This is a genomic window from Aureimonas altamirensis, from assembly GCF_001463885.1.
Classification (GTDB): Bacteria; Pseudomonadota; Alphaproteobacteria; order Rhizobiales; family Rhizobiaceae; genus Aureimonas; species Aureimonas altamirensis.
Genome location: NZ_BBWQ01000010.1, coordinates 279,941 through 337,611, shown reverse-complemented (window position 1 = coordinate 337,611; position 57,671 = coordinate 279,941). Strand labels below are relative to the sequence as shown.

Here is a 57,671-nt window from a genome sequence, read left to right as displayed (position 1 = left end):
CATGACGCTGTCGCTTCCGGATGGGGTGCGGCGGCGGTTGAGCGCGGCGGATGCCGCACGCATCGACCTTGCGGCGTCGATACCGTCTCTTGCCTACCGCCTGGCGCAGGTGGCGCGCGGCCGGCTCGACGGGACCATCGTCCAGCCGAGGGCGAACGACTGGGACATCGCCGCCGCCGACCTCATCCTCGACAGGGCGGGCGGTGCGCTGCTGAATGGTGTCGGCCAGCATCATAACTACAACTTGACGCCGCGACGTCACGGCCTGCTGATCGCAGGCGGAAAGGGCGTGCTGCCGCGCCTGCAGGAGATCGCTGCTTCCTTGCACGAATAGCCGGTTTCGTGGCAAGCATCCCCGCACAGCAGCATTGCCGACAAGGACGACAGACGATGATTGAAGAGAGCATCCCCAAGCAGAGGCTGCATCTGGTTTTCGGCGGCGAGCTTGAAAGCCTCAACGGTCTTTCCTTCCGCAATCTCGACGACCTCGACATCGTCGGCATCTTCCCCGATTACTCGTCGGCGCTGGCGGCCTGGCGCGGCAAGGCGCAGGCCACGGTGGACAACGCCGCCATGCGCTACTTCATCGTGCATATGCACCGTCTGCTGGAGCCGGAAGCAGGCGCATGATGCGCGGCTTTCACGGGCGATGAGAGACGGCGTGCCATCGGACGACCAGCAGGGCGAGAGCGGCAGACAGCGCGGGGACAGGCGACGCTTTCTGCGGCGCCAGTTGCGCGCGCTGGGGCGGTCCGGTGCGGCGGTGCGTGTCGGTGGCGCCGCCATCTACGGCGTGCTGCAGGCGATCCGCGCCACGCAACGCATTGCCGATGGCTCGTCCGACTGGCGTGCCATCCTGACGAAAGAGCATCCCGCCATCGTCGCCCTCTGGCACGGGCAGCATCTTCTGGCCCCCTTCTTCCGTCCGCGTGAACTGCCCTATGTCGCGCTGTTGTCGCGCAATGTGGATGCCGCCATCAATGCCGACGTGGTCGAGCGGTTCGGCATCGGCACCGTGCGCGGATCGGGCGGGCGGGTCCGGCATGCGGCCTCGGAAAAGGGTGGCGTGAAGGCGCTGATCCAGCTTCGACGCTTCCTCAAGGAGGGGCGCGGCGTGTGCATGATCGCCGATGTCCCGAAGGGCACCCCGCGAGAGGCCGGCCTGGGTGTGGTGACTCTGGCCCGCATGTCCGGGCGGCCGATCATCCCGGCTGCCGCCGTGACGAGCCGCAGGCACGTGGTGCAGCGAAGCTGGGACAAGACCACGATCCCGCTTCCGCTGGGTCGTATGGCGGTGTGGATGGGAGAGCCTATCCATGTTCCGGCCGATGCCGACGATGCAACGATGGAAGAAATCCGCCGGCAGGTTACGCTGGCCATAGAAACGGCCAATCGCCGCGCCATCGCATTGGCCGACGGCGATCAGGCAGAGGCAGGTAGCGCGCATGAGTGACGGCTGGGCGCGGGGCGTTCTGACCACGTACAGGCTGGTGGGGTCCCTCGCATATCCGATGCTTGGAGCCTATGTCGGCTGGCGGGCCGCACGCGGCAAGGAAGACCCGAGGCGGCGGCGCGAGCGGTATGGCTTTACCGATGCGGTACGCCCCGAAGGCGGGCCACTGGTGTGGATCCATGCAGCCTCGATCGGCGAAAGCGCCGCTGTCGCGCCGCTGGTGCGTGAGATCGCCAATGAAGGCTTCACCATCGTCATGACGACGGGCACGGTCACCTCCGCTGCCATCGTCAGGGAACGCCTTTCCGATGCCGTCATCCACCAATATGTGCCGCTGGATCTGAAGCAGTCCGTCGGACGCTTCCTCGACCACTGGCGTCCAGATGTCGCCATCGTCGCGGAAAGCGAAATCTGGCCGATGACGCTGATGGAGCTGACCAAGCGCCGCATACCGCAGGTGCTGGTCAATGCCCGGCTGTCAGACCGCTCCTTCCGCCGTTGGCGCGCCGTGCCGGCGCTGGCCGAGGCCCTCCTGGAAAACATCTCGCAGATCGTGGCGCAGTCGGATGTCGACGGCGAGCGGTTCCACATGCTGGGTGCGCGCAGCGTCACGGTGGCCGGCAACCTGAAGGCCGACACCGCGCCGCCGCCCCTGCCGGACCGGGAGGCCGCTTTGGCGCTGGCGCAGGCCATTGCCCGGCGCCCCACCTTTGCCGCCGTATCCACCCATGCCGGTGAAGAGGCGATCATCGCCGACGTCCATCGCAAGGTTTCCGAGCGGCTGCCGCGCCTGATGACGATCATCGTGCCGCGTCACGTGGAACGGGCGCCGGAAATCGTCAAGGAGCTGACGGGCAAGGGGCTGCGCGTCGCGCGCCGCTCGCTGGGGGAAATGCCCGATCCGACCACCGATATCTATCTGGGCGACACGGTGGGAGAGATGGGTCTTTATCTGCGGCTGACGGAAGTGGCCTTCGTGGGCCGCTCCTTGGCCGGAGAGGGCGGGCAGAACCCGCTGGAGGCCGCGATGCTGGGTACGGCCGTCCTGTCCGGGCGCTATGTCCAGAACTTCCGGGATATTTACCAGCGCCTGATCAAGAATGGCGGCGCGCGCATCGTCAAGGATGGCGAACAGCTTGCCGAAGAGGTGGAGCTTCTGCTGACCGACGTGGAGGCACGCGCGGCAATGAGCGCCGCCGGCAAGGCCAGCGTGCATGAGATGCGCGGCGCCCTGTCCCGCACGATGCAGGCGCTGGAGCCTTTTCTGCATCCGTTGCGCCTGACCCTCAATTTCGAGCGTCGACAGCGCGGCGATCCGCATCGATGATGGGTGGCGAAACCCCTGCCTTCTGGTGGGGAGGGTCGCAGTGGGCGGCGCTCGCGCTGCGGCCCGCATCGGCGATCTATGGCGCCATCGCGCGACGGCGCATGGACAAGGGCCGCCGCGAGGCGGTGGACGTGCCCGTCCTGTGCATCGGAAACTTTACGGTTGGGGGCGGCGGAAAGACGCCGACCGCACTGGCCATGGCCGGCGCGGCCGAGGCCGCCGGCCTGCGCCCCGGCTTCCTGTCGCGCGGCTATGGCGGATCGGCTGCAGGCCCGCTGCTCGTGGACCCTGACACGCATGCAGCACGGCTGGTGGGCGATGAACCGCTGCTTCTGGCGGCGCGGGCGCCGACCGTCGTGGCAAAGGACAGGGGCGCAGGGGCGCGCTATCTGGTGGACACCGTCGGTGTCGATTTCATCATCATGGACGATGGCTTCCAGAGCGCCCGCCTGTGCATCGACTTCGCCCTTCTCGCCATCGATGCCGGGCGTGGCCTCGGCAACGGGCAGGTGGTGCCGTCCGGCCCCCTGCGTGCGCCGCTCAAAGACCAGATCCGCCACGCGGACGCCCTGTTGGTGATCGGCGAGGGCGCCGCCGGCGCGCAGGCCATCCGCCTGACGGCACGCGGCGGCAAGCCCGTCTTCGAGGCGCGCCTGGAGCCGCGCGCCCATGCACTGGCCGGACGGCGGGTGCTGGCGTTCGCCGGCATCGCCGATCCTGAGAAATTCTATCGCTCGCTGCGCGCCGTCGGGGCGGACCTTGTCCGCACGCGCGATTTTCCGGATCACCACCCGCTTCAACCGGCAGAGATATCGGAACTGATGGCCGATGCCGCGCGCGATGCGCTGCACCTCGTCACGACGCGCAAGGATGCGGCACGACTGGCGGGTGAGGGGCATGCCGCCCGGCAGCTTCTGGCGCAGGCGAGCGTGCTGGAGGTCGATCTGGTTTTCGAGCCTTCGTCGCTCGGTAATCGGTTCGTGGCAGAGACGCGGGCAGCCTTCCGCCGCCGAAAGTTCGGCTGACAACGCTTCCCATCCGGCCAACGGGCCTTATCTCCGGTTCACACTTTTCCGACCCGAAGGGACTGAAGATGATCCAGAGCTATGGCTTTGCCTGCACGGCTGCCAACGAGCCTATGAAGCCTTGGAGCTTCGAGCGGCGCGACCTGCGGGATGACGATGTCCGCATCGAAATCACCCATTGCGGCGTCTGCCACTCCGATATCCACCAGGTCCGCAACGACTGGGGCGTGGCCACCTATCCGCTGGTTCCCGGACACGAGATCGTCGGTCGGGTGACCGAGGTCGGCGCGGCCGTCACCGCGTTCAAGCCGGGCGACAATGTTGGCGTCGGCTGCATGGTCGATTCCTGCCAGGATTGCCCCTCCTGCGCCGATGGGCTGGAGCAGTACTGCGAAAAGGGCATGACGCAGACCTATGCCGACACGGACAAGCAGGACGGCCTGCCCACCTATGGCGGCTACTCGGACCAGATCATCGTACGCGAGGCATTCGTGCTCCGCATGCCCGAGGGGCTGGATCTGGCCGCCTCGGCGCCGCTGCTGTGCGCCGGCATCACGACCTATTCGCCGCTGCGCCACTGGAAGGTGGGCAAGGGGCACAAGCTCGGCGTCGTCGGGCTTGGCGGGCTCGGACATATGGCAATCAAGTTCGGTGTGGCGCTCGGCGCCGAGGTGACGCTGTTCACCCGCTCTAAGTCGAAGGAAGCCGAGGCCCGCGCGCTCGGGGTGCACCATGTGGTGCTGTCGACCGACGAGGAGCAGATGAACGCGGTCGCGGAGACGCTGGATTTCGTGTTGAACACGGTGCCTGTGCCGCATGATCTGAACCCGTATAACAACGCCCTCAAGCGCGACGGTACACAGATCATCGTGGGCGTGCTGGAGCCCATCGAGCCGCCGGTCGCCGGCTTCCCGCTCATTTTCAGGCGCCGGTCGCTGGCGGGATCGCTGATCGGGGGCATTGCCGAGACGCAGGAGATGCTGGATTTCTGCTCCGAGCACGGCATCGTCTGCGATATCGAGATGATCCGCATGAAGGACATCAACGAAGCCTTCGAGCGGACCGTCAAGGGCGACGTGCACTACCGGTTCGTCATCGACATGGCGTCGCTGGACGAAACGCGCGCGGCCGCCTGAGCCCGGACGTCCTGGAACGCTGCAGCGATGAGGCTGCGCGTATAATCTGCCTTGGGGCGGGTGAAGATGTCATCCGTCCCGCCTTCCTCCATCAGCATGCCGTCCTTCATGACCATGATGTGGTCCGACATGGCGCGCACGACGCTGAGATCGTGGCTGATGAACACGTAGGATAATCCGTGCTCGTCCTGCAGCTTGCGCAGCAGCGCCACGATCTGCACCTGCACCGACCGGTCCAGCGCGGAGGTCGGCTCGTCCAGCACGATCACCTTCGGCTTCAGGATGATGGCCCGCGCGATGGCGATGCGCTGCCGCTGCCCGCCCGAGAATTCGTGCGGGTAGCGGTTGCGCGCCGAGGGCGGCAGACCGACCTCTTCCAGCGCGGCGGCCGCGCGCCTGTCCCGTTCCGCCTTGCCGATGGATGGTTCGTGGACGAGCAGGCCCTCGGTGATGACCTCGCCCACGGTAAGGCGGGGGCTGAGCGAGCCATACGGGTCCTGGAACATCAACTGCAACTCGCGCCGCAGCGGCCGCATCGCCGCCTTGTCGCGCGTGCCGATCTCCTGCCCTTCGAAGAGGATGCGCCCTTCCGAGGGAACCAGCCGCAGGATGGCGCGCCCGAGTGTCGATTTTCCGGACCCCGATTCCCCCACGATGCCGATGGTCTGGCCACGCTTCAGGTCGAGAGAGATCTTGTCGACGGCCCGAAACAGGCGCGTACCGCGCAGGAAGCCGTTGCCGCGCAGCAGATAATCGACGCTGACGTCCCGGGCCGACAGGATGGACGGCGTGCCCGCCGGCACCGGCGGCTTGCGGCCTGCCGGTTCTGCCGCGATGAGCATGCGGGTGTAGTCATGCTGCGGATGGTCGAAGATGGTGGACGCCGGTCCGGTTTCCACGACCTCTCCCCGCCGCATCACCACGACACGCGAGGCGTAGTTGCGCACCACGCCCAGATCGTGCGTGATCAGCAGCACGGCCATGCCCAGACGCTTCTGCAACGACGCGATGAGGTCCAGGATCTGCGCCTGGACGGTAACGTCGAGCGCGGTGGTCGGCTCGTCGGCGATCAGCAGTTCGGGCTCGTTGGCAAGCGCCATGGCAATCATGACGCGCTGTCGCTGCCCACCCGACAATTCGTGCGGATAGGCGTCGATGCGGCGCTCCGGCTCCGGTATGCCGACCAGCGCCAGCAGCTCCAGGGCGCGTGCCCGCGCCGCCCGGCCCGGCATCGGGTTGTGGTGGCGGATGACTTCCCGGATCTGCCGCCCGACCGTATAGAGCGGATCGAGCGAGGTCATCGGCTCCTGGAAGATCATCGAGATGCGCGCGCCGCGGTAGCGGTTCAACTCTTTCGGCGGAAGGCCGATCAGCTCCGTTCCGTGATAACGCGCCGACCCGGTGGCGTGGCCGTTTGCGGCCAGAAGGCCCATGACCGCCATCATCGTCTGGCTCTTGCCGGACCCGGACTCGCCTACCACGGCCAGGGTTTCGCCGCGGCGGACGCCGAACGACACCCCGCGCGCCGCGTGCACCGGCCCGTCCTCGGTGGCGAAGGTGACGTCCAGCCCCGTCAGCGTCAGGATATCGTCGTCGCTCATCGTCAGCGATCCTTGGGGTCGAAGGCGTCGCGCAGCCCGTCGCCGATGAAGTTGAGCGCGAACAGCGTGACGCAGAAGAAGGTGGCCGGGAAGATCAGCAGCCAGGGCGTCGCCTGTATGGTGGCCGCGCCTTCCGAGATGAGGGCGCCCCAACTGGTCAGCGGCGCCTGCACGCCGAGGCCCAGGAAGGACAGGAAGCTTTCGAGCAGGATCACCTTGGGCACGACGATGGTGACGAAGACGACGACAGGGCCGATCGTATTGGGGATGATGTGCCGGCGTATGATCTGCCAGTCGGTCAGCCCCATCGCCTCGGCGGCGGCCACGAACTCGCGCCGCTTGAGAGACAGGGTCTGCCCGCGCACGATACGGGCCATGTCGAGCCATTCCACCAGCCCGATCACGATGAAGATCAGCACGAAGGAACGGCCGAAGAAGACGACCAGCATGATGACGAGAAAGACGAAGGGCAGGGAATAGAGGATCTCAACCAGCCGCATCATGACATTGTCGACGCGCCCGCCCAGATAGCCGGCGATGGCCCCATAGGTGACGCCGATGACGAGGGCGACGATGGAGGCGAGGACGCCGATGACCAGCGATATCTGCCCGCCGACCATCGTACGCACCAGAAGGTCGCGCCCGTTGCGGTCGGTGCCGAAGGGAAACAGCGCCTGCTGCACCCGGCCGGTCACGACCATGCTGCGGCCGTCCGCCGAGGCCTCCTCGACCTGCGACCCGGCAAACTCGTTGACGCGGTCGAAATAGCGGGTCACGCGCGGATCGATCTCCCGCTCGCTTGTGATGCTTGCCCGGAACGCGCCGTCCTCGATGGTGAAGTCGGCAAGGTCGACCCGGGCGCGGCGCGTGACGCCCTCGACCGCGGCCTGCAGATCGGCCTCGCGCGGGAGAGGCTCCAGGCTCGGCGGAACCGCCACATAGGAAGCGAAGACCTGGTCGTAGCGGTGGTCGATCAGATGCGGCCCGCCGAAGGAGAACAGCGTCACCAGTACCAGCACGACCAGGCCGGCCATGGCGGCGCGGTTGCGGCGCAGCCGCATCAGCGCCAGTTGCAGCAGGCTTCTGCTGCGCGTCTGCGCCGCCGGCGCCGGTGCCGGTGCCGGCGCCTCTGCCGAAAGATCAGTCATGGCGAATCCTCGGGTCCAGCAGCGCGTAGAGGATGTCGACCAGAAGGTTGAACACGATGATGAAGACGGAGATCAGGATGACCGTGCCCATAACCAATGTGTAGTCGCGGTTCAGCGCGCCTTCCACGAAGTAGCGGCCGACACCGGGGATGGTGAAGATGGTCTCCACCACCGTCGAGCCGGTCAGGAGCGCCGCGCAGCATGGCGCCAGATAGGACACGATTGGCAGCATCGCACCGCGCATCGCATGCGTGACGACGACGCTGCGGGCGGGCAGGCCATAGGCCCGCGCGGTGCGGATATGGTCGGTGCGCAGAGCCTCGATCATCGAGCCGCGCGTCAGCCGTGCAAAGACGGCGAGTTGCGGAAGGCCGAGCGCGATGACCGGCAGAACGAGATTGCGGAAGCCGCCATCGCCCCAGCCGCCAGCCGGCACCAGGGACAGGATCACCGCGAAGACCAGCGACATCAGCGGCCCCACGACGAAGTTGGGAATGGTCACGCCGACCGTCGCGACGCTCATCACGGCATAGTCGACCCAGCCGTTCTGGCGCAGGGCTGCGATGACGCCGGCCGTGACGCCGCCGACGAGGGCGAAGGCGAGCGCCCAGAGGCCAAGCGTGATCGAATAGGGCAGGGCCTGCATGATCAGCTCCGCCACCGAATAGTCGCGGTAGATATAGCTTGGTCCGAAATCGCCAATCAGGGCGTTTTTCAGATAGGTGCCGTATTGCACATAGAGCGGCTGGTCGAGCTGGAACGTCGCCATGATGTTGGCCATCGTCGCCGGTGGCAGCGGCCTTTCCAGGTTGAAAGGACCGCCCGGCGCAAGCCGCATCAGGAAGAACGACAGGGTGACGACGATGAAGACCGTAGGCACGGCGCTCATCAGCCGGTGGGAAACGAACCGGAACATGGATTTCGGCCGGGTCGCCGGCCTACCGCTCGACCGTCAGATATTTGGACAGGTGCACGTTGACCGCGTTGTCCTCCCAGCCGGAAACCTTGTCGGACACGAGCCATAGCGAGGCCGTGTTCATCAAAGGCACGACCGGCTGTTCCTGCATCAGGATGGTCTCGGCCTGGTGCATGAGGCCGGACCGCTTCTCGACATCGCGCTCATTGTAGGACTGCGCCATCAGCGCGTCGAACTCGGCATTGCTCCAATGCGCGTAGTTGAAGGTCTTGTTGCTCGACAGGCTGAGCGCCAGGAAATTTTCCGGATCGGCATAGTCGGCCACCCAGCCCGCACGCGCCACGTTGAAGGCGCCACCTTCCTGCAGGTAGGCATAATGGGACGAGACGTCGAGATTGGTCAGCGTTACATTTGCGCCCAGTACCGTGGACCACATGTCGGCGATGGCCGTTGCCACCCGCTCGTGATTGGCGTTCGTGTTGTAGCGGATTTCAACCGCCAGCGGCTTGCCGCCGGGGCCGTAGCCCGCCTCGTCGATCAGCCTGACGGCCTCGTCCTCGCGGTCGAGCTGGCTCATTTCGGCAAAATCCGCCTCGGCGGGCTCGCCGTAATGCTCCATGCCCGGAGGCACCATCGCATAGACCGGCAATTGCGCCCCGCCGTAGATTTCCTCCGACAGGAAGTCGCGGTCCACCGCCATGGACAAGGCACGGCGGACATCGACGTTGTCGAAGGGCGCGGTGCGCGTGTCGAACGTGTAGTAATAGGTCGAAAGGTACGGCGTCACCCGGACCGCTTCGCCAAGCTGCTCGCGCAGATATTGGAGCTGGTCGGCGGGAAACTCCTTGTTGATATCCAGTTCGCCGGCCTGGAACCGCCGCAACGCGGCGGCCTGGTCCTCGATCGGGTAGAAGATCACGCTGTCCAGCGCGACATTGGCGGCATCCCAATATTCGTCGTTGCGGGCGACGGTGATGTGATCGTTGGCGACCTGCTCCGTCAGCTTGAAGGCGCCGTTGGACACCATCGTACCGGGCCGCACGAAATTTCCGCCCTCGGCCTCGACGGTGGCCGGATGCACCGGAAGGCCCGTCTGGTGCGACAGAAGCTCCAGGAAGAAGGGCGTCGGACGTTCGAGCGTGATCTCCAGCGTCTTGGCGTCCACGGCCCGCATGCCAAGCTGGTCCACCGGCATGCCGCTAGTGTTGATCGCCTCGGCATTCTTGATCGGGTAGAGGATGTTGGCATAGCCCGCCGCCGTCTCCGGATTCTGCAGCCGGCGGAACGAATAGACGAAATCATCCGCCGTTACCGGGTCTCCATTGGACCAGTTGGCATCGGCGCGCAGCTTGAACGTATAGACGGTGCCGTCGTCCGACACGGTCCAGCTTTCCGCCGTGCCGGGTACGAGTTCGCCGTCGGGGCCGTAGATGGTCAGGCCTTCGTAAAGGTCCTTGAGGATATTGGCCTCGACATCGATGGAGGTGTGGGCCTGGTCCAGCGTCTGCGGTTCCCCGGCATTGCCGCGCCTGAGCGTTTCCGCGCCGGCCGGAATGGTCAGGATGGCCGTGCCGAGCACGGCGGAACTCAGGAATGCAAACCAGGTCCGGTTCTTCATGCAGGCACCTCCGCGCGGGGCAGCAGCCGGTTGGCGCTACCTCCAATTAAGTATTCTTGTCATTCGAGCGTCATTCGACCCCTTTGTAAATACTGGCGGTTGCGATTTCCCCAAACGTCAACGGAAGCGCGATCATCAGGCCGACGACCGGTCGACCTTCGTTGCCAGGATCACCGATGTCTGTGTGCGTTCGACGCCGTCGAGCTCTCCGATCCTGTCCAGCACGGCATCGAGGGCGGCGACGGACCCCGCCGCGACAATGGCGATCAGGTCGACCTCGCCGCTGACGGAATGGAGCATGCGGACCTCGGCCATGTCGGTCAGTTCCGCGATGGTGCGGGCCGCCTGCTTGGGGCGCACCGTAATCAGCACATGCGCCTTCACCAGATGGCGCTCCATCTCCGCGCCAAGCCGCACGGTATAGCCGGAAATGATGTTGGCACGCTCCAGCCGCTCGATCCGTGCCTGCACCGTCGTCCGCGACAGGCCCAACCGCCGCGCAAGATCGGCCACCGGTGTGCGGGCATTGTCGGCCAGAAGCGCAAGCAGCGCTTGGTCCTTGGGAGAAATTTGCATAATGACGAAACCAGTTGTCGATCTGTCTAAATTTATCGTCGAAACATAGAATTCGACGGTTTGATCTGTAAAGCCTCGCATGGTCCATTGATGGGACGATCGGTCGCATCAGTCGGAGGGTATGTTCATGCGCGATATCGTCGTCATCGGAGCCGGAAAGATCGGCTCGGCCATCGCCGCGATGCTGGCCGAGACAGGAGATTATCGCGTCACCGTCGCGGATCGCGATGCGGCGGCAGCGGCGGCAGGCGCCCGCTGCCCGAACGTCGAGGCGGCCAGTGTGGACATCCGCAACGAGGCCGCGCTGCGTGCGCTTCTGAAAGGGCGCTATGCCGTCCTCAGCGCCGCCCCCTTCCAGCTTACGACCGCGATTGCACAGGCCGCCGCAGCCAGCGGCGTGCATTATCTGGATTTGACGGAGGACGTCGCTTCCACCCGCTGCGTCACGGAGCTGTCAAAGGGCAGCACCACCGCCTTCATCCCGCAATGCGGGCTTGCGCCGGGCTTCATCTCCATCGTGGCCAACGCCCTTGCGGGCAGGTTCGATACGCTGGACACCATGCGCCTGCGGGTCGGTGCGCTGCCGGAGTTTCCTTCGAACGCGCTTGGCTACAACCTGACGTGGAGCACGGACGGCGTCATCAACGAGTATATCGAGCCGTGCGAGGCCATCGTCGATGGCCGCAAGATCCTCGTGCCGGCGATGGAAGAGCTCGAGATGCTGTCCATAGACGGCACGCAGTACGAAGCCTTCAACACGTCGGGCGGCCTCGGCTCGCTCTGCGAAACCTATGCCGGCAAGGTCCGGTCGCTGAATTACCGCACCATGCGCTATCCCGGCCATGCGGCAATCATGAAGACGCTGCTCAACGATCTCGGCCTGCGGCATCGCCGCGAGGTGCTGAAAGACATCATGGAGCATGCGCTTCCCGCAACGCGGCAGGACGTGGTGGTGACTTTCGCCACCGTCACGGGAATGCGGAACGGGCGCCTGACGCAGGAAACCGATGCGCGCCGTATCCATAGCGGGCTCATTGCCGGGGAGGTGCACAGCGCCATCCAGATCACCACCGCAGCCGGTATCTGCACGGTGCTGGATCTCCTGTCGGCCGGCATCCTGCCGCAAAGGGGCTTCGTGCGGCAGGAGGACGTGCCATTCGATGTCTTCCTGGCCAACCGGTTCGGCCGCCGCTATGTGCGGCAGGGCGCGGTGGATGGCGCTTCCGAGCGGCTGCGCGACGCGGCGTGAAGGGGCGGGCTACTTCCAGAAAGGCTTGGCCGCCCGGATGGCTTTATGGGCACGGGCGGCCTTGGCCAGGAGATCGTCTCTCCTGTCTTCGCCGACATGGCCGGCGATCTGCGAAGCGGCGTCCGCGCCAAGGTCGAGCCGCGTGATCGTCTGCGGGGCGCCAGCCAGATCGTTCAGCGCGCCGAGTGCATCCTGAAGGGCTTCCAAAGCGTCGAGAAGGCGCTTCTGGCGCTTGAGGCCGCGCTTGTCGTCGAACAGCGGGGCGTAGAACTCCACGGCGTAACGCAAGCGCTTCGCCATCTTGCGCAAATCGTGCCGCCCCGAATCGTCCAGCGTTTCGAAATGGCGTCCGGCCTTGCGAACCTTCCTGAACTGGCGGGACAGGATCTGCGATGAGGTATCGCGTGCCGGCGCCTGCCGAAGCGTCTGCGTCCCGGCAGCGGCGATCCAGTCGCCGAAAGACAGCCACTGCGAAAAATCCAGAAGAAGCGCCCGGGTCCGTTGCGACTTAAGGGCCTGCGCCACGCGCTCATAAGCGGCGCGGCGCGCCTGTTCCACCGGCTCCAGATAGGCCGACCCTTCCATGCGTGCGGCAAGCACATCGAGGTCGCGCGCCTCGCCCAATGTGGCGCCAAGATCGCGAAAGGCCGACCGCATGGCCGAAAGCTGCTCTCCGGCCAGCATGTCCTTGTGCATGGACAAGGCCGAACGCAGCCGGCGAATGGCCACCCGGGTCTGATGCAGCGCTGCGGGATAGGTCGGGTCAACCTGCATCTCGTTCAGCCGGAACTGACGCAGGCAGGCCGATGCGATCCGCTGAAAGGCAACCGCGCTGCTCATGCCCTCGGACAGCGTCGCCGCTTGCGACCGGGCCGCTTGGCGGACAGGACCGAGAAGCCGGTGCCCGCGCTCTGCCTTGGTCATCACACCGGGCCATACGGGCGCCACCTCGTCGATCCGGCGGGCCAGCGCGAACAGGTCTGCGGCTTCGCCGGCCTTCAACTCGATCTCGATCTCGCAGACCGGAGCCTGGCGGTCGCCCGCCCGCACGATACCCCTGTCCAGCACGATTTCGCACACGGAATTGCCCTGCGAAATGGTCCAGCTACGGCGCTCTACATCGACCTCGAACAGCGGTGCCACCATCCGCAGGCGGTCACCCATGCCTTGCCAGATGGGGCGTTCGTCGTCGAGCATCGGCGTGGGGCCGAGGAGCTCCCGCTCCCATTCCGGGCGCGCCATCAGCCCGGCCGCTTCGTTGCCGAGCGCCTTGACCGTCTGGACGAACGCTCCGCCGCTTTCACGCACGCGCAACGAAAAGCCGGCCGCAGCAAGGTCGAGCGCGGGCGTATCGAAATAGACGGTGTGCGTGGTCCGGACATGGTCCGGCTCGCCGAACAGGTCGGACCCGACAAGCCTGTCCGCCTCCGCCGGGTCAATCAGGAGCTTAAGCTCGATCTCATGGCCATTGGAGGGGAGGGACATGCGCCGCCTGCTCTAGCCGGTGGCGCGGCCGCCGGAGCGGCCAAGAGACGGGTTTACCTGCAACTCGCGTTTCAGGCTGGCGGCCGCGTCGACATAGGCCTCCTGCCGGGCGACGCTCCAGTAGCGCAGAAGGTCGAGGGGGATGGGTTGCCCGGTTACGGCGCACAGCACGTAGGCACCGGGGCGCACGACCTCGAAATCCCCGTCCAGATAGTTGATCCTGGCTTCCCCGCCGCCGTCCATGCGGTTCATCATTACCGTGGCTTTCCCGTTCGCATTCGATGTCGCGGCTATGGTTCAATCAGGTCGGCGGGGCATCGTCAACGCCGACCGAACAGGCGCTCGATATCGACCTTCCTGAGCTCGATATAGGTGGGCCGTCCGTGATTGCATTGCCCGGAGCCCGGTGTGCGCTCCATTTCGCGCAGAAGTGCGTTCATTTCGTCGGCCCGCAGGGCCCGGCCCGATCGGACCGATCCGTGGCATGCCATGGTGGCGGCCACATGGTCGATGCGGGCCTTCAACCCGTCGCTCGTCTCGGAGCCGGCCAGCTCGTCGGCAAGATCGCGTACCAGTTGCACGGTGTCGACCTGCCCCAGCATGGCCGGCACCTCGCGCACGGCGATGGCGCCCGGGCCGAAGCGCTCCAGCGCCAGGCCGAAGCGCTGGAACGTCTCTGCCGCGTCCATCAGCCGGTCCACATCGGCCTCCGGCAAATCGACGATCTCGGGGATCAGCAGCATCTGGGCCGGCAGCGGCCTGTCGTGCAGGGCCGTCTTCAGGGCCTCATAGACAAGCCGCTCGTGGGCTGCATGCTGGTCCACGATCACGAGGCTGTCGGGCGTTTCCGCCACGATGAACGCCTTGTCGATCTGGGCGCGCGCCGCTCCCAGCGGGAAAGTTTCGCCGGCCGTTTGCTCTGTCTGGTCGCCGATGCGCGCCGAGGGCGCGATTGGCAGCACCCCGCCCATCGGGCCGGGGGACGCAAAACCGCCGCCGGCGGCACTGCCCAGCGGTCGGAAGGGGGAGGCGGCCGGCGTATAGCCTATGGGCCTTGCTTCCGGCCGATAGCCCTGGCCAAACGTGCCTGAACGCGGGCTCTCCGCCGTCATGGCGGGACGGAAGGCCGCCAGCATCGCTTCCGCGCCGCTGGTGGTGGACCGCAATCCGCCATCGGCCAGCCGCGCGCGGATGGCGCCGACGACCAGCCCGCGCACCAGGCCGGGGTCGCGGAAGCGGACATCCGCCTTGGCGGGATGCACGTTCACGTCCACGTCGCGCGGATCGATGGTCAGGAACAGCGCGGCCACGGCGTGCCTGTCCTTTGCCATGGCATCCAGATATGCGCCCCGCATGGCCGACAGCAGCATCTTGTCGCGCACCGGACGGCCGTTGACGTAGAAAAACTGGTACAGCGCGTTGCCGCGATTGAAATTGGGCAGCCCGGCAAAGCCCGTCAGCCCCACGCCCTCGCGCAGGGCATCGAGCGCGAGCGCGTTGTCGGCGAAATCCTTGCCGATCACGTCGGCGATGCGCGCCAACGGGTCGGATGCCGCCTCGTAGACGGTGGGGGTGCGGTCTTCTCCCGTCAGTTCGAAGCGCACTTCCGGAAAGGCCAGTGCGATCCGGCGCACCACGTCGGTGATCGCGCCGCTTTCGGCACGCTCGCCCTTCAGGAATTTCAGCCGCGCCGGGATGGAGTAGAAAAGATCGCGCACCTCCACCACCGTCCCCTGCGACAGGGCTGCCGGGCGCGGCCCCTGCAGGACGCCGTTTTCGACGCGGATTTCGGCGGCATCCGCCGCGCTGGCCGGCCGCGAGCGGATCGACAGCCGCGCCACCGACCCGATGGAGGGGAGCGCTTCGCCCCGAAAGCCGAGCGTTGCGATATCGTGCAGGCTTTCGGCAAGCTTGGACGTGCAGTGCCGCCGCACGGCGAGGGGCAGTTCCTCTGCCGGGATGCCACAGCCATCGTCGGTCACCCGGAGCAGGCTTTTGCCGCCGCCCGCCGTAACGATGGAAATACGCCGTGCCCCCGCGTCCAGTGCGTTTTCCACCAGTTCCTTGACGACGCTGGCCGGCCGCTCGACCACTTCGCCGGCGGCGATCTGGTCGATCATATGTTCGGATAGCTGGCGGATCGTCATCGCGTTATGGGGCTGGGTAAATCGGATGCGGCCCAACCTAAGAGGTCAGGCCGCCGATTGCGATGGGTCGGCTGCGTCTTCCACCACAATCGTCACCGAGCGCGGCCCGACCCGCAACATGTTCGAGGCCGTCGCCTCCGGTGCGTCCGGCGTGTCGGAACGCAACTTCACCACCAGCCTGCGGCCCGGCCGGGCCGGCGGCAAGGCCATCGTCGCTTCGTCCATGGCGGCATTGAACACGGCAAAAACGCCGTCGTCGGCGCGCCGCAGAAACAGGCCGAGGAGGCGGCGGTCTGCCTGCCGCCATTCGTCGATGGTCAGGATGCCGTTCTGTCCGTACCAGGCAGCGTCCGGCAGGTCGCACCCCTCGGTGGGCTCGCCGCTCAGCCAGGTATCGGCCGACAAGGCGGCGTGCCTTGCCCGCAACTTCGCGAGCCGCGCGGTAAAGGCTGCCTGCGCCAAGTCGGCGGCCGCCCAGTCCAGCCATGACAGGTCGTTGTCCTGCGCATAGGCGTTGTTGTTGCCGCCCTGCGTGCGGCCGAATTCGTCGCCAGCCGTCAGCATCGGGGTGCCGCGCGCCACGAACAAGGTTGCCAAAAGGGCGCGGATATCGCGCTTGCGCGCCTCGATCACCGCCGCATCCCGGGTGAAGCCCTCGACACCCCAGTTCCACGAATGGTTTTCGTTGTGCCCATCGCGGTTCTGCTCGCCGTTCGCCTCGTTGTGCTTGCGCTCGTAGGAGACGATATCGGCCAGCGAGAACCCGTCATGCGCGGCGATGAAGTTGACGCCGGCGGACGGAACACGCCCATTGCGCTGGAACAGGTCTGCCGAGCCGGCAAGACGGGTGGCAAGGGCGCCGGCCATTGCGTCCTCGCCCTTCCAGAAGCGGCGTGCATCGTCGCGGAAACGATCCTGCCATTCGTGGTAGGGCGGCTTGAAATTGCCGAGCTGGTAGCCGCCGGGGCCGATGTCCCATGGCTCCATCACATGGATACGGTCGCGCAGGACCGGGTCTTCGGTGATCTGCCGCAGCAAAGGTGCGTCGGGCTCGAAGTAACCGGTTTCGGTGCGTCCGAGGACCGTGCCGAGATCGTACCGGAAACCATCGACGCCGGCCGCCTGCACCATCAGTCGCAGGGCGTCGAGCGCCATGCGCCCGACCGGCTCACGCTCCAGCGCCAGCGTGTTGCCACAGCCGGTATCGTTGACGAGAAGGCCGGGATCGTCCGGATGGGCGCGGTAATATAGGCGGTTGTCCAGTCCGCGATAGGAGAGGGTGGGGCCGAACACGTCGCTCTCGCCCGAATGGTTCAGCACCACATCGACCAGCACGCGGATGCCGCGTGCATGGAACGCATCCACGACGCGGCGCAGCTCGGCATAGCCACCGGGGGCAAGGCGCGGGTCGAGCGCCATATGCGTGACGGGGTTATACCCCCAGGCGTTACGCAGGCCGAGTGCATGGAGGTGCCGCTCGTCGACCCACCCGCACAGGGGCATCAGTTCCACCGTCTGGACGCCAAGCCCCGCGATATGGTCCATCAGCGCGGGCTCCGCCAGCGCGGCCAGGGTGCCGCGCAGGGTGGGGGCGATGCCGTCATGCCGCATGGAATAGCCGCGCACCGACACTTCATAGGTAAAGCCCGGAATGCCCGGCGGCATCGGCGCGGCATCGAGCGGAAGTTCCGTCACGATGGCACGGGGCACCAGGGAGGCGGTATCGACCGCGGCATCGTGCGGTGCGGACAGGCGCGGATCGTAGGCGTATGGCCTGTCCAGCGCGAGGGCATACGGGTCTACCAGCAGCTTCGACGGATCGAAGCGGTGGCCGTTGGCCGGCTCCCAGGGGCCGTAGGCACGATAGCCGTACAGCGCACCGGCCTGCAGGCCCGGCACGAAGCCGAAGAAGACGTCGCCCTGCCGCCCCGGCAGCACAAGGCGCCGGTTCTCGCGCGTCATGCCGCCCTCGAACAGGCAGAGCTCCATCCTGTCGGCATGGCGCGATACGATGGAGAGGTGGACACCGTCGCCATCCACCACCGCGCCAAGGCGTGGCGGCAGGCCCCGTTCGGCGGTGATGCCGGTCAAGCGCCGCCCTGCCATGCGCGGATCCAGTCCTGCGGCCATACCAGCATGATGACGTTGAGCGTCAGGTTGTCGCGGATCATGTATCCGGTGAACAGCTCGAAGAAGACGGCGATGGCGACGGTTACCCAGACCGGCAGCCGCCATGCCAGAAGGAACCCGACAATCATGAAGCCGATGTCGGATACGGAGTTGAGCACGCTGTCGCCGAAATAGTCGAGCGCGATGGTGGAGTCGCGATAGCGCGCGATGACCGCATCGGTGTTTTCGACGATCTCCCAGCCGGCCTCGATGATGGTGGCGATGAACAGGCGCCACCCCATGCTCTTGTTGCGGCTGATGAGCCACAGGAACCAGTAGAAGATAAAGCCGTGGATGAGGTGCGAGGGCGAGTACCAGTCCGACAGATGCTGCGAGTTTTCGGAACTGGCGACCGCGCCGTGCCAAAGCCTCACCGTTCCGCATTCGCAGATCGGGACGCGGCCCATGGTCAGCAGGATGGCGGCGGCGGCGATGACGACGCCGAGCGTCGCCAGCCACCACCGCCCATGAATGCGACGGGTGCCCTCCATGGCCATGCCGTCAGGTGCGGACGTCGGGTTCGCTGCGGCCGGTGCGCTTGCGGATTTCCCCGATGGCGTCGGCCGTGTCGATCAGCTCCTTCAACGCTTCCTCGACCGGCAGGCCGTGCTTGTCCGGGTTGGCCTCGAACCGCTCCAGATAGACGCGCAAGGTGGCGCCCTTGGTGCCGGTGCCCGACAGGCGGAAGACGATGCGCGAGCCGCCCGAGAAGATGATGCGCACGCCTTGCCCGGTGGAGACGGAGCCGTCGACCGGGTCCTTGTAGGAGAAGTCGTCGGCCTCGGAGACGACCAGCGTGCCGAACCGCTGCCCCGCCATGGAGGCGAGGCGGCCGCGCAGCGAATCCATCAGGTCTTCGGCGGCCTTCTTGTCGACTTCCTCGTAATCGTGCCGCTGATAGTAGTTGCGGCCATAGGTCTTCCAGTGCTCATGGACGATGTCGGCAACGCCCATGCCCCGCACGGCAAGGATGTTGAGCCACAGAAGGACCGCCCAGAGCCCGTCCTTTTCGCGCACATGGTCCGAGCCGGTGCCCGAGCTTTCCTCGCCGCAGATCGTCACCTTGCCGGCATCGAGCAGATTACCGAAGAACTTCCAGCCGGTCGGCGTTTCGAACATGCCGATCTTCAGCTTCGCGGCCACCCTGTCCGCCGCCTGGCTGGTGGGCATGGAGCGGGCAATTCCCGAGATGCCGCCGGCATAGCCCTTGGCCAGATGCGCGTTGGCCGCAAGGATGGCGAGCGAGTCGGACGGCGTCACCACGATGCCCTTGCCGAGGATCATGTTGCGGTCGCCGTCGCCATCGGAAGCGGCGCCGAAGGCCGGTGCGTTGGCACTCATCAGATGGTCTACCAGCGGGGCGGCCCAGACAACGTTGGGGTCCGGGTGTCCGCCGCCGAAATCCTCCAGCGGCACGGCGTTGACGACGCTGCCGGCCGGCGCCCCCAGGCGGCGCTCAAGGATTTCCGTCGCATAGGGGCCGGTGATGGCGTGCATGGCGTCGAAGCGCAGCGTCAGGCCCCCGGCGATGGCGGCGCGGATGGCGTCGAAATCGAAGAGGGTTTCCATGAGGGCCGCATAATCGGCCACCGGATCGACGATCTCGACGTCCATCGCCTCGATCCGCGTCGTGCCCGGCTGCGAGAGATTGGGCGCCTGCGCATCGGAAATCCGGTACTGGGACAGATCCCGCGTGCGGGCATAGATGCGCTCGGTGACGCCTTCGGGCGCGGGGCCGCCATTGGCGACATTGTACTTGATGCCGAAATCTCCGTCCGGCCCGCCGGGATTGTGGCTCGCCGACAGGATGATTCCACCCGCCGCCTTGCGCTGGCGGATCAGGTTGGAGGCCGCCGGCGTGGACAGAAGCCCGTCGCGGCCCACGACGACACGGCCGAAGCCGTTGGCCGCCGCCATGCGGATCACCGTTCCGACGACCTCGCGGTTGAAGAAGCGGCCGTCGCCGCCCACCACGAGCGTCCCGCCCGCCGGTACGTCGGCTGCATCGAAGATCGCCTGGATGAAGTTTTCGGCGTAGTTCGGCTGCTGGAAGTGCGGCACCTTCTTGCGCAGGCCCGACGTGCCCGGCTTCTGGTCGTCGAAGGGTCTGGTCTCAACGGTTAAGATGCTCATCGATCCTGATCTTTCAGCAAGTCGCGGTAAAGCCCGGCATAGCGCTGGGCGCTGAGTTCCCATGAAACATTGCTGCGCATGGCCTGCAACTGGATGTCCCGCCACTGTGCGGGGTCCTCGTACAGGCGGCGCAGCCGCACAAGACCCTTCACCAGCGCATCGCGGGTGACGGGCTCGAAGATGACGCCGGTGGCCACACCGGCGGTCAAGGCGGCCACATTGGCGTCGATGACGGTGTCTGCCAGCCCCCCGACGCGCGAGACGACCGGCAGGCAGCCGTAGCGCAGCGCATAAAGCTGCGTCAGCCCGCACGGCTCGAAGCGGGATGGCACGATCAGCGCGTCGGCCCCCGCCTGCACGCGATGCGACAGGGGCTCGTCATAACCGATGCGCACGCCGATACGCTCGGCATGGCGGGCCGAGGCGGCCAGAAACTCGCCTTCCAGGAGGCGGTCTCCAGAGCCGACGATGACCAGCCGGAAGCCGCCGGCCACGATGGGCTCGATCGCCTCGACGAGGACATCCAGCCCCTTCTGCCAGGTCAGGCGCGACACCACGGCCAGGATGGGCCCATCGTCCTGCGCAAAGCCGAACTCGGCCTCCAGCGCCCGCTTGTTGATCTGGCGCTTGAATATGTCGTCGACGGTGAAGTTGGCCGCGATCTCCGGGTCGGTCGCCGGGTTCCACGTCTCGACGTCCACGCCGTTGACGATGCCGACCAGGCGTTCGGCGCGGCCGCGCAGCAATCCGTCGAGGCCCATGCCGCCATGGGGAGTCAGGATTTCGGCCGCGTAGGTGGGGCTTACCGTGGTGATGAGATCGGCTGCATGCAGGCCGCCCTTCAGGAAGCCGACCGAGCCGTAATATTCGACGCCCTCGATGGACCAGGCGGTGTCCGGCAGGCCAAGCGCCGGCAGGATCGTGTGCGGAAACGCACCCTGGAAAGCAAGGTTGTGGATGGTGATGACGGTACGCGGACGCGGCCCTTGCGCAAAGGCCAGGTATACCGGCGCCAGCGCCGCCTGCCAGTCATGCGCGTGGACGATATCGGGACGCCAGCCGTCGATGGCGCCAAGGCCGATCTCGGCCGCGGCCTTGCCGAGGGCGGCGAAGCGCGCCCAATTGTCGGTGTGGTCGTAGCCGTTCAGGCCGATATACGGGCCGCCCGGCCGGTCGTACAGATGGGGAGCGTCCAGCAGCAGTAGCTGCAGCCCGTGCGCCTGTGCCGCCAGTACCGTGGCGGCGCCGCCGAAGAGGTCGGCGAAGTGTGCCTTCGGCGCCAGCGGGCCGACGCGATCCAGGATGCTGGGATAGGCCGGCATCAGCGTGTGGACGTCGCTGCCCAGCCGCTCCAGGGCCAGGGGCAGGGCGCCCGCCACATCCGCAAGCCCCCCCGTCTTGATCAGCGGGAAGACTTCGGAGGCGACCGAAAGTACGCGAATGTCACTCAAAGTGCGTCAGCCTGTCGATCATCGGCTGCGTCACGAGGCAGATGCCGCTGGCGGTGCGCCGGAAGCGCTGGGCGTCCAGCTCCGGATCCTCGCCGATGACGAGCCCTTCGGGAATCGTCACGCCCCGGTCGATGACGGCATGGCTGACGCGCGCGTGCCGGCCGATGACGACGCCGGGCAGCACCACCGCATGATCGAGCCGCGAATAGGAGCGCATGCGCACGCCGGTGAACAGCAGCGAGCTTTTCAAGGATCCGCCCGAGATGATGCAATCGCCCGACACGAGGGAGGACACGGCATAACCGCGTCGCCCATCCTCGTCATGCACGAACTTGGCCGGCGGCGTCACGTCGGCATAGGTCCAGATGGGCCAGTCGCGGTCGTAGATGTCGAGTTGCGGGACGATATCCGTCAGGTCGATATTGGCCTGCCAGTAGGCGTCCACGGTGCCGACATCGCGCCAATAGGCGTCGGCCTCGTTGGACGAGCGCACCACCGAGCGGTTGAAGGAATGCGCATAGGCCGCGCCGTGCCGGACGACATAGGGGATGATGTCCTTGCCGAAATCGCGCGCCGACTTCAGGTCGGCGGCGTCGCGGCGCAACTGATCGGCCAGGAAGGCCGTGGAGAAGACATAGATGCCCATCGACGCAAGCGCGGTGTCCGGCCGGCCGGGGATGGCCGGCGGATCTTCGGGCTTTTCGATGAAGTCGGTGACGCGGCCCTTTTCGTCGACATGCATCACGCCGAAGCCGCGCGCCTCCATGCGGGGCACTTCCAGGCAGCCGATCGTGACGTCGGCCCCGGTGTCCACATGCTGCTGCAGCATGATCTCGTAGTCCATCTTGTAGACGTGGTCGCCCGCAAGGATGATGATGTATTTCGGGTCGTAGGCCTCGATGATGTCGAGGTTCTGGTAGACGGCGTCGGCGGTGCCCGCATACCACTGGTCTTCCGACACGCGCTGCGAGGCGGGCAGCACGTCGAAGCTTTCGTTGCGGCCCGGCCGCAGGAAGTTCCAGCCGCGGTGCAGGTGGCGGATCAGGCTGTGGGCCTTGTACTGGGTGGCCACCCCGATGCGGCGGATACCGGAATTGACCGCGTTGGACAGGGCGAAATCGATGATCCGCGACTTGCCACCGAAGTAGACGGCCGGCTTTGCCCGGCTGTCCGTCAGTTCCATCAGGCGGCTGCCACGCCCTCCCGCAAGCACGTATGCCATCGTATCGCGCGAAATCGGAGCCACATGGCGCTCATTCGGCATTCAGTCCCTCCCCGCCCGCGCGTGGGCGGGCACTGAACATTTTGCCGGCCCTCCGGCCGATCTGCAATCGAAGATAGCGCCCCCCGGGGCGGACGCCATATGCCGCCCCGGCTAAAATTCCGGCCGGCTTATCCCTTCTTTTCGAAGGCCCCCGCATGCCAGATATCGCGTGCATATTCCCCGATCGACCGGTCGGACGAGAACCAGCCCATGCGCGCCGTGTTGTGGACGGCGATGCGGTTCCAGTCGGCCTTGTCGTGCCACAGCGTATCCAGCCGGCGCTGCGTCTGCCAGTAGGAGTCGAAGTCGGCGGCGATCATCCACCAGTCCCTGTCGCGCAGGGAGCCGGTCAGGCTGCGATAGCGTCCCGGCTCGCCCTCCGAGAACACGCCGCCCTCGATGGAATCCAGCGCGGCGCGCAACAGCGGCTGCTGGTCGATGAGCGGCTGGCCGCGATGGCCGTCGGCCCGCCTGCGGGCCACTTCGTCTGCCTTGAGGCCGAAGATGAACATGTTGTCTTCGCCCACATGGTCCTGCATCTCCACATTGGCTCCGTCCAGCGTGCCGATGGTGAGGGCGCCGTTGAGCGCAAACTTCATGTTGCCGGTGCCCGAGGCCTCCAGCCCCGCCGTGGATATCTGCTCGGAGATGTCGGCCGCCGGCATGATGATCTCGGCCAGGCTGACATTGTAGTTCGGGATGAAGACCACCTTCAGAAGGTTGCGCACGGCCGGATCGGCGTTGATCACGCTGGCCACGTCGTTGATGAGGTGGATGATTTCCTTGGCTTCGTGGTAGCTGGGGGCCGCCTTTCCGGCGAACACCTTGACGCGCGGCGTCCATTCCAGGTGAGGCGAGGAGCGGATCTGGTCGTACAGCGCCACCGTCTCGATGATGTTCATCAACTGGCGCTTGTATTCGTGGATGCGCTTGACCTGAATGTCGAAGATGGCCTTCGGATCGACATAGGTGGCAAGCCGCTCTTCGATCACCTTGGCCAGGCGCTGCTTGTTGGCAAACTTCACCGCCGCGAACCGGTCGCGGAAGCTGGCGTCGTCGGCATAGGGGTCGAGGTCGATCAGCCTGTCGAGGTCGTCGCGGTAGGCCGTGCCGATGGTCTCGTCGATAAGGCTGCACAGGCCGGGATTGCACTCGAACAGCCAGCGGCGCGGCGTCACCCCGTTGGTCTTGTTTTCGATCCGCTCCGGGAACAGCCGGTGCAGGTCGTGGAAGACGGTTTCCTTCATCAGGTCCGAATGCAGGGCGGACACGCCGTTGACTGCGTGGGAGCCGACGAAAGCGAGCTGCCCCATCCGCACGCGGCGGCCGTTGTCTTCGTCGATGAGCGAGATCGCCGAGACTTCGCCGTCGCTTAGGCCCTTATCCTGCCGCGCATGGCGGATGATGTCGGCGTTGATGGCGTAGATGATCTGCATCTGGCGCGGCAGCAGCCGCTCGAACAGATGGATCGGCCAGGTTTCCAGCGCCTCGGGCAGGAGCGTGTGATTGGTGTAGGAGAAGGTCGCCTGCGTCACCGTCCAGGCCTCGTCCCACTCCATGCCGTGGATGTCGACCAGGATGCGCATCAACTCCGCCACCGAAACGGCCGGGTGCGTGTCGTTGAGCTGGATGGATACCTTGTCGCCAAGGTTGGCCAACGTATCGTAGGTCTGCAGGTGGCGGCGCACGATGTCCTGCAACGATGCCGACGAGAAGAAGAACTCCTGGCGAAGCCGCAATTCCTGTCCGGCCTGATGCGAATCGGCAGGGTAGAGGACACGGGTGATGGCTTCGGCACGGTTGGATTCCAGCAAGGCCCCGATATGGTCGCCGGAATTGAAGGCATCGAGCAGGATGGGGTCCAGCGCCTGCGCGCTCCACAGCCGCAGCGTATTGACGTGCTTGCCGCGCCACCCGACGATGGGCGTATCGAAGGCGACGGCCAGAACGCGCTCGGCCGGGCGCCAGACGCAGCGGGGCGGGCGCCCCGGCTCTTCCACCATGGTGACCTTGCCGCCGAAGCCGATCTCGTAGGCGGTTTCGCGGCGCTCGAACTCCCAGGGGTTGCCGTGGGCCAGCCAGTCTTCCGGCAGCTCCACCTGCGCGCCATCGGCGATTTCCTGCCGGAAGAAGCCATGGACATACCGGATGCCGTAGCCGAAGGCCGGCACCTCGGTAGAGGCCATGCTTTCCATGAAACAGGCCGCAAGGCGGCCGAGGCCGCCATTGCCAAGCGCCGCATCCGGCTCCAGCAGCTCGACCAGGTCGAGCTCGACGCCGTAGCGGGCAAGCGCCTGCTTCACCGGCTCGGCAAGGCCGAGATTGTTGATCGCGTCACGCAGGAGCCGACCGATCAGGAACTCCATCGACAGGTAGCAGACGCGCTTGGACTGGTCCTTGTTGACCTTCTGGGTCGAGGAGATCCAGTGGTCGATGATGCGGTCGCGCACGGCCAGGCACGTCGCGTCCATCCAGTCGTACATGCGGGCGACGCCGGTTGTCTTGCCCAGCGAATAGGTGAGCTTCTCGACAATCTCGAGCGCCAGCGTATCGGCGTCGTTGCCGCGTGGCAGCGGGTTGTGCGTCGCCCGGCGCATGGGGTTGGCGGCCTCGGCCGTCGGCAACGTGGCGTCGTTCGGCATGGTCTCAACCTTTCAATGTCGAAATCGCGTTCACCAGCCCGACGGTCGATGCGTCGCGACCCTCCGCCGATGCTTCCCCACGGACGACGGGCAGAAGGCCCGTCGCCAGTTCCTTGCCCAGCTCGACGCCCCATTGGTCGAAGGCGTTGATCCCGAATAGCTGCGCCTCCACGAAGACCCGATGCTCGTAGAGCGCGATGATGCGGCCCAGCGTGAACGGGTCGAGCGTCCGATACAGGATGGTGAGGGAAGGGCGGTTACCGGAAAATTCGCGGTGCGGGGCGATGCGCTCCGCTTCGTCGGCGGACCGGCCCGCAGCCAGCAATTGCTGGCGCGCCTCTTCCAGGGTGCGGCCCTTCATCAAGGCTTCGCTCTGCGCAAGGCAGTTGGCGATCAGCAGATCCTGGTGATCCTGCAACTCGGGCTCGTGCGAGATCGCACCCAGCAGGAACTCCACCGGGACGACGTCGGTGCCCTGGTGCAGAAGCTGGAAAAAGGCGTGCTGGCCGTTGGTGCCGGGCTCGCCCCATACGACGGGTCCGGTCGGCGTCTTCACGCGCTCGCCGTCGAGCCCGACATGCTTGCCGTTGGACTCCATGTCCAGTTGCTGCATGTAGGCCGGCAGGCGCGCCAGCCGCTGATCGTAGGGGATTACGGCGCGCGAAGGGCAATCTTGCGCAACGCGATGCCACCAGCCGACGAGGCCGAGCAGGATGGGCAGGTTGCCATCCATCGGCGCCGACTTGAAATGCTGGTCCATCGCGCGGGCGCCCGCCAGGAACTCGCGGAACCGGTCGGGACCGATCGCAATCATGATCGGCAGGCCGATGGCCGACCAGAGCGAATAGCGACCGCCGACCCAATCCCAGAAGCCGAAGGCGCGCGCCTCGTCGATACCGAATGCGGCAACCTTGTCGAGCGCCGTCGAGACCGCGCAAAAATGGGCGCCGACCGCACCCTCGCCGAGCGCGTCGGCGATGAAGCGCCTTGCCGTCGCGGCGTTGGTCATCGTCTCGATGGTGGTGAAGGTTTTCGATGCGATGATGAACAGCGTCGTCGCCGGGTCCAGCCCGCGCACGATATCGGCGATATGGGCGCCATCGACATTCGATACGAAATGCAGGCGGGGCCCGTCATGGTAGGGCGCAAGAGCCAGCGTCGCCATGACCGGCCCGAGGTCCGAGCCGCCGATGCCGATATTGACGACATCGGTGAAGCGGCCGCCGCGCGCCGGCGCGATCTCGCCGCTGCGGATGCCGTCCGAAAAGCGCGTCATGGCGGCGAGGACGTCTTCGACATCGTCGCCGACATACACGCCGGCTGCCTCGTAATTGTCTTCCGGCCGGCCGCGCAGGGCGACATGAAGCACCGAGCGCCCTTCCGTGGCGTTGATGCGGGCGCCGGCAAACATGGCGTCGCGCCGCTCTTCCAGCCCGCACTCGCGCGCAAAGGCAAACAGCGCCTCGCGGTCGTCGGCGCTCAGCGCTGTCTTGGAATAATCGAGGGTCAGGTCGTCCAGTGCGGCACTGAATGCGTCGAAGCGCTGCGGCGCGCCTTCGAAGAGCGCCTTGATGCCGCGTTGGCGTGCTGCCTCGCCGCGCTCCGCCAGAGTGCGGACCGCTGCGCCATATCCATGAGTATCAGCCACGTTAACTGCCTGCCCTGCTGTTGTGTTGCGCCGCACAATAGAGGTGCTGCGGCGCGTTGTCCCGGTCACTATCTAACGCCTTTCCGCATTCGGAAAGGGGCAGATCGCGGGGAGGGCAGAAATAAGCTGCGCAATGGCGCCGCTGGAGGCGTCAGTGCCGGGTGGCGTCCAGCCTGTCCAGCGCCTTGTCGAGAGAGGCGTGACGCCGCCGGACGACATCGCTGGTGCCGGCCCGCGCGACACGCGCATCCAGGCGGAAGCGCCAGTCTTCCAGAAGGGCCTGCTTTTCGCCGTGCGACAGGTTTCTGTCATCGACCACTTCGGCCGGGTCGGAAAAGTGGCTGCCGACGCGATAATCGATTTCGGACGGTTCGCGTGCTTCGCTCATGGTTCACACTCCATGGTCATAGGTGAATTTGACATGACAGGATTGGATACGCCCCATCGGCCTGAAATGAGGCATGGCGACCAATCGTTCCATCTATGACCAAATTTTAATGTGCGCCGCACGGCGAGGGCGCTGCCGCCCTCAGTATTCCTTCTCGTAGAATACGCCGACTTCGCCGCCGCCTCCGGCCGTGACGGCCGCGCGCGCCTTGATGTCGCGCCCGAGCTCCAGATCGATGGAGACCCGCCCGGTGGTGTCGACGCCGATATAGGTGTTCTCGTTCAGATACTGGCCGACACCCACCGCCGCCTGTCCGTCGGCCGTGGTGCGGATGTCGATGTCGTCGACACCGAGCTGCGAGCGAAGACTGTCCAGAAGCCCAGTAGAGCCGCCGACGCCGGCCAGCGATGCGGCCGCCGAAGCGAGCTGCGCGATCTGCAGGGGCGACAGGTCGCTGGTGGCCTGTCCGAAGATCAGCCGGGCCAGCACCTCGTCCTGCGGCAGCGCCGGGCTGGAGCTGAAGGTGAAGGCCGGGTTTTCGGCCGGGCCGGTAACCGCGACGTAGACGGTGGCCTCGCCCGTGTCCGACTGTGCCAGGAAATCCAGCGTCGGGACGAGATTGCCGGTGAAGGACAGGGAGGCGCGTTCGAAATCCAGCCGCCGGCTGAGGATCTGCAACCGGCCGCGCTGCAGGTCGAAGCCGCCGACGATGCCGACATTGGACGCCGGCCCGGTGATGCGGATGGTGCCGCCCAGCTCAAGGTCCAGGCCACGGCCGCGCACGAAGACGCGGTTTGGTGCATTCAACGTCAGATCCAGGGTGATGCCGCCGCCGCTGGCGCCGCTGGCGCCGGAGTCCGGATTGATCTCGCGCTGCTGGCGGTACACGGCCGCCGGCGCATTGACGTGCCGCACGTCCAGATCGGCAAGCGAACTGGGCAGCTTGTCGGGTACGACGATGGCGATTTCCTGCGCGTTCACCGTGCCGCCAAGGACAGCGGCGCCGGTGATCGGGCCCGTCAGCGTCAGGTCTGCGTTGAGCCGGGTGGAAAACAGTTCGCCGTCGGCATAGCGACCATCGCGGATGGTGACGCTGATGTCGGCGGGGAAGCCGGCGCCGAGGCCGACGCCACCTGCGACGTTGATCGAGCCGCCACTGCCGAGATTGGCCGAGAAGGCGTTGATCGTCGCGCGGTCGCCGGACAGGGCGATCGTCGTGTTGATGTTCTCGACCGCGAGGTTGATTCCGGTATCGACGAAGCGGGCGCCGCTGGTGGACACGGTTCCCGTGACATTGGGGTTGGCCGCCGTGCCGGACACGCGCGCATTGACGCTGACATCGCCCTGGATGGAGCGGCCGCCCTCGGCCAGGATACGGTTGGCCAGCGACAGCGGCGCGTTGCCGTTCAGCGCCAGGTCGAAGGCCGGCGTGCCCGCCAGGTTGACCGACCCATCGGCGTTGAAGGCGATGCCCGATCCCGAGAGGCTGCCATCCAGGGTCACCCGGTTCTGTGCATAGGTGCCGCGAGCGGCGACATCCAGCGGACCGACACCCGCCTCTCGCGTCTGTGCCAGGGAAAGGCCGCCGACGCGCATGTCGTAGGTGACATCCGGATTGGCGATGGTGCCGCGCGCCTGGATGTTGCCGCCGATCGTGCCCTGCGGCGCCACATCCGGCGCGGCCGCCGCCGCGATGGAGGCCGGAACGTCGGACAAGGTCACGTCGAGGTTGAGCCGCCGTCCGGCGCTGCCGGTGGCTACGATGCTGCCGCCGCCGGACAGGTCGATGCGCGCGGTGCGCAGGGCGACCGTTTCGTCGCGGAAATCGCCTGCCGCGGCAAGGCTTGCCGAAGGCGCACCTGCGGCGCGCGAGGCCGCAACCGAGATGTTGGTGCCATTGATATCGAAGGTGGCGGCCGGCGCCGACAGCGAGCCCGTGGCGCGCGCCGTTCCGGACAGCGTCCCCTGCGCCCCGAGGGTGGGGGAGGCCGCATTGGCCAGCGCCAGCGGAAGCTGCTGCATGGCCAGTTGCAGATCCAGTGTGTCGCCGACCGTTCCGGAGACGTTCAAGGTGCCGCCACCGGCGCGGATGTCGCCGCGCTCGAGCGTCAGCGTGTCGTCGCGGTAGGCTCCGGCGATGTCGAGCGCCACCGTATCCACGCCCGATTGGCGCAGGGGCGCGGCCGCAAGATTGCCGCCCGCAAGCTGGAACGTGGCCTGCGGACGCGCCAGGGTGCCGGTGGCCCGCGCCGTGCCCGACACGTCGCCCGTGGCATTCAGCCCCGGCACGAAGGCATTGGCCAGCGCAACGGGCAGTCTTTCGATGTCGAGATCCAGGTCGAGATCCCGCCCGACGCTGCCGGTGGCGCGGACGGAGCCGGACCCGATGTTGGCGACGGCCTGTGACAGCCGGACGGTGTAGTTGGCCAGCCGGCCCGAAAGGTCGATCGTCATGGACCCTGTGCCGGCGGCAGCCACCCGTTCGGCCGAGATGTCGCGCCCGTCGAGGTCGAAGACGATAATGGGGTTGTCGAGTTCGCCCGTTGCCTCGGCCCGGCCGCTGAGCGTGCCGGATGCGCCGAGATTGGCCACGAAGCCATTGGCGATGGATACCGGAATGTCGGTGAGGGTCAGGACGGCATCTAGTGTCTGGCCGACATCGCCCGTCACGTTCACCGTGCCCCCGCCGAGATTCAGACGCGCCGTATCAAGGCTTGCGATGCCGCCGCGGTAACGCCCGGTCAGGGCGCCGTCCACGGCCGGCAGGTCGGCCTGCCGTGTCTGGGCGCTTTGCAGCCCGGCCAGCGCCACATCGAAATCGGCCCGGATGTTGTCGGCCGGCCCGGCAGTGGAGACATCGCCCGACAGTGTGCCCGCGGCATCGAGACCGGCGACGAACGGGTTGGCGACGGCAAGGGGGAAGGCATTGAGCGACAGGTCGAGCTGCACCTCGTCCGAGATCGCGCCGGTCAGCTCTAGTCCGCCCTGGCCGACGGCCAGAAGGATGCGGCCGAGGTTGACGCCATTCTGCCCGATGGTGACGCGGGTCGGTTCGCGCAGCGCCACGGCGGCGCCGTCGATGTCGGCGGTCAGGCGGCGCAGATCGATCGCGGTCTCGCCCTGTATCGAGGAAACGCTGCCGTTCAATGCGGTGGCGACGTTGTTGATGGTGGTGCTGCCATCGATCACCGTCGCATCGTTGAGGCGCGACAGGTCGATATCGAGGGCTGCGACCGTCAAGGAGGGCAGGGCAAGCGAGGCGGCCTCGACCGTTCCTTCGGCCTGCGGCCTGTTGATGTAATCGAACAGGGTGACGTCCACCGTGGCGTTGGCCAGCTCGGTTTCGCCGAAGGAGATCGAGCCGGACCGGATGTCGACGACGGCCTGCGGCGCGCCATCCGGAACGGTCAGGGCAACCGTGCCCTCGACGTCGCCGCTGGCCTCGAGGCCGACAAGGCCCGCCAGCGTCGACAGGTCGGGCGCCGCAATGTCGAGATTGCCGGTCGGCACGTTGTCGGCGCCCAGCGCCACCGCCCCGGTCACGCGGTTGTCGCCCTGCACGATGGCAAGGTTGCGCAGGTTCCGGACGTCCCCTGCGGTATCGAAGTCGGCGGTTACTTCCAGCGGCTGATCGTTGAACCGCCCGTTGACCGCGACCGTGCCGTTGGGTGCCTCCGGTGCGAAGGTGCCGTTTATGCGCGCGGTGACTTCCTGCAGCGTGCGCCCCGCAATATCGAGGTTCGCGCCGTTCACCGTCAGGTCGACCTGCGGTGCACCGAGCGTGCCGGCGGCATCAAGGGTGAAGTCGGCGGTGCCGGTCAGGCCGGCGTCCGGTATCTGTGCCTGGTCGAGCGTGCCCGACGCATTGGCCGAAATGGTTTCGCCGGACAGGCTGCCGGATGCCTCGACCGACAGTCCCGTGCCTTCGATGGACAGATCGCGTCCCTCATAGCCCTCGGCCGTGCGCGCAACCGAACCGCTGAGGGCGATGCGCTCGCCGGCATATTGCGTCAGTTGCTGCGCCAAAGCGGCGCTCTCCACGTCGGAGCGCAGGGCGAAGTCGAAGGTGGAAAAATCGCGCGCCGCCCTTCCGGTAACGGCAGCGCTGGCCGCGCCCGTGGTCAGGCTGTTGGAGTCTATGACGATCTCGCCCTCGGTGAGCTGTCCTTCGACAGCCAGGGCGATGGGACCGGTCAGGACGTTTGCCGCGATGCCCTCGGGCGCGCTGGCGCTGGCGGCGTCCAGCGCAAGCTGGAACGGGCCCGAAATCGCATTCAGGTTGAAGCCCGGGCTCGTCGCGCGCAGGGTGACGTCGCGTGCAAGGTAATCCTCGTAGCCGGCGGTGCGCGCGGCCGCTTCAACGGTCAGTGCGGCCGATTCCAAAGCGCCGGACAGGGTGGCGTCCAGCGAGGACACTTCCAGGAAACTGCGGGCGCCGAGCTGGCCGAAGGACAGCGGCACGGGGTTGCCTTCCTCCGTCGCCAGCATGACGCGCAGATCGTTGGTGGAGCCGTTCGGGTCGTAGGTGCCGGACGCATCGAGCTGCAATGCACCCGATACGAGCTGGCCACGGTTGATGGTGACGATGCCGCCTTCGTTGCGCAGCAGGATATCCGCGGCGACCGTGGCCGTTTCGCCGACCATATCGGCGTATTGCGCCGGCACGAAGGGGCCGGTGATGGTGGAGATATTGGCGGTCAGGCGGCGGCCGTCGGCGCCATCCTGCACGGCGGCCTCGATGGTGATGGCGCGCTCGGACGCGATGTCGAGCGCGCCATTGGCCGTGAAATCGCTGAGCGGACCGTTGCCCGTGACGTTGACGGTGACAGGCGGCGCGCCGGGCAGCTTCAGGAGGCCGGCGATGATGCCGCCCTCCGGCTCGTTCGCGTCGACATTGAGGACAAGGCGGTTCTGGTCGGGGGCAAAGCCCAATGTGGCCTTGACGGTGCCCGGCCGGTCCAGCCGCTCCACCGCAAAGCGCACGTCCAGCGCGGCGGGATCGCGCGTCAGCGTCAGCCCGCCATTGGCCGACAGCTCCGCCGCGACGCCGGCCACGGCCTCGCCCAGCGTAAAGCGCCCGATGGAGATTTCGCCGACATTGGCCGTGATGTTGGGCAGAGAGAAGCCGCCACCGCCGGTGTCGTCCTCGGCGCTTGCGGCCTTGCCCTGGGGCAGCCGCGTAAAGTCGATGGAGCCGGCCGTCAGCCGCTGGATTTCCACCGTGCGACGGATCAAGGCCGTCGGCGACCAGTCGAGCGCCAGATCGCGCGCCGTCAGATAGACGCCGTCCGGGTCCGATACGGTCAGGCTTTCGATGCGGATATTGCCGGACAGCGCGCCCGACAGACCCTCGATCTCTACCTGCGCGTTCTCGGTCGAGATCAGGTTTTCGATCTGATTGGCAATGAACCCTTGCGCATGGGCCGCCGGGGCCGGCAGCAGGAAGGCGCCGCCAAGGGCGGCGAGGGCGGCGATGCGGGTGCGGACGGTGCGGAGCTGCAGCATCAGAACGACTGCCCTATGCCTGCGTAAATCTGGAAATCGCCGTCGCGCGGACCGGGATCGAGCGGAATGCCGACATCGACGCGGATCGGGCCAAAGCTTGTGAGGTAGCGGGCGCCGACGCCAGCGCCGATCTTGAACTCGCCGAAATCGGGGAAAAGATCGTCGGAAACCGTTCCGCCGTCCACAAAGGGTACGATCTGTATGGTTTCCGTGATGCCGATACGCAGCTCCAGCGAGGCCTCGAACAGCGACAGACCGCCGGTCGGCGTATCGACGAAATTGGGGTTGGTGCCGGGCAGGGCGAAGCTCGGGAAGTATGGCCCGATCGACTGGTAGACATAGCCGCGGACCGAGCCGCCGCCGCCGGCATAGAACCGCCGGTCGTTCGGCACGTCCTCGAGGTCGGCGCCGAGGATGGTGCCGTATGCCACCCGCCCGGCCGCCACGAACCTGCCGCCCTCGTCGAAGGACAGGTAGGCCGAGGCATCGCCACGGGCCTTGAAGAAGGGCACGGAGTTCAACGCATCGTAGGAGGGTTCCGCCGTCGCCTTCAGCAGGTAGCCGCCGGTGGGGTTCAACTCGTTGTCGCGCGCGTCGTAGGTATAGCTGAGCGGCACCGACCCGATCAGGAAGTCTTCCTTGCCGAGATAGTCCTCGATCTCCTCATATTCGATGAGGATGCCGGCCGTGACGGATTGTTGCTTGTCGATGCGATATTCGACGCCGCTGTAGCCCGCCACCGACGCGCGGTCATAGGCAAGCGGCTGCTCGCGCAGCGCGGTCAGCGAGCCGATATAGACCGAATCCGGGCCGAGCACGCCCGGCTTGCGGAAGACGGCGGACCCGCGATAGTCGAACCCGTCGGTCTCGCGGCCGGTATCGGAAATCTCGTTTGCGCCGATGCGCGTCACCGCGCCTTCGATGCGCAGGCTCTCGGCCCCGCCGAACAGGTTGCGGTGCTGCCAGTAGGCGTTCACGCCGGCGCCGTCGGTATTGGAGAAGGTGGCGCCCGCACCGAACAGGCGGAAGGGGCGTTCCGCCACCTCGATCATCACGGGCAGCGTCCCATCGGCCACCTGGCCGTTGTCGGGCCGCACATTGACGCTGGAAAAGACGTTCAGTTTGGACAGGCGCTCGCGCGCGTCGGCCAGCTCCTGGCGCGAGTAGACCGTGCCGGGGCGAATGCCGGCCATGTAGGCGACGAAACCGGGGCGTACGGCCTCCGTTCCCTTGACGCTCGTTACGCCGAAGGGCACGCGCTGCCCGGGAGAGAGCGACAGTTCGTAGTCCAGTTCGCCGCGCGCCGAATCGGCGATGACGTCGCGGTGGGTGACGGCCGCGAAGGGGCGTCCCGTATCCTCGATATCGCGGTAGATGCGGTTCTGCGTCGAAAGGATCCGTGTCGAATCCGCCGCAGAGCCACGGGTCAGCTCGTACTCCGCCGGGTCCACCACGGGAGGGCCGTCCGTGGTGATCGCCACGCGGCCGACCTTGTAAAGCTGCCCCGGTTCCACGGTGATGGTTACGGGCACCGTGCCTGCCGTATTGAAGGCCGTGTCCGGCGGCAGGGTGGCGATATCCTGCCCCTCGATGCGGATGGTGACGATGCCGTCATAGCGGGAATTTTCGTACAAGGCGGCAACCAGCCGCTTGCGGTCGTTGCGCGCCTTGGCCAGCAGGCCGAGCGAGCCGGACACCGGCTCGTCTTCGTCGGAGATCAGCGTGGAGGCGGCTTCCAACGCATCTTCAAGCCCGTCGACAGGCTGTGTCAGCGTTAGTGTGACAGAGTAGTTGACCGGATCGAGGATCGGATCGGAATCATCCTCGCCTTCGAAGAACTTGAATCCGAACAGCTCGAAGGCGTGCGCCGATGGCGTTCCGGCCAGAAGGGCGGAACACATGGTCGAAGCCATCAAGGTCAGGACGATGCCCGTTCTACGCAAAGGCACGTTCGCAATCACTTTCCGCCGTTTGGAATGCTGGAGACATTCCCCCTTCATACGTCACGCTCCCCCGAGCGCATCCGGTAAAATGCCGGGCATGCGGTAAATGACAACCTACGATGCGCACCCCCGGGGGCATTCCATGAAGCTTTTGTGGGACTTGCGCCACACTGCGCGCATCTGTCCACCAGCGGCGAAAGCCGTGCCCACAGGGCCTCCGCGCCCCATTTACCAAGCATTAACCGCAATGGCGGGTGTTGCGCGACAATGAGTCACTGGATAGAACAAAGAGCGAACGGTATATGCTCTGTCCATGGCCCGAACGACACTTCTCGACAAACTCGCAATTTTGAGCGACGCCGCGAAATACGATGCTTCCTGCGCGTCGAGCGGGACGGTCAAACGCAATTCGCTGAAAAGCGGAGGCATCGGCTCTACCGAGGGGTCCGGCATCTGCCACGCCTATGCGCCGGATGGACGATGCATTTCGTTGCTGAAGATCCTGCTGACGAATTTCTGCATCTACGATTGCGTCTACTGCGTAAACCGCCATTCGTCGAATGTGGCCCGGGCGCGGTTTTCCGTGGAAGAGGTCGTCGATCTGACGCTCAACTTCTATCGTCGCAATTACATCGAAGGCCTGTTCCTGTCGTCCGGCATCATCCGCAATTCCGATTATACGATGGAAGAGATGGTGCGCGTGGCGAAGTCCCTGCGGCTCGACCATAATTTCGCAGGCTATATCCACCTGAAAGCCATTCCGGAAGCGTCACCGCAACTGATGGAAGAGGCGGGGCTTTATGCCGATCGCCTGTCCGTCAACATCGAGTTGCCGACCGATATCGCCCTGTCGCAGTTCGCTCCTGAAAAGAACCCGCGCGATATCCGCCGGTCCATGGGCCATCTGCGATTGAAGATCGAAGAGGGTGAGCCGGAAAAGAAAGCGAAGGCGAAGCCGCGGCGCTTTGCACCGGCGGGGCAGTCGACGCAGATGATCGTCGGCGCCGACGGGGCGGACGACGACGCCATATTGGCGCGGTCGGAAAATCTCTACGGCTCGTTCCGGTTGAAGCGCGTGTATTACTCGGCGTTTTCGCCCATTCCGGATGCGTCCAGCCGGCTGCCGCTGGCCCGCCCGCCTTTGATGCGCGAGCATAGGCTATACCAGGCAGACTGGCTGTTGCGCTTCTATGGCTTCGAACGGTCGGAAATCGTCGCCGGCGGAACGGATGGCATGCTGGATCTTGCCATCGACCCGAAGCTGGCCTGGGCACTGAAGAACAGGGAGCGTTTCCCCGTCGACGTCAACCGGGCCGACCGGGAGATGCTGTTGCGGGTTCCAGGCTTTGGCACGAAGTCCGTCAATCGCATCCTGTCCACGCGCCGCCATCGTACCCTGCGGCTGGACGATATCGGCCGGCTTTGCCAATCCGTTTCGAAGGTGCGCCCCTTCATATCCGCGCTCGACTGGACACCCGGCGGACTGACGGACAGCGCGCATCTACGCGATGCGCTGGTGCCGCCGGCGCAGCAATTGAGCCTGTTCTGAGATGTTCGCCGCCACCCTGTCCCATCCGGCCGATTTCGATGGCTGGCGCGAAGCGGCCCGGATTGCGCTGTCGCATGAGCTGACGCCGGAGGCGATGAGCTTCGTGGTGGAGGGCGAGGGCGCCCTGTTCGGCGAGCCGCTGCCGCAGAAGCCGGGTGGCGCGCCGCCGCCCAAGGTGCCGCGCGGTTTCATCGACCTTGCCCGAAACGCCGCCTGCAACCGCGATCCGCAACGGTTTCTGCTGCTGTATAGCCTGCTCTGGCGGTTGCAGACGGATCGCCGCCTGCTGGAGGTTGCGTCCGACCCGGAAGTGCGGCGTGCGCAGGACATGCAGAAATCGGTTCTGCGGGACAGCCACAAGATGAAGGCCTTCGTGCGCTTCCGCGAGGTGCCGGGCGACAATGGCGCGGCGCATTACATAGCCTGGTTCGAGCCGTTCCATCACACGGTGGAACTGACCGCGCCGTTTTTTACGCGGCGCTTTACCGGCATGGAGTGGACGCTTCTGACGCCGCTTCGCTCTGCCCACTGGAATGGAACTGAACTGCAGTTCGGCCCGCCGGCGCTGGCCAGCGACAAGCCGGACGAGGATGCCGTCGAGGCATTGTGGCTGACCTATTATGTCTCGATCTTCAATCCGGCCCGGTTGAAGGTGAAGGCGATGCAATCGGAGATGCCGCGCAAGTACTGGCATAATCTGCCCGAGGCACAGTTGATACGCCCGCTGGTGCAGGGCGCGGAAGAGGCGGCGCGCCGCATGCTGGAAACCGCACCCACGATGCCGGGTCTGCGCCATGAGCGCCATGCGGAGAAGGCAGCCATGACGAAAGCCGCGCAGCCTGTGGAAGAAGCCTTCGCAGGCTTCAACCGGCGTCCGGAGGATATCGAGGAAGCACGCGAGCAGGCATCGCGGTGCCGCGCCTGCCCGCTGTGGGAGCCTGCGACGCAGACCGTGTTCGGCAGCGGGCCGGCCGACGCGCCCGTCCTTTTCGTCGGCGAGCAACCCGGCGACCAGGAGGATCTTGCCGGCGAGCCCTTCGTCGGCCCGGCCGGCAAGGTGTTCGACAGGGCGCTGGCGGAAGCGGGGCTGGACCGGTCGCAGGTCTACGTCACCAATGCGGTCAAGCATTTCAAGTTTACGCCGCGCGGCAAGCGGCGCATCCACCAGAAGCCAAATGCGGGCGAAGTGAAGATGTGCCGGTGGTGGCTGGATATCGAGCGCGAGCTGATCCGTCCGAAACTGATCGTGGCGCTGGGCGCGACGGCGGCAACGGCGGTGCTGGGGAAGGCTGTGACCATCCGCGATACGCGCTCGCGGCTGATCGACCTGGATGCCGATACGCGGCTTCTGGTGACGGTGCACCCCGCCTACATCCTGCGGCTGCCCGACCGGGCTGCCCAGGAAGCCGAGCAACGGGCCTTCCACGCCGATATGGCGCTGGTGCGCGACACGGTACCCTCCATCGCCGCCTGACCGTCGATCCGCGTTGCGCCAAAGGCACGCGGATGGCCTTCGGCTACAGGATCATGGCCCTGATGCCGTAGGCGACGATGCTGAGGGCCACGATGCTGGCCGTCCACAGCCCGATGAACCAGAGGATCTGCGACAGGCGGCGGTTCATTGTCGGTCAGTGCCCATGCTGATGATAGCCTTCGCCTTCCCGCACCTTGCCCCTGAAGGTCCAGTAGGAATATGCGGTATAGGCCAGGATCATCGGCACCAGCACCGCCGCGCCGACCAGCACGAAGGCCAGGCTTTCGTCCGGGGCGGCGGCCTGCCAGATCGTCAGTTCGGGCGGCAGCATGTTGGGATAGAAGCTGATGCCGATGCCGATATAGGACAGGACGAAGAGGCCGAGCGCCGACAGGAATGGGCGGTAGGCGGAGATCGGGTCGCGCAGGCTTTTGAACAGGTTTAGCGCGCAGACCAGCAGCAGGACGGGGATTGGCGCGACGAACAGGAGCTGCGGAAAACTGAACCAGCGCGAATAGAAAGCCTGCTGCAGAAACGGCATCCAAAGGCTGACCGCGCCGATCAGCGCCAGGGTGCCGATGCCCGTCAACTCGGCATAGCGGGCTGCAAGGCGGTTCAGCGGGCCTTCCGTCTTCATGACCAGCCATGTCGAGCCGAGAAGCGCATAGCCGACCACGACGGCCACGCCCGTCATGATGGAAAAGGGTGTCAGCCAGTCGTACCAGCCGCCGGCATAGGCGCGGTTTTCGATTTCGATGCCTTGCACGATGGTGCCCAGCGCAACGCCCTGCGAGAAGGCGGCGATGAGGGAGCCCAGAAAGAAGGCCATGTCCCAGACGCCGCGCCACCGCACCGTCTTGAAGCGAAACTCGAAGGAGACCCCACGGAAGATCAGCGCCAGCAGCATGACGATGATCGGCGCATAGAGCGCCGGCATGACGATGGCGTAGGCCAGCGGGAAGACCGCGAACAGGCCGCCGCCGCCCATGACCAGCCACGTCTCGTTGCCATCCCAGAAGGGCGCGACGGTGTTGATCGCCGTATCGCGGTTCTCATGCCGTTTCAGAAACGGGAACAGGATGCCGATGCCGAGGTCGAACCCGTCGAGCACGACATAGGCCAGCACGGCGAAGGCGATGATGAAGGCCCAGATGAGGGGAAGGTCCATGGCTCTGTCTCCTCAACGCGATGGCGCGGTCGTGCCGCCGCTTTCCTGCATCTGCTGGCCGGGCGTGATGCCGGCCGTGCGGATCGGCTCCCTGGGGTCGGGCCCCTCTTCGAAGACGGACGGTGCCTTGGCCATCGACCGCAGGATGTAGAACGTGCCCGTGCCGAACACGATGAAGTAGACGACGATGAAGGCGATGAGGCTGGCGCCGACGGCTGCGGCGGCGATGGGCGAATGGCTTTCCGCCGTCCGCAGCAGCCCGTAGACCGTATAGGGCTGGCGGCCGACCTCCGTCGTGATCCAGCCGGCCAATACGGCGACGAAGCCCATCGGCCCCATCACGACGCTTGCCCGCTGCAGCCATGTATCGGTGGTGATGGAGCCCCTGAAGCGCCTGTAGAGCGCCCACAGCCCAAGGCCCAGTATGGCGAAGCCGATGGCCACCATGATGCGGAACGAGAAGAAGACGATGGGCACATAGGGCCAGTCTTCCCTCGGGAAGGCGTCGAGGCCTTGCACTTCGCCGTCAAGCGAATGCGTCAGGATGACCGAGCCGAGATTGGGAATCTCCACCGCATAGCGCGTCTCGCCGGCTTCCATGTCGGGAAGTCCAAAGAGGGTGAGGGGCATGCCGCCGTCCCGGTTGGTGGTGAAATGGCCCTCCATCGCGGCAACCTTGGCGGGCTGATGCTCCAGCGTGTTCAAGCCGTGCTGATCCCCGGCGAAGATCTGGATCGGCGCAACGATGGTCGCCATCCAGAGCGCCATGGAAAACATGGTGCGCGCCGCTGCGTTGCCCCTGTCGCGCAGAAGGTGGAAGGCGCCGACGGCGCCGACGACCAGCGCCGTGGTCAGATAGGCGGCCAGCACCATATGGGCGAGGCGGTAGGGGAAGGATGGGTTGAAGACGATGGCCCACCAGTCCACCGGTACGAACTGGCCGTTTTCGGCGATGGCGAATCCGGCCGGCGTCTGCATCCAGGAATTGACCGACAGGATCCAGAAGGCCGATCCGAGCGTGCCGATGGCCACCATCAGCGTGGCAAAGAAGTGCAGGCCCTTGCCGACGCGGTTGAGGCCGAACAGCATCACCCCCAGGAAGCCGGCCTCCAGAAAGAATGCGGACAGCACTTCGTAGGCCATCATCGGCCCCAGGATGGGCCCGGTCCTGTCGGAGAAGACGGACCAGTTGGTGCCGAACTGGTACGACAGGACGATGCCGGAGACGACGCCCATGGCGAAGGAGACGGCGAAGATCTTCAGCCAGTACTGGAAGATCGTCAGGTACACCTGCTTGCCCGTGCCCAGCCAAAGCCCGTTCAGCACCGCCAGGTAGGATGCCAGCCCGATGGTGAAGGAGGGGAAGATGATGTGGAACGCAACGGTGAAGGCAAACTGGAACCGCGCCAGCAAAACAGGGTCGAACGTATCGAACATGCCGTATCCCCCAACCGACATCCGGTGCGCGCCGGCATCGCTTTTCTAAAATCCATCTAGACGCGATGGATGATCGAGAAAGACGATAGGGCGAAAAATCCAAACCGGAGATTGGACAGATTGTCTGTGGATCAAGCGTGCCACGGGGTTCAAAGCCGTGGGCCCGGTGGTTAAGAAGGCTCTCTGTCCTCGAAAAAGGTGCACGCGTTTCCGCCATGGCCGGATGTCCTCAACCATGAAGGTTGCCGTCGATCTCGGCTCTACCGCCACGGGTGACCCGGCGGAGATGGACCTGGAAGAGCTCCTGTCCACGCGATTGCTGGTGCAGGGCAATTCGGGGTCGGGCAAGTCGCATCTGTTCCGCCGCATCCTGGAGCAGAGCGCAAACGTGGTGCAGCAGGCGATCATCGACCCGGAAGGCGACTTCGTCTCATTCTCGGAGCGGTTCGGCCACATCGTCGTGGATGCCAACCGCACGCCCAGCGAACTGGCCCGCATCGCGAATCGCATTCGCCAGCATCGGGCATCCGTTGTGCTGAACCTCGAAGGGCTGGATGCCGAGGTGCAGATGAGCTGTGCCAGCGCCTTCCTGAACGGGCTTTTCGACGCCGACCGCCACTATTGGTATCCGATGCTCATCGCGGTCGACGAAGCGCAGATCTTTGCGCCGGCCGTCGCCGGCGAGGTGGGCGACGAGGCCCGCCGCGTTTCCCTGGGCGCGATGACCAATCTCATGTGCCGTGGCCGCAAGCGCGGCCTGGCCGGCATGATCGCCACGCAACGGCTGGCCAAGCTGGCCAAGAACGTCGCCGCCGAGGCATCCAATTTTCTGATGGGGCGCACCTTCCTCGATATCGACATGGCGCGCGCGGCCGACCTTCTGGGCATGGACAGGCGGCAGGCGGAACGCTTCCGCGACCTGGAGCCCGGCCAGTTCGTCGCGCTGGGGCCGGCTCTGTCGCGACGCCCCATCCCGGTGCGCATCGGGCCCGTGGAGACGGCGGGCCGGTCGGGCCGCCCGACTTTGATGGCCCTTCCCGAAACCCCGCGCGAGGCGATGGCCGACCTGATCTTCACCGCCGGCGCCGACGAACCGGACGACCTTCCGGAGCCGATCCCGCGCGAACCGCAGGTGGCGACGCGCGAGCTGCTGGAGCGGGTCAGCACCGCACGCCCGACCATTTCCGCGCCGCTGCCGGAAGAGGAGCCGACGCCCGAAGAGCTGGCCGACAGGCAGGAAACGCTGGACGCCATCTTCGCGGCCCTGCTGGACGATCCGGACGCGGCCTTCCGGCCGGCGGCGGTTCTGTATCAGGATTTCCTGATGCATTGCCGCCTCAAGCGCATCGGCGGCGCGGACACCGACATGTCCAGCTTCCGCAGGCGGCTGGCTCTGGCGCGCGCCGGCGTCAACGAAGAGACCGAGGACGACGAGTGGCGGCAGGTCATCGACCGTTCAGAGCAGCTCCCCGAAGACATGCAGGGCGTCTACATGATGCTGGCGCGCGCCGCGCGCGAGAACGAGCCGTGCCCCAGCGACGAAGCGCTTGCCCGCGCCTATGGCAGCCATTCGCCCTCGCGCGGGCGCTTTCTGCTGACCTACATGGCCGACCGCTCCTTCATCCGCTGCGAAACGGACTTCCGCGGCCAGCGCGTGGTGACGATCGCCGGCAGCGGCTGGCGTACGTCGGCGGGCGTTGCAAAGCCGGGTGCGCCGGCCGCGCCACGCCGCGCTCGCCGCGCCTGACGCCTTTTTTCAGGCATGGCCCTTTAAAGCGGTTCCAGGGGGAGCAACTATCCGGCCATCATGCACCGTTGATGGCCTCCATGCGTTTCGCTCTTGTCTGCCCACCCTATGCCAGCCACATCGCCGCCTTCGAGGCGATCGGCGAGGCATTGCTGGCGCGCGGCCACGATGTGGCGATCATGGCGCATGGCGGGGTGGAGCCGGATCTGACGCTGGAAGGCGCCAGCCTCCTGGCGCTGCCCGGCCACCGCGCCGACCTTGAAACCCTGTGGAACGATGCGGGTGGCCGGAACGGCGCGGTCCGGCTGTGGAAGATATTGCAAAGCGGTGCGCGCGCGACTGCGGATATCGCCCGCCATGCGCCCGCATTGCTGCGCCGCGAGGGCATCGAGGCGCTGCTGGTCGACGAGATGGAGCCGGGTGGTGGCCTCGTGGCCCGCAGCCTGGGCCTGCCGTTCCTGTCCGTTGCCTGCTCCCTGCCTGTCGAAGGCGATCCGGCCCTGCCGCCGCCCTATATCGGCTGGCCATACGACCCCTCCCGACAGGGCTTGAAGCGCAATCGCGGCGGCAGGCGCGTCGCCGACTTCGTCCTTGCGCCGCAACGGCTGGCGATCAGGCGGGCCGCCGCGCAGTTGGGGGTCCAGGGCGCCGAGCGGCTCGAAGATTGCCTGTCGCCGCTGGCAACCCTGTCGCAGACCAGCGCCGAGTTCGATTTCCCACGTGCGGACGATACGCGCGTCCGGCCGCTGGGCCCGTTCCGCCGTGTCCGGCCGGTGTCGCTTTTCGCGCCCAGGGAACGGCGCCCCCTGGTCTATGCGTCCTTCGGTACGATGCAGGGGCATAGGCTGGATCTGTTCAGGCCCGTTGCCGCAGCCTGTAAAACGCTGGGATTGCGCCTTGTGGTGGCGCATTGCGGCGGGCTCGACGCGGCACAGGCCGCCAGCATCGACGCCGAGATCGTGACCGATTACGTCGATCAGCGCGCAATGCTGCGGCAGGCGACGATCTGCGTAACCCATGGCGGGCTGAACACGGCGCTCGATGCCGTCGAGGCCGGCGTGCCGATGCTGGTTCTGCCCATGGCCTTCGACCAGCCCGGTGTCGCCGCCCGTGTCGTGCATCACGGCATCGGCCTTGCTTTGCCGCCGCGCAAGGTCAACCGCCAGCGCGTCGAGGCTGCCCTGTTGCAGCTCATGGCAGATCCCGGATTTGCGCGCAGTGCGGCGCGTGTCGGTCGCGGCATAGAGACATCCGGCGGCGCAGCGGAGGCTGCCCGCCTTGCGGAAGTGCTGTGCGGTGGTCAACCCTTGCGGATGGACCGCGCCGGGTGAGGGCGGTCCGATGCATCATCGTGGGGGGTGGACTGGCCGGTGGCCTTGCCGCCTACCGCCTGGCTACCCTGCGGCCCGAGATCGAGGTGTTGCTGCTCGAAAGCGGGCAGGCTGCGGGCGGCAATCATACATGGTCGTTTCATGCGGGCGACCTGTCCCCTGCACAGCATCGCTGGCTCAGCCCGTTCGTGGACCATCGCTGGCCGCGTTACGAGGTCAGGTTTCCCCGCCGGGCCCGCGTGATCGAGACGGGCTATGCGTCCATTTCCTCGCTGCGCTTCAGCGCGGTGCTGCGTGAGGCGCTGGGCGACCGGCTGGTCTGCGGCGTGCCCGTCCGCGCCCTGCGCGCCGATGGGGTGGACCTTGCGGACGGGCGCTCCATCGCCGCGAGCGCGGTGGTGGACGCACGCGGATATCGGCCGGACGCGGCGCTGGATGTCCGCTTCCAGAAATTCGTCGGGCTGGAACTGTCCATCGGTGCGCCGGGGCCGAAGATGCCGATCGTGATGGACGCGACGGTGCCGCAGAAAGACGGCTACCGCTTCGTCTACACGCTGCCCTTCGCAGAAGACCGCATCCTGGTGGAGGATACCTATTATTCGGATGGGCCCGAAACGCCGGAACAGGCACTGGCGGACGGCATCCGCGCCTATGCACAGTCCAAAGGCTGGAGCCCGGCCGAGATCTTGCGGCGCGAGGCCGGCGTGCTGCCGATCGCGCTGGGCGGTGACCTGAAGGCCTATCTTGCACAAGCGGGCGGCGTCGTGCCGCTGGGCCTGCGGGCCGGGCTGTTCCATCCGACGACGGGATACAGCCTGCCCGACGCGGTCCGGACGGCAGACCTTATCGCGACGCAGCCGGACATCGCGACGGCGCCGCTGGCCGCTGCGGTCACGCGACATTCATTGGCCGAATGGCGGGCGCGTCGGATATTCCGGCTGCTCAATCGCCTGTTGTTCCTGGGGGCAGGAGATAGCGAGCGCCGCGACATACTGGAGCATTTTCACCGTTTGCCGGATACGACGATCGCGCGGTTCTACGCGGCGCGGCTGTCTTCCGCGGACATCATACGCATTTTCGCCGGCAAGCCGCCGATGCCGGTGCGACGTGCCTTGTCCATCCTGATGGATGGGCGGGCGGCAAGGGAGGCCTCATGAATTCGCACCAGGCGCGACGCGCCATCGTGATCGGCTCCGGCTTCGGCGGCCTCGCGGCGGCCATCCGGCTCCAGGCAGGCGGGATCGAAACGACCGTTGTGGAGCGCCGCGACGCGCCGGGCGGCCGGGCCTATGTCTACCGCGACAGCGGCTTTACCTTCGATGGCGGGCCGACCGTCATAACCGACCCGACCGCCCTGGAAGAGGTGTTCGAGGCGGCCGGAGCGAAACTATCGGACTACGTCACCATGCTGCCGGTGTCGCCGTTCTACCGGCTGATGTGGGAAGATGGCTCGGTCTTCGACTACGCCAACGACCAATGCCAGATCGACCGCCAGATACAGGCGATGAACCCTGCCGATGTCGCCGGATACCGGCGCTTCCTGGACTATTCGCGCGCCGTCTTTGCCGAAGGGTATCAGAAGCTCGGCGCAGTGCCGTTCCTGCATTTCCGCGACATGGTGCGCGCCGGGCCGCAACTGGCCCGCCTGCAGGCGTGGCGGAGCGTCTATGCCAAGGTTGCGAGCTTTATCGAGGACGAGCGCCTGCGCCAGGCATTTTCCTTCCATTCGCTGCTCGTCGGCGGCAACCCCTTCGCCACCTCGTCGATCTATGCGCTGATCCATGCGCTGGAGCGGGAATGGGGCGTCTGGTTTCCCAAGGGCGGCACCGGCGCGCTGATCGACGGCATGGTGCGCCTGTTCACCGATATCGGCGGCCGTCTGGAGCTGAACGCCGATGTCGCCGAGATCACCATGGCAGACGGACGTGCAACCGGCGTCAGGCTGGCCGACGGGCACACGCTGCCGGCCGACATCGTGGTTTCCAATGCCGATGTCGTGCATACTTACGGCGGGCTCCTCGGCGGTACGGACAGGGGGCGCCGTGCCGGCCGGAAGCTGGCGGCGCGGCGCCACTCCATGTCGCTGTTCGTCATCTATTTCGGGCTGGACAAGCTGCACGACCAGCTTGCGCATCACACGGTGCTGTTCGGGCCGCGCTATCGGGCGCTAATCCAGGAGATATTCAAGGGGCCGGAGGTGGCGGACGATTTCTCGCTATACCTGCACAGCCCGTGCATCACCGATCCTTCTTTGGCGCCGCCGGGCATGGGCAGCTACTACGTGCTGTCCCCCGTGCCGCATCTCGGCAATGCCGATATCGACTGGCAGGTGGCCGGGCCCGCCTACCGCGACCGCATCCTCGATTATCTCGAGGCACGGCACATGCCGGGCCTTCGGCAGCAGCTCGTCACCTGCCGGATGTTCACCCCGGACGATTTCCGCGACACGCTCAACGCCCATCTGGGAAGCGCCTTCTCGCTGGAGCCGATCCTGACGCAGTCGGCCTTCTTCCGGGTTCACAACCGGGACAGCGAGATACAGAACCTCTACTTCGTGGGAGCCGGCACCCACCCCGGAGCCGGCGTTCCGGGCGTCGTCGCATCGGCCAAGGCAACGGCCGGCCTCGTTCTGGAGGACGCCGCGCGATGAGCCCCGAGGAGATCGAAGCCCATGCGCAGGCAGCGATCGACAAGGGTTCGGCCAGCTTTGCCGCCGCCGCGCGCATGTTCGACAGGCAGACCCGGTTGAGCGTCGTCTTGTTGTATGCCTGGTGTCGGCACTGCGATGATGTCATCGACGGGCAAAGCCTCGGCAGCCGGACATTGCAGACCGACGGCGAGGGGCTCGAGCGGCTGGCCGGGCTGATGCGCGAGACTGCGGCGGCACTGGACGGCGCGCCCGATGGGCCGGCCTTTGCCGGGCTGGCGCTGGTTGCGAGTCGGCACGAGCTTGCCCGGGAAGACCTCTACGAGCATCTGGAGGGCTTCGGGATGGACGTGCGGGGAGAGCGCTACGAGACGCTCGCCCAGCTTCTCGTCTATTGCCACCGCGTGGCCGGCGTCGTCGGCCTGATGATGGCGCGTATCATGGGTATCACCGATACGCCGACACTGGCGCGGGCGGCGGATCTGGGGCTGGCGTTCCAGTTGACCAACATTGCGCGCGACATCGTCGACGATGCGAAGGCCGGACGGGTCTATGTGCCGCTGGACTGGATCGTGGAGGAAGGGCTATCGCCCGACGATCTCGGCGATCCCGCCCATGCCGAAGCGGTGGCCCGGTTGCGCCGGCGCCTGGTGCTTGCGGCAGAGCCCTACTACGCGTCGGCGCGCGCCGGCATAGACAGGCTGCCGCGCCGCTCGGCCCTGGCCATCGCCGCGGCGCATGGCATCTACCGCCGCATCGGGCTGAAACTCGTGGCAGACGCTGCGATGCCCTACAACCACCGCGTTTCCACCACGCGGGGGGAAAAGCTGGTCGAGTTTGGCCGGGCCGCTACGATCGCGGCCTCGCCCCGCCTGCGGCGCGGCGAGCCGCCTGTTCCGCCTTCACCGTTCCGGCAGCGCGCAGCTCTTCGCTGAGCTTGTCGACGGGCGGGGCGTAGAGGAAGCCGAAGGAAACGCAGCCTTCGCGCCCTTCCACGGCATGGTGCATGCGGTGCGCCTGCACAAGGCGCTTCACATAGCCCTTGTGCGGAATATGCCGGAACGGCCAGCGCTGATGGACGAGCCCGTCATGCACGACGAAATAGAAGAAGCCATAGAGCGTCATGCCGGCGGCGACAGCCCCGGCGATGGGGTAGCCGGCATTGCCGAGGATGAACAGCCCGATGGCGAGGATCGAAAACACGACGGCATAAAGGTCGTTCTTCTCGAAGAGGCCCTCATGCGGCTCGTGATGGCTTTTGTGCCAGCCCCAGCCAAAGCCGTGCATGATGTATTTGTGTGCCGCCCAGGCAACCAGCTCCATCGTCGCAAAGACCAGGAGGGCAATGACGACGAGACCCGTCCAGCTTGTCATGACAGGGACACTCCTTCCGTGCGGCGCGCCCGGACGATCAGGGCAGCCTGGCCCTGGAATACGCCGTCGAGTGCGCTCGACATGCGGCAATCCCGGCCGAAGACGCTTTCCAGCGTGGCGTGCGCCGCATCGAGGTGCTGGTTCAGGCGAACCTGCGCTCCCGCTGCCCCCTCCTGCCGCAGGAGCGTGGCCTTGGCGCCGTCCTTGCCGATATCCTTGCCGATGACGAGGGGGTCTCCCGAGGTATCGAGCAGGTCGTCGTAAAGCTGGAAAGCATGGCCGAGATGCTCGGCAAAATCGGCAAGCGCGCGCTTGCGCATCGTGTCGGCCCGGGCGATGGCCGCCCCCATGGCCACGGAGGCGCCGATAAGCGCGCCCGTCTTCAAGGCGTTCACGGCTTCCGGGTCGGCGCCCTTGGCGCCGGCCGCGCTGCGCAGATCGCGGAACTGGCCGGCGACGAGACCGCGGGTGCCCACGGCCCCGGACAGGATCTTCGTCAATTCGTTGCGGGTTACGGCATCCGTGCCGCGCAAGGTGGAAACTGTGGAAAAGGCACCCGACAGCAGCGCGATCGCGGCCAGTATGGCGGCATCCTCGCCGTAGGCGCGATGCGTCGTCGGTTGGCCGCGCCGCATCTGCGCATCGTCCATGCAGGGGAGATCGTCGAGAATCAGCGATGCCGTGTGCACCATCTCGGCGGCGCATCCCGCGTCGATCGCCGGCGCCAGCGGCCCGCCGAGATCTTCGCAGACCAGCGCTGTCAGCAAGGGGCGCAGGCGCTTGCCGCCAGCCGTCAGCGACGACGATATGGCCTCGCTCAGGCCCGCGTCATGACCGGCAACCTGTACTGCAAGCTCGGAAAGCCGATTGTTCACCCTGTGGCGAAGCTCTTCGAGGTGGTCGGCATGCGAAGGCGTTGGCAAGGCTTCTAAGCTCCCGGACCATGGGGCGGTTGCGCCCGCATCCCAGCAGTCTATCTAGTGCGTAAGGCAGAATTGTAAGCACCTTCCGGCAGGATCGGAAGTGGCGGCGCGAAGGGCAAGGAAACGATGGCGTGATGGATATGCACCGGGGCGACATCGGTGACCGCAAGAACGATCATATAGACCTTGTCCTGTCGGGGGCGGGCACGGTGGCGGAGCGCGCCGGCGGCTTGTCGTCCATCAGGTTCGAGCATGTGGCCCTGCCGGAGATCGACATGGAATCGATCGATCTCACAACGCGTTTCCTGGGCCGGGATCTGGCGGCCCCGCTGCTGATCAGCTCCATGACGGGAGGGCCCGAGCGGGCCGGGCTCATCAATGATCGGTTGGCCGAGGCGGCTCAACATCTGAAAATCGCCCTGGCGGTCGGCTCGCAGCGCATTGCCCTGGAGGGCCGCGCCAGCGACGGCCTGACGGCGGACCTCAGGCGCCGTGCCCCGGATATTCCGCTGCTTGCCAATATCGGCGCGGTGCAGTTGGTTGCGGGCCTTGGCGCGGACGGTGCGCGCCGCGCCGTCGACATGCTGGAAGCCGACGCGCTGATTCTGCATCTCAACCCGTTGCAGGAGGCGATCCAGCCGGGCGGCAACCATGATTTTCGCGGCATCCTCGCGGCCATAGAGGCTTTGACGCCGGTTCTGGGCGTGCCTGTCATCGCCAAGGAAGTGGGCGCGGGATTGTCCGCCCCCGTGGCGCGGCGGCTGGTGGATGTGGGTGTTGCCGCAATCGATGTCGCGGGCACGGGCGGCACGTCCTTTGCCGCCATCGAGGCGCAGCGCCAGGCCGATCCGACGATGCGGGCGGCAGCGGCGGCCTTTGCAGACTGGGGTGTGCCGACGGCCCAGGCCATCGCCGACGTGCGGGCGGCCTGCCCCGGAACGACGCTGATCGGCTCGGGCGGGGTGCGCACGGGTGTCGACGTTGCCCGCGTCCTGCGCCTTGGCGCAGACATGGCCGGGCAGGCGGCTGCCGGCCTCGGCCCGGCCGACCATTCGACCGACGCGGTGATTTCACATTTCTCGGCCATCATCTGGCAGTTGCGGGTGGCCTGCTTCTGCACGGGGTCGGTGGATATCGCCGCTCTTGCGCAGGCGCGGCTGCTGCCGCCACTGTAAAATGCCTTCCATCCGGGGCCTTTCGGCTCTACGAGACTTCCAGTCACGAATCTGAATTGCGCAAGGACGCGACATGGCGAGAACGCTGACCACCTATCTGGAAACCGGCAGCAGGGATGTCGCGGCGCTGGTCCGGCAACTGGCCGACGCGTCTCTCGAGCTTGCAGGGCTGATCGCCAACGGCGCGGTCGGCGGCGAGGCGGTGAGCGACGTGCACAATGGCGGCGGCGACGTGCAGAAGGCACTGGACGTTGCGGCCGACCGCCTGTTCGTGGCTGCGGCCCGGCGGGCCCCGGTGGCCTTCTACGGTTCGGAAGAGCAGGACGACGCCCAGCCCATGGCCGCAGACGGTACGCTGGCGCTGGCCATCGATCCGCTGGACGGATCGTCCAACATCGAGACCAACGTGTCCATCGGCACGATCTTCTCCGTCCTGCCCGTCACCGATGCGCACCGGGCCGACCCGGCCACCGTGTTCCGGCAGAGGGGCCGCGACCAGCTCGCGGCAGGCTTCTTCATCTACGGGCCGCAATTGATGCTCGTCATATCGCTCGGCCAGGGAACGCAGGTCTTCCTGCATGCGCCCGGCGCCGCCGATTTCGTCGAGGTCAATTCCGGGATGGCGATTCCGGAAAAGGCGAAGGAATTCTCCATCAACGCGTCCAACCAGCGTCATTGGGATGCCCCGATCCGGCACTATATCGATGACTGCCTGGCCGGAGCCGACGGCCCCCGGACGCGCAATTTCAACATGCGCTGGGTGGCGTCGGCCGTGGCGGATGCCTATCGCATCTTCCTGCGCGGGGGCATCTACCTCTATCCTGGCGACACGCGCGAGGGTTATGCGGACGGGCGCATCCGGCTCGTCTACGAGGCCAACCCGATCGCCTTCCTGGCGGAGCAGGCGGGTGGCGCCGGCACCGACGGCATCCGGCCCCTGCTGGACATCGTGCCCGAGAAACTGCACCAGCGTGTGCCGATCGTCTTCGGATCGCGCGACGAGGTGATGACCGTGGCGCGCTACCTCAGCGACCCGGAATCCAGCGGCCGGGTCTCGCCGGTCTTCGGAGATCGCGGCGCGATCAATCTTTGAGAGTTTGCGGCCTGGTGGTCGCCGGCAATACGGAAAGGAAAGAGTGACATGAGCGCAGAACCGACGCCCGCAGTTGCCTCGAGCGGCACCGATCACCACCCTCGCGACATGGCGAATGCAATCCGCGCGCTGGCGATGGATGCCGTGCAGAAGGCCAATTCAGGCCATCCCGGCATGCCGATGGGCATGGCCGACGTGGCGGCCGTGTTGTTCCAGAACTTCGTGCATGTGGACCCGTCCGATCCGCACTGGCCCGACCGCGACAGGTTCGTGCTGTCGAACGGCCATGGATCGATGCTGCTCTATGCGCTGCACTACCTGCTCGGCTACGAGGACATGACCCTCGACGAGCTGAAGAACTTCCGCCAGATCGGCGCGCGCACGGCGGGCCACCCGGAATACGGCCATGCGCTGGGCATCGAGACGACCACCGGTCCTCTCGGCCAGGGAATCACCAACGCGGTCGGCTTCGCACTGGCCGAACGCATGATGAATGCCCGCTTCGGCGACGATCTGGTAGATCACTATACTTATGTCATCTGCGGCGACGGCTGCCTGATGGAAGGCATCAGCCACGAGGCCATCGACCTTGCCGGGCATCTCAAGCTGAACAAGCTGATCGTCCTGTTCGACGATAACGGCATCTCCATCGACGGCAAGACCAACCTGTCCACCTCGACCGATCAGGTTGCGCGGTTCAAGGCGGCCGGCTGGGATTCCTGGCATGTCGACGGCCACGACGTGGACGCCATACGCGCCGCCATCGAGAAAGCCAAGACGTCCGACAAGCCCGTCATGATCGCCTGCAAGACGGTGATCGGCTACGGCTCGCCCAAGCTTGCCGGCTCCGAGAAGAGCCATGGCGCACCGCTTGGCGACGAAGAGATCGCCGCGACGCGCAAGGCGCTTCTGTGGGAGAGCGAGCCGTTCGTCATCCCCGATGCCGTCATGAAGGGCTGGCGCGCCATCGCCGAAAAGAACAAGGAGCGCCGCGCCGAGTGGGAAAAGCGGCATGCCGCCCACGCCCGCAAGGCCGAGTTCGATGCCACGGTCGCCTGCGAACTGCCGGCCGACTTTGCCGAGGCCATGGCCGCCTACCGCCAGAAGCTGTCGGACGAGTCGCCCAAGCTCGCCACGCGCAAGTCTTCCGAGGCGACGCTGGAGGTCATCAATGCGATGACGCCGCTGACCATCGGCGGCTCCGCGGACCTGACCCATTCGGTGTTTACCCTCACCAAGGGCATGGCTTCGGTTCAGGCCGACGATTACGGCGGCCGTTACATCCACTACGGCATCCGCGAGCATGCCATGGCCGCGGTGATGAACGGGCTGGCGCTGCATGGCGGGTTCATCCCCTATGGCGGCACCTTCCTGGTCTTCTCCGACTACATGCGCGGGGCGATGCGCCTGTCTGCCCTGATGGGGCAGCGCGTCATCTACGTGCTGACGCATGATTCCATCGGCCTTGGCGAAGATGGCCCGACCCACCAGCCGGTCGAGCATCTCGCCATGCTGCGCGTGACGCCGAACATCAATGTCTTCCGCCCGGCGGATGCCATCGAAACGGCGGAAGCCTGGGAAATCGCGTTGACGAGCACCGACCGCCCGACGGTTCTGTCGCTGTCGCGCCAGAACCTGCCTACGGTTCGTGCCGGCGACGTTGCTGAGAACCGCTCGAAGCGCGGGGCCTATGTGCTGCGCGAGGCCGAAGGCGGTGCACGGCAGGTGACGTTGATCGCGACCGGCTCGGAGATCGAGATCGCGCTGGCCGCAGCCGACAAGCTGAAGGGCGAGGGGATCGCGGCGGCCGTCGTGTCGGCTCCGTGCCTGGACCTGTTCGCCGAGCAGGATGCCGGCTACCGGGCGGAAGTTCTGGGAACTGCGCCGCGCGTGGCCGTGGAAGCGGCAATCGGCTTCGGCTGGGAGCGCTGGATCGGCGACAATGGCCGCTTCATCGGAATGCACGGCTTTGGCGCATCGGGCCCCGCGCCGAAGCTCTATGAAAAGTTCGGCATCACCGCCGACGCCGTGGCAAAGGCCGCACGCGAGCTTATCTAAGTCCATGCGTCAGGCCGGCCCGGCATCGCTGCCGGGCCGGCCGTTGCTTTGCAGAACCGGCAGATCACAACTTCGCTATATCCGTTTGAACGCCGGTGACGAACAATTCCTGACGGTGTATTTCGGCGCGTCCTGAACGGAGATTCCCTTGGAACAGACGGCGATTGACGGGCTTGCGCCCGATGTGGTGCCAACCTGGGTGTGGCTTGCCACCATTGGCGGCATCGCGGCTCTATTCATATTCGATTTCTTCACGCATGTGCGCAAGCCGCACGAACCCACATTCCGCGAAGCCGCGATCTGGTCGACCTTCTATGTCGCCCTGGCGCTGCTGTTCGGCTGGGGCGTCCTGCATTTCTGGGACCGGCAGCACGGCGTTGAGTATTTTGCCGGTTTCATCACCGAAAAGAGCCTGTCGGTCGACAATCTGTTCGTCTTCGTGATCATCATGAAGAGCTTCCGTGTTCCGGCCGCCTACCAGCAGAAGGCGCTGCTGATCGGCATCGTCATTGCGCTGATCATGCGCGGCATCTTCATCGCGCTGGGCGCAGCGGCCATCGAGCGCTATTCCTGGGTGTTCTACCTGTTCGGTGCATTCCTGCTGTGGACGGCGTACAAGCTGGCGGTGGAAAGCTTCTCGCACGGGGCCAAGAGCACCGACGAGGAATACGAGCCGAACGTCCTGGTGAAGTGGTTCCAGAAGCATCTGCGCACCACCGACGATTATCGCGGCAACGCGCTCACCGTCATCGAGAACGGCAAGCGCTACTTTACCCCGATGTTCATCGTGATCCTGGCGCTGGGCATGACGGACCTTCTCTTCGCCCTGGACTCCATCCCGGCGATCTACGGTCTGACGAACGCGCCCTATATCGTGTTCACCGCCAACGCCTTCGCGCTGCTTGGACTGCTGCAGCTATACTTCCTGCTGGGCGGACTGCTGGACCGGCTGGTCTATCTGGGCTTCGGGCTGGCGCTCATCCTCGGCTTCATCGGCGTCAAGCTGATCATCCATGCCATGGAAGCCAACACGCTGCCCTTCCTCAACGATGGTCAGCCGATCCAGGGCCTGCCGCATATCGAGACCAGCTTCTCGCTGTCGGTCATCATCGGCATCCTGATCGTCACCACCGTCGCAAGCCTCCTCAAGAGCCGCTCGACGGCACGAAAGGAGTAGCCCCGCCAAAGCGCGTCGCTGCCTGTCATTTTTGCTTGCACAAGTTTTAGGAAGACGCTTCTCTTGTGCATCGGCAGCGCCGCGTTGATCGGGTGTTCAATCGTCACCCGCCTGTCATCCGGGCCGCATATGAGGCGATGCGTCAACACCGGGTGGCAGGTAGGTGATCCTGCTTCCCACCGCTTGAGGGAAGCAGGGGATACTTATGCTCAAACGTTCAATCTCGCTCATTGCGCTGGTGGCCATGTCTACGAGCGCGGCCTTCGCGCAGGAGGCATCGTTGGATGCCCTGGTGGCCGCCGCGAAGGAAGAGGGCCAGCTCACCACGATCGCGCTGCCGCACGACTGGTGCAACTACGGTGAGGTCATCGCCGGCTTCAAGGCGAAGTACGGCCTGACCGTCAACGAACTCAACCCGGATGCCGGCTCTGCCGACGAGATCGAGGCCGTCAAGGCCAACAAGGGCAATACCGGCCCGCAGGCGCCCGATGTGCTGGATGTCGGCCTTTCCTTCGGGCCGGCGGCGCAGGCCGAAGGGCTGGTGCAGCCCTACAAGGTCGCAACCTGGGACGAGATCCCGGACGATGCCAAGGATGCCGATGGCCACTGGTACGGCGATTACTACGGCGTGCTTTCCTTCGAGATCAACAAGGACATCGTCGAAACCGCTCCGACCGACTGGGAAGACCTTCTGAAGCCGGACTACGCGAACTCCGTCGCGCTGGCCGGCGATCCCCGTGCGTCCTCCCAGGCGATCCAGGCCGTCTATGCGGCGGGCCTGTCGCGCAAGCCGGACGGCTCGCCCACCGAGATCGCCGAGGCCGGGCTGCAGTTCTTCAAGGAATTGAACGCCGCGGGCAATTTCGTTCCGGTGATCGGCAAGCCGGCCTCGCTGGCGCAGGGCACCACGCCCATCATGATCCGCTGGGATTATAACGCCCTGTCGGGCCGCGACACGCTGGCCGGCAACCCCGAAGTCGAGGTCGTGGTGCCGAAGACGGGCGTGCTCGCCGGCGTCTACGTGCAGGCGATCAGCGCTTACGCGCCGCACCCCAACGCCGCGAAGCTGTGGATGGAGTATCTCTATTCCGACGAGGGCCAGCTTGCGTGGCTGAAGGGCTACTGCCACCCGATCCGCTTCAACGCCATGGCCGAGGCCGGCAAGATCCCGCAGGATCTGCTGGACCGCCTGCCGCCCGTCGAGGCCTATAACGCGGCCAAGTTCCCCAGCGTCGCCGAGCAGGACGAAGCCAAGGCCGTCATCACCGCCAAGTGGGACGAGGTCGTGGGCGCCAACGTCCAGTAAGGCCTTCGGGGGCGCGCGGGCTGACGCGCGCCCTTTCCCATCCTTCCGGCAATTTCCGACAAGCGGGGTTTCATGGCCACAGTGGCACAGGCCGGCATGCCGGCAGGGACGTCCGCCGGGCCTCCGGCGGCGCGCAAACTGTCCCTTTCCTGGCTTGGGGTCGTCCCCTTCTTCCTGTTCGCCATCCTGTTCCTGGTGGCGCCGACACTGTACCTCGTCATCGGGGCCTTCCAGGACCCGGCCGGCAATTTCACCTTCGCCAACATGATCGGCCTGTTTCAGCCGCAGATCATGGCCGCCTACTGGATATCCATCCGCGTCAGCCTGGCCTCCGCCGCCCTGGGCGCGCTGATCGGCTTTTTCCTGGCCTACGCCATCGTGCACGGCAACCTGCCGCGCTGGGTGCGGCCCGCCGTCTCCACCTTTTCGGGCGTCGCCTCCAACTTCGCCGGAATTCCGCTCGCCTTCGCCTTTCTGGCGACGCTCGGCCGGCTGGGGCTGGTGACGGTGTTTCTGAACGAGGCGTTCGGCGTCAACATCTATCGCCTGGGCTTCAACCTGCTGTCGTTCTGGGGCCTGACGATCACCTATCTGTACTTCCAGATCCCGCTGATGGTGCTGATCATCGCGCCGGCGCTCGACGGCCTGAAGAAGGAGTGGCGCGAGGCCGCTTCCATCCTCGGCGCATCGCGCTGGCAGTACTGGCGCATGGTGGCCCTGCCTGTGCTGTTTCCCAGCCTTCTGGGCTGCTTCCTGCTGCTCTTCGCCAATGCTTTCGGGGCGGTCGCGACGGCCTATGCGCTGACGGGCTCGTCGCTGAACATCGTGCCCATCCTGCTCTATGCGCAGATCCGCGGCGACGTGCTCTACAACCCGCATCTCGGCTATGCCCTGGCCGTCGGCATGATCCTGATCACCGGCTGTTCCAACGTGCTCTACATCTGGCTGCGCAGCCGCGCCGAACGGTGGCTCAAATGAACGCCCGCCGTATCGGCCCCTGGATCGCGGTCTTCATCGGGGCGCTCTACTTCCTGCTGCCGCTGGTGGCGACGTTCCAGTTCTCGCTGTCGATGCTGCGCGGGCAGTGGAGCTTCGAGGCCTATCGCGTCGTCTTCGCCGATCCCCGTTTCCACCAGACGTTCCTGTTCTCGGTGGTGGCGGCGCTGACGACCATCGCCATCGGCGCCCTTCTGGTGGTGCCCACGGCCTACTGGGTCCGCCTGCGGCTGCCGCGTTTGCGGCCCTGGGTGGAGTTCGTCACGCTGCTGCCGCTGGTGATCCCGCCCATCGTGATCGTGTTCGGATATCTGCGCCTGTACAATTCGTCGTCCTGGCTGCCGTTCACGGGCACGGTCGCCGGCACCAACGTGCTCATGGTGTTCGGCTACGTCGTCCTTTCGCTGCCCTACATGTACCGTGCGGTGGATACGGGGCTGACGGCCATCGACATCCGGACGCTGACGGAGGCCGCCGAAAGCCTCGGCGCAAAGCGGCGTACCGTGCTGTGGCGCGTCATCCTGCCGAATGTGCGGGCGGCCGTCCTGTCGGGCGCCTTCCTGACCTTCGCCATCGTGATCGGCGAATTCGTCATCGCCAGTCTTCTCAATCGTCCGGCCTTCGGACCGTACCTGCAACTGATCGGCGCCAACCGCGCCTATGAGCCGGCCGCGCTGGCCATGATTGCCTTCGCGGTGACATGGGGCTGCATGGTCATGCTGCAATTCGTGGGCGGCGCATCGCCGGGGCAGGCCAAGGCGCCGCCGCGCCGCTGGTTCCGCCGCCGCCAGGAAGGGTAAGACATGGGGTTTCTGGAACTTTCCGGATTGCGCAAGACCTACCAGCACCACGCCGTGGTGGAGAACTTCAATCTGTCGGTGCAGCGCGGCGAGTTCATCTCGTTTCTGGGGCCTTCCGGCTGCGGCAAGACGACGACGCTGCGCATGGTCGCCGGGTTCGAAACGCCGACCGCCGGCACGATCCATATCGATGGCCAGGATGTCGGCCCCCTGTCGCCCAACCAGCGGCGGATCGGCATGGTGTTCCAGTCCTATGCGCTGTTTCCGAACCTCTCCATCGCCGACAATGTGGCCTTCGGCCTCAAGGTGGCCGGCCGCCCGCGCGCCGAGATCGATGCGCGCGTGAAGGAAATGCTGGAGATGATCAAGCTGCCGCATGTCGCGGGGCGCTATCCATACCAGTTGTCCGGCGGCCAGCAGCAGCGCGTGGCGCTGGCGCGGGCCATCGCGGTGCGGCCGCGCGTGCTGCTGCTGGACGAGCCGCTTTCGGCGCTCGATGCCAAGATCCGGGTATCCCTGCGCGAGGAGATCCGCGCCCTGCAGCAGGAGTTGGGCATCACTACGATCTACGTGACGCATGACCAGGAAGAGG

The 57,671-nt window shown here is 66.1% G+C and carries 45 protein-coding genes (2 of these 45 running past the window's edge); 22 read left to right on the top strand and 23 right to left on the bottom strand.

Annotation, left to right across the window (positions count from 1 at the left end):
* The 6 genes from AUL31_RS07635 to AUL31_RS07610 form a co-directional block, all read left to right on the top strand.
* A protein-coding gene (locus AUL31_RS07635) for a 3'(2'),5'-bisphosphate nucleotidase CysQ (protein WP_060603820.1) crosses the window boundary here: on the top strand, nt 1–334 show its final stretch. It extends 452 nt beyond the left edge of the window; only the last 334 of its 786 coding nucleotides appear in the window; its start codon lies off the left edge, out of view; it ends in the stop codon at nt 332–334.
* Between the two features lie 56 nt (nt 335–390).
* Nucleotides 391–630, top strand: a complete 240-nt coding sequence (locus AUL31_RS07630) for a DUF4170 domain-containing protein (protein ID WP_060603817.1) — start codon at nt 391–393, stop codon at nt 628–630.
* 31 nt (nt 631–661) lie between these two features.
* Nucleotides 662–1,453 (top strand): lysophospholipid acyltransferase family protein, encoded by a 792-nt coding sequence (locus AUL31_RS07625; RefSeq protein WP_244489346.1) that lies wholly within the window; start codon nt 662–664, stop codon nt 1,451–1,453.
* Nucleotides 1,446–2,780, top strand: a complete 1,335-nt coding sequence (gene waaA / locus AUL31_RS07620) for a lipid IV(A) 3-deoxy-D-manno-octulosonic acid transferase (protein WP_060603810.1) — start codon at nt 1,446–1,448, stop codon at nt 2,778–2,780. Before AUL31_RS07625 ends, waaA begins: the two co-directional genes overlap by 8 nt.
* Entirely contained in the window at nt 2,777–3,805 is a 1,029-nt protein-coding gene (gene lpxK, locus AUL31_RS07615) for a tetraacyldisaccharide 4'-kinase (protein WP_244489345.1), read from the top strand. The genes waaA and lpxK overlap by 4 nt, the downstream gene beginning before the upstream one ends.
* A 68-nt stretch (nt 3,806–3,873) precedes the next feature.
* Nucleotides 3,874–4,941, top strand: a complete 1,068-nt coding sequence (locus AUL31_RS07610) for an NAD(P)-dependent alcohol dehydrogenase (protein ID WP_060603802.1) — start codon at nt 3,874–3,876, stop codon at nt 4,939–4,941.
* Here the strand turns inward: AUL31_RS07610 and AUL31_RS07605 are convergent.
* The 5 genes from AUL31_RS07605 to AUL31_RS07585 form a co-directional block, all read right to left on the bottom strand.
* Nucleotides 4,887–6,548 carry an ABC transporter ATP-binding protein gene (locus AUL31_RS07605; RefSeq protein ID WP_143190209.1) on the bottom strand — a complete coding sequence of 554 codons (1,662 nt, stop codon included), beginning with the start codon at nt 6,546–6,548 and terminating at the stop codon, nt 4,887–4,889. The genes AUL31_RS07610 and AUL31_RS07605 overlap by 55 nt on opposite strands.
* The gene (locus AUL31_RS07600; protein ID WP_060603799.1) at nt 6,545–7,690 is read right to left on the bottom strand and encodes an ABC transporter permease subunit; all 1,146 of its coding nucleotides are present in this window, start codon (nt 7,688–7,690) and stop codon (nt 6,545–6,547) included. Before AUL31_RS07600 ends, AUL31_RS07605 begins: the two co-directional genes overlap by 4 nt.
* Nucleotides 7,683–8,606 carry an oligopeptide ABC transporter permease OppB gene (oppB, locus tag AUL31_RS07595; protein WP_060603795.1) on the bottom strand — a complete coding sequence of 308 codons (924 nt, stop codon included), beginning with the start codon at nt 8,604–8,606 and terminating at the stop codon, nt 7,683–7,685. Before oppB ends, AUL31_RS07600 begins: the two co-directional genes overlap by 8 nt.
* Before the next feature lie 22 nt (nt 8,607–8,628).
* Entirely contained in the window at nt 8,629–10,224 is a 1,596-nt protein-coding gene (locus AUL31_RS07590; protein ID WP_060603792.1) for a peptide ABC transporter substrate-binding protein, read from the bottom strand.
* Between the two features lie 135 nt (nt 10,225–10,359).
* Nucleotides 10,360–10,800: an Lrp/AsnC family transcriptional regulator gene (locus AUL31_RS07585; protein ID WP_060603789.1), complete on the bottom strand. Its 441-nt coding sequence runs from the start codon at nt 10,798–10,800 to the stop codon at nt 10,360–10,362.
* A 127-nt stretch (nt 10,801–10,927) separates the two neighbouring features.
* On the opposite strand from AUL31_RS07585, the gene AUL31_RS07580 reads away from it, so the two are divergent.
* Nucleotides 10,928–12,049 (top strand): saccharopine dehydrogenase NADP-binding domain-containing protein, encoded by a 1,122-nt coding sequence (locus AUL31_RS07580; RefSeq protein WP_060603978.1) that lies wholly within the window; start codon nt 10,928–10,930, stop codon nt 12,047–12,049.
* A gap of 9 nt (nt 12,050–12,058) precedes the next feature.
* On the opposite strand, the gene AUL31_RS07575 is transcribed toward AUL31_RS07580, so the two are convergent.
* From AUL31_RS07575 to AUL31_RS07515, 13 genes are all read right to left on the bottom strand, one after another.
* Nucleotides 12,059–13,534, bottom strand: a complete 1,476-nt coding sequence (locus AUL31_RS07575; RefSeq protein WP_060603786.1) for a CYTH and CHAD domain-containing protein — start codon at nt 13,532–13,534, stop codon at nt 12,059–12,061.
* A 12-nt stretch (nt 13,535–13,546) separates the two neighbouring features.
* Nucleotides 13,547–13,789: a DUF2093 domain-containing protein gene (locus AUL31_RS07570; RefSeq protein WP_060603782.1), complete on the bottom strand. Its 243-nt coding sequence runs from the start codon at nt 13,787–13,789 to the stop codon at nt 13,547–13,549.
* A 65-nt stretch (nt 13,790–13,854) separates the two neighbouring features.
* A complete protein-coding gene (gene mutL / locus AUL31_RS07565; protein ID WP_060603778.1) occupies nt 13,855–15,681 on the bottom strand; it encodes a DNA mismatch repair endonuclease MutL in 1,827 nt (608 codons plus the stop codon).
* A 45-nt stretch (nt 15,682–15,726) separates the two neighbouring features.
* A complete protein-coding gene (gene glgX / locus AUL31_RS07560) occupies nt 15,727–17,787 on the bottom strand; it encodes a glycogen debranching protein GlgX (RefSeq protein ID WP_060603974.1) in 2,061 nt (686 codons plus the stop codon).
* Nucleotides 17,769–18,341, bottom strand: a complete 573-nt coding sequence (locus AUL31_RS07555; RefSeq protein WP_082646845.1) for a DUF2585 domain-containing protein — start codon at nt 18,339–18,341, stop codon at nt 17,769–17,771. The genes glgX and AUL31_RS07555 overlap by 19 nt, the downstream gene beginning before the upstream one ends.
* A 10-nt stretch (nt 18,342–18,351) precedes the next feature.
* A complete protein-coding gene (locus AUL31_RS07550; RefSeq protein WP_060603771.1) occupies nt 18,352–19,983 on the bottom strand; it encodes an alpha-D-glucose phosphate-specific phosphoglucomutase in 1,632 nt (543 codons plus the stop codon).
* The gene (gene glgA / locus AUL31_RS07545) at nt 19,980–21,425 is read right to left on the bottom strand and encodes a glycogen synthase GlgA (RefSeq protein ID WP_060603971.1); all 1,446 of its coding nucleotides are present in this window, start codon (nt 21,423–21,425) and stop codon (nt 19,980–19,982) included. Before glgA ends, AUL31_RS07550 begins: the two co-directional genes overlap by 4 nt.
* 1 nt (nt 21,426) lies before the next feature.
* On the bottom strand, nt 21,427–22,698 hold the full coding sequence (gene glgC, locus AUL31_RS07540) for a glucose-1-phosphate adenylyltransferase (RefSeq protein WP_060603768.1): 1,272 nt from the start codon (nt 22,696–22,698) through the stop codon (nt 21,427–21,429).
* A 128-nt stretch (nt 22,699–22,826) separates the two neighbouring features.
* Nucleotides 22,827–25,295, bottom strand: coding sequence for a glycogen/starch/alpha-glucan phosphorylase (locus tag AUL31_RS07535; protein WP_060603968.1), 2,469 nt, complete (start codon nt 25,293–25,295; stop codon nt 22,827–22,829).
* A gap of 49 nt (nt 25,296–25,344) precedes the next feature.
* Nucleotides 25,345–26,988 carry a glucose-6-phosphate isomerase gene (pgi, locus tag AUL31_RS07530; protein ID WP_082646831.1) on the bottom strand — a complete coding sequence of 548 codons (1,644 nt, stop codon included), beginning with the start codon at nt 26,986–26,988 and terminating at the stop codon, nt 25,345–25,347.
* A gap of 151 nt (nt 26,989–27,139) precedes the next feature.
* The gene (locus tag AUL31_RS07525) at nt 27,140–27,376 is read right to left on the bottom strand and encodes a hypothetical protein (RefSeq protein WP_060603764.1); all 237 of its coding nucleotides are present in this window, start codon (nt 27,374–27,376) and stop codon (nt 27,140–27,142) included.
* A 141-nt stretch (nt 27,377–27,517) separates the two neighbouring features.
* Complete coding sequence (locus AUL31_RS07520; RefSeq protein ID WP_060603761.1) at nt 27,518–32,881, bottom strand: translocation/assembly module TamB domain-containing protein; 5,364 nt, start codon at nt 32,879–32,881, stop codon at nt 27,518–27,520.
* Nucleotides 32,881–34,830: an autotransporter assembly complex protein TamA gene (locus AUL31_RS07515; RefSeq protein WP_244489344.1), complete on the bottom strand. Its 1,950-nt coding sequence runs from the start codon at nt 34,828–34,830 to the stop codon at nt 32,881–32,883. Before AUL31_RS07515 ends, AUL31_RS07520 begins: the two co-directional genes overlap by 1 nt.
* Before the next feature lie 307 nt (nt 34,831–35,137).
* Between AUL31_RS07515 and AUL31_RS07510 the strand changes: the two genes are divergently transcribed.
* Nucleotides 35,138–36,373 (top strand): putative DNA modification/repair radical SAM protein, encoded by a 1,236-nt coding sequence (locus AUL31_RS07510; RefSeq protein ID WP_060603757.1) that lies wholly within the window; start codon nt 35,138–35,140, stop codon nt 36,371–36,373.
* Between the two features lies 1 nt (nt 36,374).
* Nucleotides 36,375–37,847 carry a UdgX family uracil-DNA binding protein gene (locus AUL31_RS07505; protein ID WP_060603750.1) on the top strand — a complete coding sequence of 491 codons (1,473 nt, stop codon included), beginning with the start codon at nt 36,375–36,377 and terminating at the stop codon, nt 37,845–37,847.
* A gap of 43 nt (nt 37,848–37,890) precedes the next feature.
* On the opposite strand, the gene AUL31_RS19955 is transcribed toward AUL31_RS07505, so the two are convergent.
* From AUL31_RS19955 to AUL31_RS07495, 3 genes are read right to left on the bottom strand one after another with little or no spacing between them, the layout of a single operon-like run.
* The gene (locus AUL31_RS19955; protein ID WP_073469180.1) at nt 37,891–37,995 is read right to left on the bottom strand and encodes a DUF2474 family protein; all 105 of its coding nucleotides are present in this window, start codon (nt 37,993–37,995) and stop codon (nt 37,891–37,893) included.
* A gap of 6 nt (nt 37,996–38,001) precedes the next feature.
* Nucleotides 38,002–39,015: a cytochrome d ubiquinol oxidase subunit II gene (gene cydB, locus AUL31_RS07500; RefSeq protein WP_060603747.1), complete on the bottom strand. Its 1,014-nt coding sequence runs from the start codon at nt 39,013–39,015 to the stop codon at nt 38,002–38,004.
* A 12-nt stretch (nt 39,016–39,027) separates the two neighbouring features.
* Nucleotides 39,028–40,452, bottom strand: a complete 1,425-nt coding sequence (locus AUL31_RS07495; RefSeq protein WP_060603743.1) for a cytochrome ubiquinol oxidase subunit I — start codon at nt 40,450–40,452, stop codon at nt 39,028–39,030.
* 235 nt (nt 40,453–40,687) lie between these two features.
* Here AUL31_RS07495 and AUL31_RS07490 point away from each other — a divergent pair, with 235 nt between their 5' ends.
* The 5 genes from AUL31_RS07490 (at nt 40,688) to AUL31_RS07470 (ending at nt 47,112) form a co-directional block, all read left to right on the top strand.
* Nucleotides 40,688–42,199, top strand: a complete 1,512-nt coding sequence (locus AUL31_RS07490) for a helicase HerA domain-containing protein (RefSeq protein WP_060603740.1) — start codon at nt 40,688–40,690, stop codon at nt 42,197–42,199.
* Between the two features lie 80 nt (nt 42,200–42,279).
* On the top strand, nt 42,280–43,530 hold the full coding sequence (locus AUL31_RS07485; protein WP_073469239.1) for a glycosyltransferase: 1,251 nt from the start codon (nt 42,280–42,282) through the stop codon (nt 43,528–43,530).
* Nucleotides 43,527–44,687, top strand: a complete 1,161-nt coding sequence (gene crtY / locus AUL31_RS07480) for a lycopene beta-cyclase CrtY (protein ID WP_060603736.1) — start codon at nt 43,527–43,529, stop codon at nt 44,685–44,687. The genes AUL31_RS07485 and crtY overlap by 4 nt, the downstream gene beginning before the upstream one ends.
* Nucleotides 44,684–46,180, top strand: coding sequence for a phytoene desaturase (locus tag AUL31_RS07475; protein WP_060603733.1), 1,497 nt, complete (start codon nt 44,684–44,686; stop codon nt 46,178–46,180). The genes crtY and AUL31_RS07475 overlap by 4 nt, the downstream gene beginning before the upstream one ends.
* A complete protein-coding gene (locus AUL31_RS07470; protein WP_060603729.1) occupies nt 46,177–47,112 on the top strand; it encodes a phytoene/squalene synthase family protein in 936 nt (311 codons plus the stop codon). Before AUL31_RS07475 ends, AUL31_RS07470 begins: the two co-directional genes overlap by 4 nt.
* Here the strand turns inward: AUL31_RS07470 and AUL31_RS07465 are convergent.
* Nucleotides 47,027–47,551: a sterol desaturase family protein gene (locus tag AUL31_RS07465; protein ID WP_060603725.1), complete on the bottom strand. Its 525-nt coding sequence runs from the start codon at nt 47,549–47,551 to the stop codon at nt 47,027–47,029. The two genes, AUL31_RS07470 and AUL31_RS07465, sit on opposite strands and share 86 nt — an antisense overlap.
* Nucleotides 47,548–48,474, bottom strand: a complete 927-nt coding sequence (locus AUL31_RS07460; protein WP_073469182.1) for a polyprenyl synthetase family protein — start codon at nt 48,472–48,474, stop codon at nt 47,548–47,550. Before AUL31_RS07460 ends, AUL31_RS07465 begins: the two co-directional genes overlap by 4 nt.
* 140 nt (nt 48,475–48,614) lie before the next feature.
* Between AUL31_RS07460 and fni the strand changes: the two genes are divergently transcribed.
* The 8 genes from fni to AUL31_RS07420 all read left to right on the top strand — a co-directional run.
* Nucleotides 48,615–49,649: a type 2 isopentenyl-diphosphate Delta-isomerase gene (fni, locus tag AUL31_RS07455; protein WP_060603960.1), complete on the top strand. Its 1,035-nt coding sequence runs from the start codon at nt 48,615–48,617 to the stop codon at nt 49,647–49,649.
* Between the two features lie 73 nt (nt 49,650–49,722).
* Nucleotides 49,723–50,742 carry a class 1 fructose-bisphosphatase gene (locus tag AUL31_RS07450; RefSeq protein WP_060603720.1) on the top strand — a complete coding sequence of 340 codons (1,020 nt, stop codon included), beginning with the start codon at nt 49,723–49,725 and terminating at the stop codon, nt 50,740–50,742.
* Nucleotides 50,743–50,790: 48 nt separating this feature from the next.
* Nucleotides 50,791–52,800: a transketolase gene (gene tkt / locus AUL31_RS07445; protein WP_060603717.1), complete on the top strand. Its 2,010-nt coding sequence runs from the start codon at nt 50,791–50,793 to the stop codon at nt 52,798–52,800.
* Between the two features lie 148 nt (nt 52,801–52,948).
* The gene (locus AUL31_RS07440) at nt 52,949–53,977 is read left to right on the top strand and encodes a TerC family protein (protein ID WP_244489343.1); all 1,029 of its coding nucleotides are present in this window, start codon (nt 52,949–52,951) and stop codon (nt 53,975–53,977) included.
* A 205-nt stretch (nt 53,978–54,182) separates the two neighbouring features.
* A complete protein-coding gene (locus AUL31_RS07435) occupies nt 54,183–55,283 on the top strand; it encodes an ABC transporter substrate-binding protein (RefSeq protein WP_060603714.1) in 1,101 nt (366 codons plus the stop codon).
* A 96-nt stretch (nt 55,284–55,379) separates the two neighbouring features.
* A complete protein-coding gene (locus tag AUL31_RS07430; protein ID WP_409359952.1) occupies nt 55,380–56,261 on the top strand; it encodes an ABC transporter permease in 882 nt (293 codons plus the stop codon).
* Nucleotides 56,258–57,079, top strand: coding sequence for an ABC transporter permease (locus tag AUL31_RS07425; protein ID WP_060603705.1), 822 nt, complete (start codon nt 56,258–56,260; stop codon nt 57,077–57,079). Before AUL31_RS07430 ends, AUL31_RS07425 begins: the two co-directional genes overlap by 4 nt.
* A 3-nt stretch (nt 57,080–57,082) precedes the next feature.
* Nucleotides 57,083–57,671, top strand: the 5' portion of a protein-coding gene (locus AUL31_RS07420; RefSeq protein ID WP_060603702.1) for an ABC transporter ATP-binding protein. Its footprint extends 458 nt past the window's final position; only the first 589 of its 1,047 coding nucleotides appear in the window; the start codon lies at nt 57,083–57,085; its stop codon lies beyond the right edge, outside the window.

Excerpts from the sequence above, each read along its gene's own strand:
- AUL31_RS07435 (WP_060603714.1), top strand. The coding sequence starts at position 54,183 with ATGCTCAAACGTTCAATCTCGCTCATTGCGCTGGTGGCCATGTCTACG.
- AUL31_RS07590 (WP_060603792.1), bottom strand. The coding sequence starts at position 10,224 with ATGAAGAACCGGACCTGGTTTGCATTCCTGAGTTCCGCCGTGCTCGGC.
- AUL31_RS07430 (WP_409359952.1), top strand. The coding sequence starts at position 55,380 with ATGCCGGCAGGGACGTCCGCCGGGCCTCCGGCGGCGCGCAAACTGTCC.
- AUL31_RS07495 (WP_060603743.1), bottom strand. The coding sequence starts at position 40,452 with ATGTTCGATACGTTCGACCCTGTTTTGCTGGCGCGGTTCCAGTTTGCC.
- oppB (WP_060603795.1), bottom strand. The coding sequence starts at position 8,606 with ATGTTCCGGTTCGTTTCCCACCGGCTGATGAGCGCCGTGCCTACGGTC.
- AUL31_RS07575 (WP_060603786.1), bottom strand. The coding sequence starts at position 13,534 with ATGTCCCTCCCCTCCAATGGCCATGAGATCGAGCTTAAGCTCCTGATT.
- AUL31_RS07570 (WP_060603782.1), bottom strand. The coding sequence starts at position 13,789 with ATGATGAACCGCATGGACGGCGGCGGGGAAGCCAGGATCAACTATCTG.
- AUL31_RS19955 (WP_073469180.1), bottom strand. The coding sequence starts at position 37,995 with ATGAACCGCCGCCTGTCGCAGATCCTCTGGTTCATCGGGCTGTGGACG.
- AUL31_RS07610 (WP_060603802.1), top strand. The coding sequence starts at position 3,874 with ATGATCCAGAGCTATGGCTTTGCCTGCACGGCTGCCAACGAGCCTATG.
- AUL31_RS07510 (WP_060603757.1), top strand. The coding sequence starts at position 35,138 with ATGGCCCGAACGACACTTCTCGACAAACTCGCAATTTTGAGCGACGCC.
- AUL31_RS07525 (WP_060603764.1), bottom strand. The coding sequence starts at position 27,376 with ATGAGCGAAGCACGCGAACCGTCCGAAATCGATTATCGCGTCGGCAGC.
- AUL31_RS07555 (WP_082646845.1), bottom strand. The coding sequence starts at position 18,341 with ATGGAGGGCACCCGTCGCATTCATGGGCGGTGGTGGCTGGCGACGCTC.
- AUL31_RS07630 (WP_060603817.1), top strand. The coding sequence starts at position 391 with ATGATTGAAGAGAGCATCCCCAAGCAGAGGCTGCATCTGGTTTTCGGC.
- AUL31_RS07535 (WP_060603968.1), bottom strand. The coding sequence starts at position 25,295 with ATGCGCCGGGCGACGCACAACCCGCTGCCACGCGGCAACGACGCCGAT.
- lpxK (WP_244489345.1), top strand. The coding sequence starts at position 2,777 with ATGATGGGTGGCGAAACCCCTGCCTTCTGGTGGGGAGGGTCGCAGTGG.
- AUL31_RS07585 (WP_060603789.1), bottom strand. The coding sequence starts at position 10,800 with ATGCAAATTTCTCCCAAGGACCAAGCGCTGCTTGCGCTTCTGGCCGAC.
- AUL31_RS07470 (WP_060603729.1), top strand. The coding sequence starts at position 46,177 with ATGAGCCCCGAGGAGATCGAAGCCCATGCGCAGGCAGCGATCGACAAG.
- AUL31_RS07505 (WP_060603750.1), top strand. The coding sequence starts at position 36,375 with ATGTTCGCCGCCACCCTGTCCCATCCGGCCGATTTCGATGGCTGGCGC.
- AUL31_RS07450 (WP_060603720.1), top strand. The coding sequence starts at position 49,723 with ATGGCGAGAACGCTGACCACCTATCTGGAAACCGGCAGCAGGGATGTC.
- AUL31_RS07490 (WP_060603740.1), top strand. The coding sequence starts at position 40,688 with ATGAAGGTTGCCGTCGATCTCGGCTCTACCGCCACGGGTGACCCGGCG.
- tkt (WP_060603717.1), top strand. The coding sequence starts at position 50,791 with ATGAGCGCAGAACCGACGCCCGCAGTTGCCTCGAGCGGCACCGATCAC.
- AUL31_RS07425 (WP_060603705.1), top strand. The coding sequence starts at position 56,258 with ATGAACGCCCGCCGTATCGGCCCCTGGATCGCGGTCTTCATCGGGGCG.
- AUL31_RS07475 (WP_060603733.1), top strand. The coding sequence starts at position 44,684 with ATGAATTCGCACCAGGCGCGACGCGCCATCGTGATCGGCTCCGGCTTC.
- mutL (WP_060603778.1), bottom strand. The coding sequence starts at position 15,681 with ATGACGATCCGCCAGCTATCCGAACATATGATCGACCAGATCGCCGCC.
- waaA (WP_060603810.1), top strand. The coding sequence starts at position 1,446 with ATGAGTGACGGCTGGGCGCGGGGCGTTCTGACCACGTACAGGCTGGTG.
- AUL31_RS07600 (WP_060603799.1), bottom strand. The coding sequence starts at position 7,690 with ATGACTGATCTTTCGGCAGAGGCGCCGGCACCGGCACCGGCGCCGGCG.
- AUL31_RS07580 (WP_060603978.1), top strand. The coding sequence starts at position 10,928 with ATGCGCGATATCGTCGTCATCGGAGCCGGAAAGATCGGCTCGGCCATC.
- AUL31_RS07520 (WP_060603761.1), bottom strand. The coding sequence starts at position 32,881 with ATGCTGCAGCTCCGCACCGTCCGCACCCGCATCGCCGCCCTCGCCGCC.
- AUL31_RS07485 (WP_073469239.1), top strand. The coding sequence starts at position 42,280 with ATGCGTTTCGCTCTTGTCTGCCCACCCTATGCCAGCCACATCGCCGCC.
- glgX (WP_060603974.1), bottom strand. The coding sequence starts at position 17,787 with ATGGCAGGGCGGCGCTTGACCGGCATCACCGCCGAACGGGGCCTGCCG.
- cydB (WP_060603747.1), bottom strand. The coding sequence starts at position 39,015 with ATGGACCTTCCCCTCATCTGGGCCTTCATCATCGCCTTCGCCGTGCTG.
- fni (WP_060603960.1), top strand. The coding sequence starts at position 48,615 with ATGCACCGGGGCGACATCGGTGACCGCAAGAACGATCATATAGACCTT.
- AUL31_RS07465 (WP_060603725.1), bottom strand. The coding sequence starts at position 47,551 with ATGACAAGCTGGACGGGTCTCGTCGTCATTGCCCTCCTGGTCTTTGCG.
- glgC (WP_060603768.1), bottom strand. The coding sequence starts at position 22,698 with ATGCCGAATGAGCGCCATGTGGCTCCGATTTCGCGCGATACGATGGCA.
- AUL31_RS07550 (WP_060603771.1), bottom strand. The coding sequence starts at position 19,983 with ATGAGCATCTTAACCGTTGAGACCAGACCCTTCGACGACCAGAAGCCG.